We start from the raw sequence: 52,500 nt of genomic DNA, 5'->3' as shown, positions 1-52,500 counted from the left end.
AACTTTCCATTTTTAACTTCTTTTTCAATAATTCTTATAGCCTCCTTGGTGCTCATTCCCTTTCTATAGGGTCTGTCCTCCGTCAAAGCTTGAAATATATCGCATACAGCAATATGCTTATCAATATCCCCCATTTCATATCCTCTCAACCCTTCAGGGTATCCACTTCCATCGAGTTTCTCGTGGTGATTTGCTGCCCATTCGGCTATTTCATCTATTCCACCGATTTCTTTTAAAATTATCTTCGTGTAATAAACGTGAGATTTCATCACCATAAATTCTTCTTCTGTAAGCTTGCCTGGTTTGTCAAGTATAGAATTAGGTACAGCTAGTTTCCCTAAATCATGCAAAAGCCCCGCAACTCTTATCTTCCTAGAAGTTTCTTCATCATAGCCTAATACTTTAGCCATTTGATAGGCCAGGTTTGAAATCCCTCTAGAATGTTCGTATGTAAAACGGCTTCTGGTATCTATAATATCTGCAAAAGCTTCTGCTATATTCTCCAATTCGTCGATTCCAATTGGAATAGTGTCTTTGGGTTCTATTTTATTTAGTATACTTTTTATGTCAAAAAACTTATAATCAAGCCAGAACTTTTCCTGCTTCATAAGTTCAAGTAATGCCTTTGAAACCAAAGGGTTAAACATTTTCCCTATATTAGTCTCTACACATTCTTTTAAATTTTCCCTTATATTGTATTCTCTCTCTTTGTGAGACAAAGAAGTGTACCTTATGTCGAACTGATCTGATATAAAAACTATCTGAGCTCCTAATGGGATTTCATCTCCTTTTAACTTAAAATGCCCACTTCCGTCGTAATTCTCATGGTGATACCTTATAATCTCTGAAAAATTCTCACCAAAAGGCAATTTTAAAACAATTTTACTGCCTCTGTCCGCATGTTTCCACCATTCCTCTGTGTAAAAATCTTCATATATATCGCCTTTGCCTATATCGTGTAAAAGAGCAGAGTAATAGACCTTCTTCTTTTTTTCCTCATCAAATCCAAGCATTTCTGAAATCCTGAGAGAAACATATGCGACTCTTCTTGCATGTCCCATGTTTTTATACTCTTGTACGTCAAGAGCCAACGAAAAAGCTGACAATAGATTATTGTAACTCAAATTCACATTTTATTCCTCCTAGCTAATAATTATTTTCATTTGATAATATTATACACTACTTTTTTAAAGCTGTATATACAATTTTCGACATTATTCTAAAAATTAATAAAAGTGCCCCTACTAGGCTCTGCCTAATAGGAGCTTCCCCATCACACCTCTCTTCTTCCCTCTAGAGCTTTTGACAAAGTCACAACATCTGTATACTCCAAATCTCCTCCCACAGGAATGCCATGAGCAATCCTTGTAACCTTTACTCCAAAGGGTTTCAGCAGTTTAGCTATATACATCGCTGTAGCTTCTCCTTCTATATCTGGATTTGTGGCAAGTATGACTTCTTTTACACTGCCATCCCTTACTCTTTCCAAAAGTTCTTTTATCCTTATATCTTCCGGTCCTACTCCCTCTATAGGTGAAATAACACCATGCAGAACATGGTACACTCCTTTGTATTCCTTGACTTTTTCCATCGCAACTACATCCATCGGATGGGACACAACACATATGGTGGAATGGTCTCTATTTTCATCACTGCATATGTCACACACTTCTTTATCAGTTATGTTAAAACAAATTTTGCAATATCTCAATTTCTCTTTCGCTTCTATAATAGCCTGAGAAAGACTTCTTACTTCGTCTAAAGGCATATTTATTATGAAAAATGCTAATCTCTGGGCCGTTTTGGGTCCTATCCCAGGCAATTTAGAAAGTTCCTCTATAAGCTTTGCCACAGAAGTAGAATAGTAACTCATCTTTCCACCTCAAAACAAACCTGGAATATTAAATCCTCCTGTTATTTTAGCCATTTCAGAAGCAATCATTTCTTCTGCATTTCTCAAAGCCTGGTTCACAGCTGCTAACACCAGGTCCTCTAAAGTCTCTACATCGTCTTTATCTACCACTTCAGGGTTTATATTTATGCTTACAAGTTCTTTCCTCCCGTTTGCTACTGCTTTTACCATTCCTCCCCCTGAAGTACCCTCCACTGTCTTCTGCATTAACTCTTCCTGCATCTTTTTTATTTCTTCTTGCATCTGTTGTGCTTGTTTGATCATATTGTTAATATTAAATCCTCCTGGAAATCCACCTTTTGCCATTTCATTACCTCCCAATTCTTTTACTCTATTTTAGAATATGTGCTTTTTGCCTCTTTTGCACTATATTATTTCTATGTCAATTCCATCCCCAAAAAATTCCTTTACCTGCTTAATTAAAAGGTCCTCTTCGCTTTTTTTTAGAGCAAACTCTATTGGAATTCTTTTCTTCACTACTTTTTCTACTACTCCTTCAATAAAGTCTTTATTCTCTGGCCTACCAAGCTGTTCCACCAAAAGAGCGTCTTCTTCGGAATACTCCACAACAATTTTGCCATCCTTTAAATGGGGAACACCCTTCTCTAGGAAAGTATAGAGCATCATCCTTTCCTTTTTGAGAATTCCCTTTACTTCAAGCCAAACTCTTCCTAAATCAATTTCCTCCCTTTCTTTTTTTGCCTCTTTTGTAGCATCAACCTTTTTTTCTAGCTCATCTTTTTCATGTGTTTTCGCACTCTCTTCTTTTGTTACCACATACCCTTTATTTATTTTTTCCTCTAGCTCTTCTATTCTAGCTATCAAGCTTCCCATATCGTAAGAAATTTCCGGCCTAATAAGTCTTAAAATCGTCAATTCAAGCAATGTAACAGGTGAAACAGCATATCTTATCTCTCTCTGCAAAGCAGTAAACTTCTCCAAAGCATTTGTCAAAAATCCTATGCTGTATTTCTGCGACTTTGCTTTTATGGTCTCTTGATCTCCGTACAAAATCTCTATTAGCTCATCTCCCCCAGTTTTGTATATAACCATATCTCTTAGCATATAAGTAAAGGACCTTAGAAAATTTCCTAAATCTATTCCATAGGACAATATTTTATCCAGTTGCTGTAAAGAAGCTACCGCATCCTTCTCGTAAATATGATCTAAAAGTGAAAAAAGCATTTCTTCATTCGCAACTCCCAATATTTCACAAACATCTTCATAGGTTATTAATCCTTCCTTGTAAGAAGCGCATTGCTCTAAAAGACTTATCGCATCTCTCATTGAACCATTTCCATAAAGAGCGATAGCTCTTATCCCGTTTTGTTCAATCTGTATACCGCTATCTTGGCAAATCCTTTCTAGATTCTGTGCAATCTGCTTTGTCGGTATCTTTTTAAAATCGAACCTCTGGCAACGCGAGAGGATAGTGTCAGGCAGTTTCTCAGGTTCAGTGGTAGCAAGAATGAAAATCACATGGCGAGGGGGCTCTTCAAGTGTTTTTAAAAGGGCGTTAAAAGCTCCTGTAGAAAGCATATGCACTTCATCTATTATATATACTTTGTACTTTGTCAGAGAAGGAGAGTAGATTACAGACTCTCTAAGTTCTCTCACGTCATTCACGCTGTTATTAGATGCAGCATCTATTTCCAAGACATCCATAGTAGTACCAGTGTTTATCGCCTGACACACCTCACAGGAATTGCAGGGCTCACCGTCTTTTGGATTTAAACAGTTTACCGCCTTTGCAAAAATTTTTGCTACACTAGTTTTCCCTGTCCCCCTTGTGCCTGTAAAAAGATATGCATGCCCTATCCTTCCCATTTTTATTTGATTCCTCAGAGTCCTCACAATGTGGTCCTGCCCCACAACTTCACTGAAACTTTTTGGCCTGTATTTCCTGTACAAAGACTGATACATACTCTAACACCCCGTTATATTAAATTGTAGCAAAAAAATTTAGACTTCGCTACACTTTTTCAAAATAAAACTCGGTCTCTTCTCAAAGACCGAGCTTTTAAGAGGCAGATTCTAAAACTTGATTTTTTATTTCTTCTAATCTGTGCCTTTCATTCATGTATATAGAAATGAACACATCCACCACTTCAGGGTGAAATTGAGTTCCTTTATTTCTCAAAACCTCATTGACAGCCTCTTCAATGCTCATACCCTTTCTGTAAGACCTGTCTGAAGTCATTGCATCGAAGGCATCAGCAACCCCCAAAATCGCGGCTTCAATAGGTATCTCTTCCCCCTTCAATCCATAAGGGTAACCTTTTCCGTCATACCTTTCATGATGCTTTGCAATAGCCTCAAGTATCTCTTTAGGCAAATCTATTGGTGCTAATATTTTTCTCGCTATCTCTGGGTGCAATTTCATAGCTTCATATTCCTGTTGAGTCAACTTTCCTTCCTTTAGAAGAATGGAATCCCTTATCCCTATCTTCCCTATATCGTGTAAAATCCCTGCAATTCTCAATTGCTCCACTTTCTCTCTGGAAAATCCCATATATTCTCCTATTAAAGCCGCATACTGAGATACCCTCATGGAATGCCCTTTTGTGTGAATATCCTTTGCCTCTATAGCATAAGCCAATGCTTCTATAGTCTTTATATAGACCTTCTTTATCTCTTCGTAAAGCTTGGAATTTTCCATTGCCAAAGAAATCGCACTGGCAACTGACCTCAATAAACTCATATTCTTCACTGTATTAGTAGAAGCCCATACAGTCAAAATCCCTTTCGTTTCACCACCAAAAACTAGTGGAACAACTACCACTGAATACACATCTTTGGCTCTAAAAATGGGCATCACCTTTTCACTGTGAGGAAATTCATCCACATCTTTTATTTTGATCTCTTTTGAAGTCACCAGCTCTTCAATATCTTTTTCAGAAAGCCTTATTTCCTCAGAGACTGGATAATCTTTTAATTCTCCACCCTTCGCTAATAGTAAGAATTTCCCTGAAGAAGGATGATATTCCCTTACAGCGCAGAGAGGAGAATTGAGTAATCCGGCAACTTTTTCTACAATAGCTTTTAACACCTCTTTCATATCGCTGCCAGATGTAATTAATCTACCCACATCGCTTATAGCCAGGATTTCGTTGTTTTTCTCTTCAATCTGCTTTTTTATGTAGTAAGTCTCTGTAATATCTCTCGAAATACCCTGAAGTCCTATAACTTCCTCATCAACTTTTAATCTCTTAACATGGGTTTCTGTCAACAGCAAAAGCCCATCTTTAGTCCTAAAACTTACCTCTGCAAATCTCACTTTGCCTTCCATCATGTTTTTTAAAGTTTCTTTTGCCTCTTCATCTACAATTTCAAGGAGACTTTTCCCAACTAACTCTTGAGGTGTATAGTTTAGATACCTAACTACTCTTGAATTCACAAACTCAATTATAAAGTTCTTATCGGTCACCCATAAAATATCCCTTATATTTTCCACCAAAAGGCGGTACTTCCTCTCTGAAAGCTCCAGTTCCCGCGTTAAAGCCTCCAGCTGTTCATAAGAAGCCTCCAGTTCCGCATTGAATTCCTGCAATTCTTCATTCTGCCTTATTAAATTATCTGTCTGCTCCTTTAACCTTTCATAAGCATAGGACAGCTGTTGAGCCATAAAATTAAAACTTTTTGAAAGTTCCTCAAATTCCTGAGAAGATTTTACATCCAATCGATAGCCAAAGTCTCCCTGACTTATCCTCTTTACCCCTTCTTCTAATTTTTCAATAGGTTCTGACAATTTTTTTGACAAAAAACTTGACAACCCCATTGAGATCAATAAAATTAAACTGCCAATAAAAATCCTTTTTTCAAAGCCCGACAAAAAATGCACAAGAGATAGAAAGTACACAAAAAATGAAACCCCAAATAGAACAACAAAAAGCTTTTTTCTGTACTCTCTTCTAAACATATTCTCCTCCATCTCTTTTCTTATGTGAAAATGCATCCCTTTATTTATTTCGGTAAAAAAAACTTGATCTTAAGCCAATTTGAGATGGAGAAGAAAAAATATTATAAGAATATTATAAGGAAAATTTTTACAGTAAATGGGCATAAATATAGGGGCCGTACACCCAGCTTCGACCTGTCCCCATAAGCGTTACGCAAGCAGTTAGCTCCACTCAAGCACCCCTGCGGCACACGGAGGTGTTTGCTTACCGCTGCTTCCTTCCGGACCTGACGGGGTTCGCAAATCTCCGTTGCGCAGGACTCAAGTATCAACGCCACTTACTTGCGCCAGGCCTTACAGAAATCAGGCCTCAGCCTGGGAATTCGACCCTGCTATAGCGGGTTGCAGGCTACAGGGCACCGCTACCTCCCCATCTAGTACGGCCCCAATTATTTTCTTAAATGTAAATGGCGGAGAGAGAGGGATTCGAACCCTCGGTACCCCTTTTTAGGGGTACACACGATTTCCAGTCGTGCACCTTCGACCACTCGGTCATCTCTCCGCGGTCTTCTAAGTGGCGGAGAGAGAGGGATTTGAACCCTCGAGGCGAAAAATTCGCCCACTCGCTTTCGAGGCGAGCGCTTTCGACCACTCAGCCATCTCTCCGCACTTACTCTCTTAAATTTTCAAAAAACTTTTTGAGAAGTTCCTTCGCTTCTTCTTCCATTATCCCAAAGTAAACTTCAGTGCTAGTCCCTAACTCTTTGTTATTCAAGATATTTATAACCGAACCAGCTGCCCCTTCTTTTGGGCTCTCTGTCCCTATATAGACTCTTTTTATTCGAGCTTCAACAATAGCACCTGCACACATGGGACAGGGTTCCAGCGTCACATACAAGCTACAATCTTCAAGCCTCCAACTCCCCAACCTTCTGCAGGCTTCTCTTATGGCAATTATTTCTGCATGAGCTGTGGCATCCTTTGACGATTCTTTTTGGTTATGTCCTCTCGCTATTATTTCCCCATCTTTCACTATGACAGCTCCAACAGGAACTTCGCCTAATTCGTAGCTTTTCTTCGCTTCTTTCAAGGCTTCTTCCATAAATTTATTTGCCATTGCTTTTCACTCTCTGCATGAATGTATTTTATCAGAGAATCTCTCTCATGTCAAGTGAACACAATCATTAATTTATGGAATTAAATTCCAAAATATTCATTTCATATGAGAAATTATAAATATTTCTATCCATTGTCTCTACTTCGCCCACTTGATTATCACAAGGGTCACTTCTCCAATGAGTCTTAGATGGAATAAAATCCTTCATAAAATCGCTATTAGCAACCATTCTAAACCCGTCCAAATTTCCAAAGTAGAAATTGCGAAGTTCTTCATTTTCCCTGTAACGTCCTCCAAAGGAGAGGTCTGCAGGCAACCAGCCGTAAGGTGGTACAAAAAACAGCGCCCAATCATGTGGAGATGTGAAGAAAGGACTTATGTACCACCCAGACTGCCATCTTGCAGGCACCCCTACAATCCTGCAGAGTGTTATAAATGAAAGCGCCTGAAAGCCACAATCCCCTTTCAAATTAGAAGCAACAAACTGAGATATATTATCATAAACGGCGTAAGGTTTAACGTAAGAATAATTTACATTTAAAGTAATCCAATCGTATATCTTTTTGGCTTTATAATATGGATTTTTCTCATCTCCCACAATTTCGTAGGCAAGCTTTTTAAGATAAGGAGTAAAAACTATGTGAGGAGGCTGTTCTTCTAGAAAAACACTGCCTTTTGCTTCTGTGATTTTTTCAGGTTCCACTCTGTTTACCCACTCTGTTATGGTATATTCAAATTCCACAAAATACTCCTCCGAGCTTTTCCCTTCGAAGTAAATCGTCCTCTGAGGAGCTTCACTGGGAGCAAGAGTATATTTTTCGTGGCTCTTTGATATAAGCTTTACATCTTTTTGCTGTAATTCTTCTTTAGGAAAAGGAAGCCAGACTCTTACTTTATCTTTTACATCTTCTTCTATTTTTAAACTTATTCGCGCTTTAACTCTATATTCCTTTGCTTTATCTCCTTTTATTAGGCTATTCAGCCTCTCATTGAGCAATTTTCTGTCTTTTTCTACGCTTTCAGACCTTGCTATCCTTTCTTTATACTCAGGAAGAGCATATCCTATATTGTAAGCATACCTTCTCTCATATTTTCTCTCTCCATTGACAACAATGTAATCAACAATTCCCTCCTCCAAAAGTTTATAAAACTCTTCCTCAGTAAAACTTTTAATAACCTCTTTACCTTTTTTAATTGCCTCTTCCTCCGTGTAAGGATAACTTGACAGAAGAACCTTTATCCTGTCTTTTTCAAAAATAAGCCTTTTCTTAAGCCATGAGGGTATATCCTTTTTGAGCCATCTGTCAATAAGCTTCAAAGCCTTATCGTAATTTCCTAAGTTCTCTTCTCTTGCAATTTCTTCCGGAAGACTGACATTCATAAATTCCATCTGACATCTCCCCCTCTTAGATTTTTAAAAGAAATGGATAATGTTTCTTCAAATATTCACCTATTTTATGAGCCATTATCTTATGCCCCTCTTCATTTGGATGAATACCGTCCTCACAAAGAAAATTTCTAAAATCTGGATAATACAAAAATGCGCTCCTTACATCTATCACAAGAGTTTTTGTTTCCTCAGCAATTACCCTTATCGCCGAATTATATCGCTCCTGCCACCAGTATATCTTTGTCACACTCCCCAGCCATCTAAGGATATTTTCCTCCACCTCCTTACTTGCCTTGCTAATCCATTTCAAATACCTATCCGCATCCAAAGGAGGTAATGTCATCAACACAGGAACAACCTCAAATTCTTTTAAAAATTCAATTATCTCTTTTAATTTTTGTATAAAAAGGTGGTAATCCGTTTTTGGGAAATGCTCCATCTCAGGATTTTTCGCTACCTGTTCCCAGTCAAAGTCACAGTCATTTCCCCCAAATTCTAAAACTACCACATCGGGTTTTTCCCTCACAAATTCTTTTTTTATCATTTCAATTCCCTTTAAAATAGTTGCTCCAAATCTAGATATATTCTTTATCGTCCCTTTTATACGCCCTTTCACAAGATTGACATAATTTCTTTCCGTTATTACGTATTTATTTTTCTCTCTGTCCAACACAACCCCCCTAGAAATTGAATCTCCTGCCAGCAAGATCGAATAGCTTTCCTTTGGCATTTCTACCACTCCAAGGAATGAAATCTCACTATCATTATACCATTTTTAGAGTGGGTTTCAAAAGTTTTTGAATTTATTTCGATAGTGTCAAGATACTGTAGGATTTTTTTAAGACAACCCCTGAAACTTAATTAATTCAGGGCTTCGTTTTATCATGTTCTTTATATAACTTGTGCATATTTTAATGCTCTTAAAACCCTATATATTGGCGTTACTTTCCCTATATTCAAAACCGTAATATTGTTTATTTTTTCATTTGTAGACGTTTTAACTCTCCTTACTGCCTCTTTTATTTGCTTCTCTGTTAATTTGTAACTTCCTGCATTTATATTCTTTTTCTTGCCCCACTCTACTTCTCTTAAGTCTCCTCCATTCTTGCTAAATACCCTTAATTTCGCCATTAACTTTAATCCTTCTCTGCTCCACCCTAATGGATTCCTGCTAAGTCTTGCAGAAAATACATGGCTTATATGCCCTTCTGCACTGCACCCTATTACATCTTCGTCTTCACTGTATATCTTTATCCCTTCCCAATTGTTTAGTATGTATCTCTTCGCTTCCTTTATCTTTTCTTTTTCTTTCTCTTCTTTTGCTATCTTTATTAACTCACCAAATATTTTCTTCACTCCTTCTTTATCCCCTTCATTTATTGCTCTCCATATCTTATCCCTATACTTTGGCTCTTTTGATGTTGCTTTTAATACGTATTTGTTTAAATGATATCTGTCTAACACAAACCTTGATTTTACTATCCATTCTAATCCCTCTTTTATCCATGGTGCTCCATCTCCTGCTATGTATATCTTCTCTATCTTCTCTTCCTTGTAATTTTCTTCTATGTAATTCGCTACATCTATCCATATGTCTTCTGCTTTCTCTCCTACGTATGCCTTGTAATACACATTCTTCAGTACGTTCCTTCCGTTTTTCTCTTCCCTACCTTCATGTATGTATATCAATCGCGGTGTTTCACTGCTGCCATCTTGTAAAGGTACATGGTCTTCATCTGCTTCTATGTATAAAACCCTTACTTCCTTCTTCTCTTTTATTTCTCTCTTCACCTCTACTTCTCCTATTTCCCTTATTGCGTTTAATACCGTCTGTTTACTTATTTTCTCTGGACATGCTTTCTCGCTACTTTTCTCGTATGATTCTTCTATCGCATTTTCTACTAACTTTATTTTTACTCCCTTTTCTATCCTCTCGTGCCGTCCTATCTCTAATGCATCATCCACTAAATATGTATATCTACCATCCTCCCTTGATTTGTAATATGTCCTCTCATATTCAATATCCCCAAGGACTGTCGTTAATCTCTTTTTATCTTTCCTCTCTACTACCCATTTTTCTTTCCTTCTCTTGTCTTCTTTTATTATCCTATCTAACTCCTCAATAATTGCTTCTATTGCCTCTCTACCTAGTTTGTCCGTAAGTTCTTTTATCCTTGCTACAAGCTCTGTAATATTCATTCCATTCTTTAATAAATCCTCAAAAACATTCATCATTTCCCTAGTGAAATTTAGAGCATTTTGTAGTATAATATCCTCAAAAATATGTTTTTTCACAAGAGACACCCCTTTCGTGTTTTTTGTTTTCCACAATCTATTTTATCACAGGGGTTGTCTCTTGTTTTTTCACTTTAAAAATCCTACGATAATTTTACACTATGATTTATTTCTAAAAAGTATTAAACTAAATACTAGAGCATTTTCACAGAAGGAGTTGGGGAAGATGACAAAGGAGCAATTGAAAAAAATAATAGATAAAATTGATGGAAAAGGGTATAAAGCTTATAAAGAAATAGAAGGAGAATACGAGTTTGAAAAATTTACACTTTACATAGATTATGTCCAACCAGACCCTTTTGCTCCACCTTCAAGGATTAGAGTCCGGGTCCCCCTGAGTATATCAGGCTTTGAAAAAGAACTCTTCAGCAACTCTTCTAGGCAGGTAGCGCTGGAAGATTTTTTAACAAGGTCAGTAGCCCAGGTGATAGAAAAGCTGCCTTCAATAAAAGGAACGGGTCATAGCGGTAATATATACATAGATAAAGGGGGACAGGAGATATTAAAAAGAAGCGCAATGGTAGTAACAGAAAATTACATAGAAGCAAGGATGAATGTTGGCCTTCCTGCTTTTGGAAGAAAAATAAATGGAAGAGGAGCTTTGACACAACTTTTAGACTTCATACCTCAAATTGTGGAAAAAGGCCTTTTAAAGAAAAATTTAAATGTAGATAAAATATGGCTTTGGGTCACTACTGTAGAAGACCAGGACTATCTAAGAAATCTTCTTAAAGAATTGGGACTTGTGGCTTTTGTCGCTGACGGGTCAATACTTCCAAGGGAAAGCGGCGTAAGCGACAAACCTTTGAAGGGTAAAAACGTAGTGCCTTTCAAATCCCCTGAAAGCCTAAGAGTCAAGGTAACTCTCCCAAATAGAGGAGAAATAACTGGAATGGGCATCCCTCAAGGAGTCACTCTTATTGTCGGCGGAGGGTACCACGGAAAATCTACTCTTCTTAAAGCCTTAGAAAGAGGAGTCTACAATCACATTCCGGGGGATGGAAGGGAATTTGTAATAACTGTAGAAGACGCCGTAAAAATAAGGGCAGAAGATGGAAGACGGGTAGAAAAAGTGGATATAAGCGCTTTTATAAAAAACTTGCCTAACGGCGAGGACACCACCTCTTTTTCTACAGAAAATGCTAGCGGCAGTACTTCTCAAGCAGCAAACATAATTGAAGCTATTGAGATAGGTACCAGCCTTCTCCTTCTAGATGAGGATACATCTGCTACAAATTTCATGATAAGGGATGCCAGAATGCAAAAATTAATTGCCAAAGATGAAGAGCCCATTACACCTTTTATAGATAGGGTAAGGCAACTTTATGAGCAGAATGGAATATCTACCATCTTGGTGATGGGCGGCAGTGGAGATTATTTCGATGTAGCAGACTGCGTCATAAAAATGCACAATTACAGGCCTTTTGACGTAACTGAAGAAGCTAAGAAAATTGCACAAGAAATAAAGACAGAAAGAAAAATAGAGTCTGAAGACATTCCTATTGCTGTGAAAGATCGAATACCTCTCAAAGAAGGGCTTAGAGCAAAGGGGAAAAAAGTAAAATCCAAAGACAAAGAAACTATACGCCTTGGATATGAAGAAATTGAACTTGATTATGTTGAACAAATTGTAGATAAGAGCCAGACTAATGCTATAGCAGAAATAATACGATACATGGAAAAATACATAGATGAGAGAAAAAGTTTGAAAGAAATTTTAAAGGCGGTATTCAAGGATATAAACGAAAAAGGCCTGGAAATAGTCTCCCCATTTTATGGGAAGCACCCAGGCAATTTAGCTCTACCTCGAATCCAAGAAGTAGCAGCAGCCATCAACAGGTTAAGAAGCTTTAAAGTGAAATGAGGTTTACTACAAACTGCAGATTGTCCAATTTAAATAGAGAAAAATTATCCCAAAAAATACAGCTTCCACAGACTATAAGCTTACTTCCAGAATCAAAACTTTTCTGTGCTATCAATACGGGAGAAGTCCCATTGCTATCTGTAAAGCTGGTACTTCTCCCTTTTAACACTACTTCTACTCTGTCCCTAATTTCTATAGGAGCTGCATAAGGAAAGACTATTTCCTTTACTCCTTCAGAATAAAGGAAAATCTGGTCAGTAGTTATTATGAAAGGGTCTTCTTCCAGATAAAACTCCTTTTCTTTTACGCCTTCCGGAAGTATGTATATTCCGTAATCTTTCGTAACCCCATTGCAAATTTCTGAAACTTCATCTTTATTTCTAAAGTGGGAAGCAAAGATTATTTTCTTCTTCCCACTTTCTAGGGCTTTTTTTATAATCATCTTCTCTTTCTCATCAAAAGGGTCTTCTGGATAGTTAAATATCACTACATCGTATTGAAACAATTTCTCAAAATCCCCTACTTCTTCTACTACTATCCCTCTTTTTAAAAGTTCTCTGTGGAGGCCTGAAAAGTAATACCCGTCTGAGAGCAAAAACTCACTGTGGGTCGCACTCCATGCCACCTTCATCGCAAATTCACCCAGGCCCTATTTTTAATTAAAATTCAGCTCTCCCCTATTATACTCACTCAATTTAATTTTGTCTAGCATAAAAAGTTAATTCGCTTTTTTGAAAAATTTGACCACTTCCATTACTAAAAGAGGTAAAATTGCCATTGCAATAATTATATCCCAATCATAAACATTAATATTTTTAAGTCCAAATACTGCGTTTAAAGGAGTTACAATTAGAATAACCTGTAACAAAATCGCCACTATCAAAGCAAAAATCATGTATTTGTTTGTAAACAATCCTATCTTAAAAATGGACTTGTCTGACCTTACATTTAAAGCTTGAGCAAGCTGCGATAAAGTCAGCACCGCAAAAGCCATAGTCCTTGCAGTTTCTATATTTTGTTTAAGTCCTATTACAAAAGCAATTAATGTAACCAATCCAATTAACATACCTTCAAAAAGTATTCTATAAGCTAACCCTCCTGCAAAAATACTTTCTCCTTTTGGTCTGGGCTTCTTCTCCATTATATCTCTTTCCGGCGGTTCAAATCCAAGAGCAAGTGCCGGAAGACTATCAGTTATGAGATTCACCCACAGTATATGAACAGGCTTTAAAGGCATTGGCATTCCTAATATTGTAGCAATAAACAGTGTGACTATTTCACCAAAATTACAGCTTAATAAATAGTGAATAGCTTTCTTTATATTTGCAAATATAGTTCTACCCTCTTCTACTGCTGCAACGATTGTTGCAAAATTGTCATCTGTTAAAACCATATCTGCTGCTTCTTTTGCAACATCAGTACCAGTTATACCCATTGCGACTCCAATATCTGCTTGTTTGAGGGCAGGTGCGTCATTCACACCATCACCTGTCATTGCCACAACAGCACCTCTTTTTTGCCACGCTTTTACAATTCTCATTTTGTGCTCAGGAGATACCCTTGCAAAAACAGATATTCTTTTTATCCTTTCTGCCAACTCGTCATCAGAAATTCTGTCAAGGTCTTCACCTGTTACTGCTTCATCATTATCCTCAAGAATTCCAAGCTCTCTTGCTATCGCAGAAGCCGTTATCTTATGGTCACCTGTTATCATAACAGGTTTTATTCCTGCTTTTTTGCATATCTCAACTGAATGTTTGGCTTCCCTTCGCGGTGGATCTATCATACCTATAAGCCCTATAAATATCAAATCTTTTTCCATTTCATCGCTACTCAAATTTTCAGGTATTTCTTTTATATCTTTATACGCAACTGCAATAACTCTTAAAGCCTCTCCTCCCATTTCTTCGTTGATAGAACTTAGCTTATTTTTTTCTATTTCATCAAAGGGTAAAATCTTATTTTCTTTCAAAATATATTTACACCTTTTTATGATATTATCAGGCGCTCCCTTGGTAATTAATCTAAAACCTTCTTTATCCACCATATGTATTGTTGACATCATTTTTCTATCTGAATCAAAAGGTATTTCTGCAACTCTTGGAAATTCTTTTTCTATATCGGCTTTTTTTAAGCCTACCAAATCATTTATCGCAGCAACAATCGCAACTTCCGTAGGATCGCCAATCCCTTTTCCTTCCTCATCTATAAAAGCATCAGTACATAATGCAGCATTCTTTAAAAGGAAATAATCTTCTTGTTTTACTTCATCTTTTTGGGCATTCACTTTTCTATCATTAACATAAAACTTCACAACAGTCATCTTATTCTGTGTAAGGGTTCCTGTTTTGTCAGAACAAATAACACTTGTACTGCCAAGCGTTTCTACAGCCGGAAGTTTTCTTATTATCGCATTTTTCTTGCTCATCTTCTGCACACCAAGAGCAAGGGTAATAGTTATAATGGCAGGAAGCCCCTCAGGAATCGCAGCAACAGCAAGACTAACAGCCGTCATAAACATGTCAAATATTGGCCTTTTTTGAAGCACTCCTACTCCAAACATTATTCCACTTATAAGGATGGCAGCTGTCCCCAAATATTTACCCAGTTCTTCAAGCTTTAATTGAAGAGGTGTTTTAACGTCCCTTTCATTTTCTATTAAGCTGGCTACTTTTCCCATTTCGGTATCCATGCCCGTAGCAGTTACAATAAATTTTCCTCTACCGTAAGTAACAGTAGTTCCCATGTAAACTAAATTAAATCTATCACCCAAAGGTATATCCTCTTTTTCTATTACTGTATCAACTTTTTCAACAGGTACTGACTCACCAGTCAATACTGATTCATCTACTTTAAGATTTTTAGCCTCTACCAATCTCCCATCTGCAGGTATGATATTCCCTGCCTCTATTAACACTACATCTCCTACTACAAGAGATGATGCTTCAACTTCCATTACTTTTCCATCTCTTATTACTTTTGCAAGAGGCTGAGACAATTTCTTAAGAGCTTCAAGCGATTTCTCAGCTTTATTTTCCTGAACCGTTCCCAACAACGCATTTAAAATTACAATAGCTAATATTATACTCGCATCCGTTGTCTCTCCGAGAAAGAAAGATATAATAGAAGCAACTATAAGGATCAGGACCATATAATCTTTAAACTGTTCCATAAATAAAGAGAATATGGATTTTCTTTCCTTTTCTCTCAAAATGTTCTTGCCGTGTTTTAACAATCTCTCATTGACTTGCTCTTGCGTCAACCCATACACATCATCAGTTTCTAATTCTTTTTTTATTTCTTCTATTGGCATATTCCAATACTTCTTCATTAGCACCCCTCCTTACAGAAATTTTGCAAAATGAAAAAGACCTTTACTTTGTAGTATTCCACAAAGTAAAGGTCTCACTCGCATTATCTGCTCAATCAGCCGGGCAAAAAGCCGTCATGACGACTGATTGATTTAGAGTTACTCCCCTTTACCGAGAAAAGAAAATTATACTTTTGTCCTCCACAAAATTGGAAACTAAAATTGCATTAAAATCGCATCACTATGAAAGCATTGATTTTACTGGTGCGCCCGGAGGGACTCGAACCCCCAGCCTTCTGATCCGTAGTCAGGCGCTCTATCCAATTGAGCTACGGGCGCAATCATTTTTGCTATCAATATAATAGCATATTTCGCTTCAGTTTTCAATCTTTTTAATCTTTTACCCCTTCTTTGAGAAGCTTCAAAATCTCTTTGAGTTCCTCCATGTACTTTCCAAAAGAAGCCCAATCTCCTTTTTTCACAGCTTCCACAGCTTTTTCATAAGTATCATGAGCTTTTATTATCAACTCCCTTTGCCCCTCTGCCGATCCTTTCGTCTCTTCTTGAGTTTTCTCAATAATTTCAGGAGCTGTAGCATTTCCTAAAAACACCTTCTTAAGCGATTCTTCTAAAGTGGGCTCCATGGCTATCTGGTCCTTGTAAGCTACAATGACCCTCTTTACCTCAGGGAGAGCATTTTGATTTTGCGATTGTATATAAAGTGGTTCAACGTAAAGTATAGAATCATCTATTGGAATTACCAGCAAATTTCCCCTGCTTACAGTAGACCCTTGCTGATTCCACAGACTTAACTCTTTTGAAATATTTGGATCCTGATCTATCATGTTCTCTATTTGTAAAGGCCCATATACAATAGTGTTCTTGGGAAATTTATATACTAACAGTTTACCATAATTGTCTTTGTCCATCCTTGCAGCCATCCATGCCACCATGTTGGCTTTAGTTGAAGGAGTATAAGGTATCATCAGTATAAATTCTTCCTTTTGCTCTCCAGGAAGTCTCATTATCATGTACTGAGATTCCTGATATTGTACCTCATTATCAAACTTCTCCTTCGCAATATCCCACGCATCTTCTTTATTATAAAATACCTGTGGGTCTGTCATGTGGTAAGTTTTATAACTTCTGTCTGTATATCGAACAAAAATTGAGGATATCTTATGTGCTGGCGAATTCCTGCCGGCATTTTTTCAATGTCTTTAAAAAGCCCAGGAAAAATCTTTTTATATGCCTGGATGAGGGGATCTTTTTCATCTGCGATATAAAAATCCACCTCTCCGTTATAAGCATCCACCACAACCTTCACAGAATTTCTAATGTAATTAATTCCTACATTACCATAAGGCTGTGAATAAGGAAAGTTTGTAGAATAAGTGTAAGCGTCTATTATCCAGTAGAGCTTTCCATCACTTACCACTATATACGGGTCATCGTCATACAAAAGGAAAGGAGCTATCTTGTTCGCTCTCTCTAGGATGTTGCGATGAATTAAAATTTTGCTATCTTTCGTTATATCAGCAGATAAAAGAATCCTCGCTTCCTTTTCATAAAGAGCAAAAAGGATTCTATTAGGGAAAGTCATCGGAATACCTGTTGTCCCCTTGTAATTTGTCTGGATGTTTTTATCTCCAGAAGGATAATCAAATTCTCCTGTTTTAGTGTTCACAATCACGTAATCATTAGTGAGCTCCCCAAAATAAATCTGGGGTCTGTCTATTCTTATATCAGTAGAAGTAGTAGGTGGAATATCTTTTACTATCATCTCTGGCTGCCCTGTGGGGGTAACATCATTCACCAGAGACATAACCACTCCATAGCCATGGGTGTATTTAAGGTGCAGGTTTATCCATGTCTTAGCCTGTGGTGATAGATTTTCTTGGTCTATTTCTCTGGCTGCTATAAATACCTGTTTGTACTTCCCATTTATTGTGTATCTATCTATGTCTATGTCATTAAACTTATAATAAAGCCTTAAAGCCTGTAATTGGTTATAAGCCTGTTTTACAGGGCGATAATCGTTAATCATTATATTGTCTATAGTATCCCTATTTTTCTGGAGCACTTCCCACGTAAGTTCTTTTTTCGACGGATAGTCCTTCTCCTCCACTTTATCCAGTCCAAAGCCCTTTCTCGTGTACTCTATGTTATAACTTATATACCTGCTTTCCTTGTCAAGCTCATTTGGAGACACTATTAAATTCTGTACAGCTGTTTCTGTTAAAGCCATCACAAGAGAAAATAAAGGCAATAAGAGCACAGAAATTATGGCGTATTTTAAATTTTTCTTCATCAAAAATACGAATACTAAAAAAGCCACAACAACAGAGAGGGCAGAGAGGATGTAGTAAAATGTCAAAGTTACGTGGACATCTGTGTATGTTGCTCCAAACACTCTCCCTTTTGTAGAATACAAAATCTGAAATCTAGCAAAATAATATCCAACCGCTAGAAGCAAGAAAAAAAACGCAGCAAGAGGAGCTATTTCTCTAAAAGCCTTCTCTAGAATTTCCTTATTGTATATCGCCCTGAACAAATTGCCATCTCTTTCAGATATTTCATAAAATCTGGTTTTATCTGAAAGGTACATGAGAACATACGCTACAACAGTAGCAGATATTACTAGAATTAAAACAACCATCAAAAGACGGTAAATGTCGTAAACAAATGGCAATCTAAATACATAAAAGCCCACGTCTTTTTTGAAAATGGGGTCAGAATAATTAAAACTGACAGCATTTTTAAAGAAAAGCCAGTCATTCCACCAGCTCAAAGCTGCATATAAACTTACAAGAAAGCTTACAAAAAGAGAGGTGTAAACACCTATTTTTTTATATTTACCTGCACTTCTTTTCACAACAATATCCTGAGCAAAATTCACATAGTCATTGACTACTTTTACAGAATAAAAATACAAGAAAACAAAAATGATTAAAAAAACAGGTAAAGCTAGCTCTAGCTGAGCTAAAAATTTCCTAAAATATACAGTGAGATAATTAAGGTCAGAAAACCATTGCAAGTCGACTATAAAGTTTATTATTTCTTTTCCCACAGAAATAACCAATAAAATCAAAAAAGCCGCCAGCAAAAGTGTTATATTAGGCTTTTTCAAATCTAGCACCCCTTTTGACAGTTTCTTTTATAATTATAGCACACTTTTATAAATTACCGATAAGGGAATACTTTGCGAAATTAATAAAAATTTAAGAATTTGTAACATTGTATTAATTGACATTGTCAAACTGAAGTGTTATATAATAGGATATGGCACAAAGGGGGATGAAAATCGGTAGCGTCAAGTAAGAACATGAGGATTCCCTAAAAAATAGAAATTGTAGGTAGTAGTTAGCAAAGAAATCAGTGATTATTAAATCAATAACTTAAAATGACACCTAGGGAAAAACTATAAGTAAATAAAATCTAAGCTTTTATGGGCAAAGAAGGCAAATATCACCCTATGGTAAGCTAGACTATTTCAAATACAGTCTAACTTACCACATAAAAGTTGTCAAGATTATAGAGTTTAATTAAGCTCAACAAACCATTGAATCAGTTTAGCCCAATTATCCACTTGGTGGCCATGTTTATCTTTAAGGGGTGCAAGTACTTTGCCATCGGAAGCCTCATGAGGTTTCAAGTGATTGTAGTACAGCTGATATAGCAATGCATGAGCGATAGCACCTTCAAAAGAACTAAAAGACTTATGGCGCTTGTAATGAGCCTTGTAAGAGCCAAATAAGCGTTCTAAACGGTTTTTATACGGTCTGTAAGTATGACTGTCACCACCGGGTGGAGGAGAGATTCCCAACACAGGTCGATGACGGATATTGGCTCCAAAGAAAACCGAAGCGAAATGGACTGCCACATCATAAATAGGCGCTTTATCTGTGACTAAAATGAATTCTCGGTTGTTGTAACGGTCAATGACCTCTTTAAGGATTGTCAAAGCAGCTAAAGCATCCCTATGAGGAGAAAGGTGCTGTGAGATAATAAAACCTCTCAAGCCATCACAGGCAGTAAAAAGGTAATGCCACTTACCTTTGACCTTTATGTAAGTCTCATCAATAACAACAAGGCCTGACAAAGGGAGGTTGATAGACTTAACAAGCGGAGCGAGTTTAGAGGCCAAGGAAACCACCCAGTTTTGTATAGTCTGATGAGAGAGTTGAACTTGCCATATATGCTGTAGTGCAGAGACAGTTTGCCTTAAAGAAAGACCGAGACCTACGTATAAATTAACAGTTTGTGCTATCAAGAATGGGCTAAAATGGCTTTTTGCGAGGTTAACAGGGGCAGCATTTGGAGAAGAAGAAGAGAGTTCATCAAAATCAACATCAAAAGCTCTGAAGCGATATCTTTTACGGTGGTTAAGCCACTTAGGGCAATTATCATTGCGACACTTAAACACAGTAAAATTCTTTCTAGTTTTATCCTGAATAAGTGCAGACCCGCAGAAAGGGCAGCGGTAAGTAGGGCGAGACTTTTTAGGAGCAGGTTTACCAGGAGCCCATTGATGTTTACACACTTTACACTGTAGTTTTTGAAAGCCGTCAGGGTCTTTACCAAAACTGTACAAATAATCAGGAGGGGCACCGCAAACAGGGCACTTATCAACATCAACACAAAGGGGTTTAATACGTCTAACATGAGAGATAGGCTTACCTTGAGCTTCAGCTTCGGCAAGGATTTTCTTGTAATCTTTTTTCTCAACAACTTTTTCAACAAGTGGCAAAGGATCCTCTAAAGGTGACAAAACTTTGTAGCCTGAAGGTTGGAGGTCAACAGGCGGCTGAATATCTACTTTAAAGTGTTTGAGAGCGAATAGAGAAATTTTAAGCAAAAAATTTAATAAATGAGTAAGAAGGAAAACGGGTAGTAGTTGTCGAAACATAAATTAGGATTCCCTCCTTTGGGTTGATGGTGTTTGTTTTTGCTACAACTACTACCTACGACACCAAGGGGAGGGAATCCTCCTTTTTCTCGAAAAAATTTTTATTCCAATGTTTTGGAGACTATAGATACGCGAATTTAAGGCTTTAATTTGACGTTACATGAAAATCTCGAGGAGGTCAGAAGATGAAAAAAGTAGTAAAAATACTGGCCGTAATTTTTCTGGGAATAATACTTTCTGTAGGAATAGGTGCTTACATATTTTATAAAAATATACATGTACCTGCCGTACAAGAAGAAAATCCTATAGCTTCTTTGAACAATCCAGAAAAAAAAGAGGAAGACCTTTCTTCAAAAAACGTCCTCGTTGTGGGAAGTGATGAAAACAATTTATCTGACACGTTATTTATAGCCAACTACAACCCTAAAAATAAAACTATAAGCATTTTATCAATTCCAAGGGACACCTATTATCCTCGTCCAGGTTATAACTCTCCAGGGGATAAAAAGATAAACGCCGCTTTTACCGAAGATGGAATTGAAGGAACAAAGAAAGCAGTAGAAAATTTACTCGGCATAAATATAGACCACTACATCATCATAGACTATGAAGGCTTTAAAAAAGTAATTGATACAATAGGCGGCGTAGAAGTAGATATTCCTTTTGACATGAAGTATGACGACAACAGCGCTAATCCCCCTCTTCACATCAATTTAAAAAAAGGTCGTCAGGTGCTGGATGGAGAAAAAGCAATCCAATTTGTAAGGTATAGACATGGTTACATTGATGGAGACTTAGGGAGAATAAAGGCTCAACATCAATTTTTAGAAGCCTTGTTTAAAAAATTAACACAGCCTTCTACTCTGCCAAAGCTTCCTTCTCTAGCCATTGCTGTAAGCAAACACATAAAAACAGACCTCACAGCAACAGAAATTGCCAAGTATGCTTATCAATTCGTAAAAGACAAGCCTTCTTCTATAAAATCTTTTACTCTGCCTGGCGAACCGGATTATAAAGATGGAGTAAGCTATTTCTTCGCAGATAACACAAAAATTCCCGAAGTAGTAGCAGAGTTTTTGGGAGATAAAACTACTTTCTCTTTTGACCCTTCTGAAATAGAGAAAAATAAGGCCATAAAAGTGGAAGTATTAAATGGAACGAATATACCCGGTCTTGCTTCAAAATGCGCTGAAACTTTGAGAAAACAAGGTTTTGATGTAGTAAGAATAGGAAATGTCGTGGGAACCACTTTTTCCACATCTCACGTATATGCCAGAACTGATGAGGAAAAGGCAAAAAAAGTAGCAAACGCTCTTTCCATAATTTGTGTAGAAAAAGATATTACCCCTGATTCAAGCGTAGATGTAACTGTAATACTTGGAAAAGACAAATCAAAATAAAAACAAAAAGCTGTGAAGTAAGTATGCTTCACAGCTTTTATTTTCTTAGTAAATGGCGGAGAAGGTGGGATTCGAACCCACGCGCCGGGGTTTTTCCCCGACCTACAGTCTTAGCAGGACCGCCCCTTCACCACTTGGGTACTTCTCCGCAAAGAGCTTCTGGCGGAGAGGGTGGGATTCGAACCCACGGCCCCTTGCGGGGTCACTGGTTTTCAAGACCAGCTCCTTAAGCCACTCGGACACCTCTCCCAGCTGGGACGATATAAAGTATATCACAACCCAGCCTTATTGTCAATATTATCTGCCAGTAAAATACTGGGAAATCATTCTTCCTTCCTTATAACATCTACTTTCATATATGGCCTCAATACTTCAGGCACAACTACAGATCCGTCTTCCTGCTGATAATTTTCTAGAATAGCCGCAAAAGTCCTCCCAACTGCCACTCCAGAACCATTTAAAGTGTGAACATATTGGAGTTTTCCTCCACCTTTTGGCCTATACCTTATATTGGCTCTTCTGGCCTGGAAGTCCTCACAATTGCTGCAGGAAGATATCTCTACGTATCTTCCATAACTTGGCATCCAAACTTCTATGTCGTATTTCTTTGATGCAGTAAATCCTAAATCCCCTGTGCATATAGCAACCACTCTGTAAGGAAGGCCAAGAGCCTGCAGAACTTCTTCTGCATCTCTTGTCATTTTTTCCAATTCCTCGTAAGATTTGTCCGGTTCTGTGAATTTAACCAGCTCTACCTTGTCGAACTGATGCTGCCTTATAAGCCCTCTGGTATCTCTTCCAGCAGCCCCTGCTTCCTGCCTGAAACAAGCACTGTAAGCGCAGTGGTATATAGGAAGCTGTTCTCCGTCTATTATAGTCTCTCTGTAAAGGTTAGTCACAGGAACTTCTGCAGTCGGAATCAGGAAATAGTCTGTGCCTTCTACTTTGAAGGCATCTTCTTCAAATTTTGGAAGCTGGCCTGTCCCAAACATGCTTCTCCTATGTACAAGGAATGGAGGAAAAACTTCTTTATAGCCGTGCTTTTCTATGTGAAGGTCCAACATAAAGTTTATCAAAGCTCTCTCAAGCCTTGCTCCTAACCCTTTGTAAAATACAAAACGAGAACCTGTAACCCTAGAAGCCGCTTCAAAATCCAGTATTCCCAAAGCCTCACCTATTTCCCAATGGGGCTTAGGTTCAAAGTCAAACTTTCTGGGCTCTCCCCATCTTCTAACCTCTACGTTGTCCTCATCGCTTTCTCCTATAGGCACACTCTCATGAGGAATATTGGGAATTGTCCAGAGTATCTTTTCCATTTCTTCTTCTATTTCCCTCAATTCCTGTTCCATGTCTTTTATCTTATCTGAAAGTTCTTTCATTTTAGCGATAAGTTCTGACGCATCTTTCCCTTCTCTTTTTAGCCGAGCTATATTGTCTGATTCTGTATTCCTCTTATTTTTAAGAGCCTCCAGTTCCACAAGCATCTCTCTTCTTTTTTCATCCAGTAAAAGCAGCCTGTCCAAGTCCGCTTTTTCTCCTTTTAATTCTATAGCCCTTCTGACTACATCTGGATTACTCCTTATAAATTTTATGTCAAGCACCTACACCCCTCCTCCTTTCTAAAAATAATTCCCGTCCCACAAAGGGACGGGAACCCCGTGTTGCCACCCTCTTTCGGCCCAAAAATTGGGCCCTCCACATGATTTAACGGTCGCCCGAAGGTCATTACACCCTAGCTCCAGGATGGATTTCGTAAGTAAAACTTACTGGTTCGCACCACCCACCAGCTCTCTTAAAAGTCTTTACTTACTACTCGTCCCTTCATCGCCTAAAGTTATTCACTTTTTAAATTATTATACTACTTTATTAAAGTATTTTCAACCCTCATTTTCCCTCCATACTGCCAATTCTATTTGGAGGCCATATCCTAAATACTACTTTGCCCAAAATTTGATCCTTTGATACGTATTTGTGCTGCCAAAATCGGCTGTCCATAGATTCGTTCCGATTGTCTCCCAACATAAAATAGTGGCCTGGAGGCACCACATAAGGGCCAAAATTTCCTTTCATGGGTTCTTTTACATAAGGCTCATTTACAACCTTTCCGTTTCTTATGAGTTTTCCATCTTTTATTTCTATGACATCTCCTCCTATTCCTATCACTCTTTTCACAAAATTAACTTTTGGATTGTCAGGAAAACGAAATACTACAATGTCTCCTCTTTTGACAGGTTCAAATCTGTATATAAATTTGTTCACAATGAATTTGTCGTTTATGTGTATTGTGTCCATCATTGAACCCGTAGGGACATCCACCAGCTCAAACACATAAGTCCTAATGAAAAGGGCAATTGCGAAAGCGAGAAGTATAGTAAATATCCAGCTTAATATCTCTTTTCCTATATTTTTGCTCATACTGACTCTCCTCACTTGAAAGTACAATGATATTATAGCATAAACTTCAAATAAATTCTAATCTTCCTTGTATATTTTTGCTAATATTTGTCAATAATAAAATCAGCACAAAATGAAGGGGAGATAAGAATGAGAGAAATTGAATATCTTATCACTTTAGCTGAAATAAAAGACACAGAATATAAAAATTTGCTGGCGTTAATTTCCCTTATAGATTTATTGGTAGAAAAAGGAATTATAACAAGAAGTGAGCTTGCACAAAAGTCAAAAGAAATAGCAAAAATAAAAACCGCCCTTTAAAAATCCGTTTCGGCGGATTTTTTTATTACAGTCAACAATTACTCTTAATGATAGACTTTTATCAATTCTCATATTATAATAAAAAGGAAGGAGGTCAAAACGGTGAATAATTTTCTATTGAGATACGGTGATATAATAAAAAAAACACTACTCATTGTTGCTGTCTTTATTATATTTTACTTAATCATATTTAAAATTATTCCTTTCTTGATGCCGTTTGTAGTGGCTTTGCTTCTCGCTGTGATAATTGATCCTGGTGTAAATTTCTTAGAGAAAAAATTAAAGGTGCCGAGAGGACTAGCATCCTTTATTTTACTTTTGATATTAATAGGTGTGATAGGATCACTTATTGCAATATCAATAACACAACTTATATATGAACTAAGTTCTCTTGCGGAAATAAGCACAAATTATGCAAATACTATTAATGACATAATTTTAAATCTTGTTGATAGAATAAGAATGTATTACATATCATTGCCCCCAAATATTACATCCCTTATTGAAAGCAACATGCAGTCGATTTTAAACTATGTATCATTATTTGCAAAAAATCTTGCTACATGGCTTTTGAATTTTGCAACAAAATTGCCTAACTTTTTCTTTATGACTTTGATAACACTTGTTGCTACTTTTTTTATAAGCAAAGATAAACAGCTTATACTAGATTTTATAAAAAGGCAGATTCCATCTCATTGGGCACAGCATGCAAAAAATATTCAGGTAGACCTTTTAAAGACATTTTTCGGTTATCTGCGAGCAGTAGCAACAATAATGCTTATAACCTTTTTGGAAGTCTCCATAGGCCTTGCAATAATAGGTTTTGACTATCCATTTCTATTGGGTCTTCTTGTAACCATTGTAGATGCATTGCCCGTACTAGGTTCTGGTGCTGTCATGGTACCATGGGCGCTTTATAACATCATAATGAAAAACTACATGGTAGGGATATATCTTTTAATACTGTACGGCTTGGTGGTAGTTGTAAGACAGATGATAGAGCCTAAGATTGTAGGTCAGAGCATCGGACTTCATCCTCTTGTTACGCTTTTATCTATGTTTATAGGTGTAAAACTTTTTGGCGCTATAGGACTTGTAATAGGGCCTGTATTTGTAGTAGTATTTAAAGCTCTTCAAAAAGCAGAAATTATCCCGCCTTGGAAATAAAAAGAAAGGGTCACAAACCCTTTCTTTTTATGCAATAGTATCTTCCACAGTCCCACCTGCGGGAATAAATGGAAGCACCATTTCGTCTTTGTCTATAATACATTCTATCATAAAAGGTTTTTTTTCGCTATAGGCTTTTTTAAAAGCTTTTTCAAAATCCTCTTTTGTTGTAACTCTTATTCCTTCCACTCCAAAATCACTGGCAATTTTGGCAAAGTTAAGGTGTGGATTTAAATCTGTCTGAGAAAATCTCTTTTCGTTAAAAAGATACTGCCACTGCCTTACCATTCCTAAAGCCTGATTATTAAGTAGTACTATAATAACCGGGATATTGTAGAAAGCAGCAGTCTCTAAGGCGTGTATATTCATTCTCAAGCTTCCATCTCCTGCAATATTCACAACCCTTTTATCTGGCCTTCCCACCTGCGCACCTATTGATGCGGGAAGGCCAAAACCCATTGCCCCTAATCCCCCTGAAGTGACAAAAGTTCTAGGCTTTTTAAATTTGTAAAACTGTGCTGCCCACATTTGATTTTGCCCTACTTCTGTAGCTATAATGAGATCATCATTTGAGAGCTCTTGAATTTTTTCTACTATCCATTGGGGCCTTAACATGTCGTCTTTTTTATATCTAAGCCCATGTTTCACTCTTAATTCTTCTACTTCCTCTAACCATTCTCTTCTTTCCATAGATGGAACTCTATCTGCAAGAAGCTTTAATACCTTCTTTATCTTCCCAACTATCCCCACATCCACTTCTACATTTTTGCCTATTTCTGCTGCATCGATGTCAATGTGTATAAATTTGGCCTTTGGTGCAAGCCCTCCGGCCTTTCCTGCCACTCTATCGCTAAATCTCGTTCCTACAGCTATCACAAGGTCTGAGTGATATACAGCTAAATTTGCAAATCTGCTTCCATGCATACCTATAAGTCCCAAAGATAGAGGATGGTCTCCGGGGAAGCATCCTAACCCCATCAGTGAAGTTGCAACAGGGATATTCGTCTTTTCAGCAAATTCCAAAAGTTCCCCACAGGCTTCTCCCCATATCACTCCCCCGCCTGCAAAGATAACAGGCTTCTTGCTTTCTAAAATCAACTCCACCGCCTTTGACAAGCTCTCTTCAGAAATAATTTCTTTTATTCCATTTTTGTATTCTATCTCTCCCTTTCTTTCATACTCTATTTCTGCATTTTGTATATCCTTTGGAATGTCCACCAAAACCGGCCCTGGCCTTCCGCTCTTTGCAATTGCAAATGCTTCCCTTAAAGTATCTGCCAGCTTTTCAGGAGATTTTACCACAAAATTGTGCTTTGTAATAGGCATTGTGATGCCTGTAATGTCTACCTCCTGAAATGCGTCCTTTCCTATCAGGTAAGTTGGAACCTGGCCGGTTATAGCGACAACCGGAACAGAATCCATATAAGCATTGGCAATCCCTGTAACTAAATTAGTAGCTCCTGGCCCTGAAGTTGCAATGCACACCCCAACTTTTCCGGTAGCCCTAGCATATCCATCTGCCATATGAGCAGCCATTTGTTCGTGTGTTGCTAAAATATGCCTTATGTCAGAGTCATACAAAGCATCGTAAATCGGAATAACTGCTCCTCCAGGGATTCCAAATACATTATCAACCCCCATCTCCTTTAAAACTTCTATCACAACTTGAGCCCCTTTTAGCTTCATACTCCTCCCTCCCTAAATACCGCTCCTTTACTCCCCGAAGTCACCTCTCTTGTATACCTCGCCATATAACCCTTCTTTATCTTGGGTTCTGGCCTCTTCCAATTTGCCATCCTTTTCTTTATTTCCTCATCACTCAATTTGACATTTATCTTCCTCGCTGGAATGTCAATTTCAATAATGTCTCCATCCTCAATTATGGCAATCTCTCCTCCCTCCATCGCCTCAGGAGAGACATGCCCTATAGAAGCCCCCCTTGTCGCTCCCGAAAACCTTCCATCCGTTATTAGGGCGACGTCCTTATCAAGACCCATACCTGCAAGGGCGGATGTAGGGCTTAGCATTTCTCTCATGCCTGGACCACCTTTAGGCCCTTCGTACCTTATAACCACAACGTCTCCTTTTTGTATCTTTCCACCGTATATCGCCTCAATAGCCTCTTCTTCTGAATCAAATACTCTAGCCGGTCCCTCATGTCTTAACATCTCTGGTGAGACAGCAGAAGCTTTCACAACAGCCCCTTCCCTAGCTATATTTCCAAATAATATTGCTATTCCTCCTGTCTTGCTGTAAGGATCTTCTATGGTCCTTATCACATCCCTATTTCGCACTTTTGCATCTTTTATGTTTTCTCCAAGAGTCCGACCTGTCACTGTCAAAGCATCAAGGTGTAAAAGGCCTGCTTTTGAAAGCTCTTTTAGCACAGCAGAAACTCCCCCTGCAAAGTGAAGGTCTTCTATGTGGTATTTCCCTGCAGGACTTAACTTGCAAAGGTTTGGAACCCTATCGCTTATGTCATTTATCTCTTCTAAAGGTATATCTACTCCTGCTTCATGAGCTATGGCTTTTAGGTGAAGGACCGTATTAGTAGACCCTCCTAATGCCATGTCCAAGCTAAAAGCATTCACAAATGCTTCTTTTGTGAGTATCTGTGAAGGAGTTATGTTTCTTTCAACAAGCTCTACTATTTTCATCCCGGCTTCCTTTGCAAGCCTTATCCTTTCAGAGTAAACCGCCGGTATCGTTCCATTTCCAGGAAGTCCCAAACCTAAAGCTTCTGTAAGGCAGTTCATTGTATTTGCTGTAAACATTCCTGAACAGGACCCGCAAGTAGGACAGGCATTTCTTTCTATACTGTAAAATTCCTCTTCTGTTATTTTGCCAGCCTTTAATGCTCCTACCGCCTCAAAAACTGTGCTCAAGTCACAAGTCGTGCCATCACAAATACCTGCCAGCATGGGGCCGCCGCTTACTACAATCGCTGGAATATCAAGCCTTGCCGCCGCCATAAGCATGCCTGGTACTATCTTGTCACAATTGGGTATGAGTACAATTCCATCAAAGCCATGAGCCATTGCCATTATCTCTATGCTGTCAGCAATCACTTCTCTGCTCCCTAAAGAATACTTCATCCCTCCATGACCCATGGCAATGCCATCACACACTCCAATGGTAGAAAATTCAACAGGCGTTCCTCCCGCCATCCTTATACCTGCTTTCACCGCTTCTGCTATTTTATCAAGGTGAATGTGCCCTGGGATTATTTCATTTTTTGAATTGGCCACTCCTATTATAGGCCTTTTTAGCTCTTCATCAGTAAGCCCTAAGGCATAAAGCAAGGACCTATGAGGTGCCCTCTCCACCCCTTTTTTTACAGCATCGCTTCTCAAAATATCACCCCTTTATATACTCAACAACTTTATCTCCCATCTCTTCTGTAGAAAGCACAATTCCTTTGCCCAAATCTGCTGTTCTAAAGCCTTCCTCCAAAGCTCTTTCCACCGCTTTTCTTATATCCTGTGCAGCCTCCTCCTCGCCAAATGAATACTGAAGCATCATCGCAACAGATAAAATTGTGGCAAGAGGATTAGCTATTTTCTTTCCGGCAATATCCGGAGCAGACCCGTGTATTGGCTCATAAAGTCCAACCCTATCTCCTCTTAAGCTGGCAGAAGGGAGTATTCCAATAGAGCCCACGATTTGCGCTGCTTCATCGCTCAAAATATCTCCAAACATATTATTGGTGAGAATCACATCAAACTGGAAAGGGTTTTTCACAAGCTGCATCGCACAGTTATCTACGTACATGTGGTTTAGCTCCACCTCAGGATACCTCTTAGCAACTTCTTCTACAGTCTTTCTCCAAAGCCTTGAAGATTCCAACACGTTTGCCTTGTCGACAGATGTAATCTTTTTTCTCCTCCTTAAGGCCGCCTCAAAAGCGATAACTGCAATTCTTTCTATCTCCTGCGTCTCATAAACTTCTGTATCATAAGCCCTAAATCCATATCCTATAGCCTCTTTTCCTCTTGGTCCAAAGTAAATTCCGCCTGTGAGCTCTCTTACGACAAGTATATCCAGCCCTTTTTCCAAAAGTTCATTCTTTAAAGGAGAAGCATCTTTTAAAGAAGGGTATAAAACCGCCGGCCTTAAATTCGCGTACACCCCCAAACTTTTCCTTAAGGCCAGAAGACCTGCTTCAGGTCTTTTATCTCCCTCTAAACCGTCCCACTTAGGTCCCCCTACAGCCCCCAGAAGAACTGCATCACTTGAAAGGCAGCCATTTCGCGTCTCCTCAGGATAAGGCTCCCCATACTTGTCAATAGCCTCTCCTCCAAAAGGATATTTCTTTATATCAAATCTGAGCCCGTACTTTTCTTCCACAGCTTTTAAAACCTTTAAACCTTCTTCTATCACTTCTGGACCTATCCCATCTCCTGGCAAAACTGCTATCCTGTACATTAACGCACCTTCTCTCTCACGTAATTTATAAGTCCTCCATATTTTATTATCTCTTTTATAAATTCCGGAAATGGCTGTGCTTTAAATTCTGTCCCTTTTGTGACATTTCTAATTATTCCATTATCTACATCCACAGAAACTATATCCCCTTCTTCAATGCCATCCACAGCTTCTCTAGATTCCAGTATAGGAAGTCCTATATTTATGGCATTTCTGTAAAAAATCCTGGCAAAAGACTTGGCAATTATACATGAAATTCCAGAAGCTTTAATGGCAAGAGGAGCGTGCTCCCTTGAGGAACCGCAGCCAAAATTTTCTCCTACGACTAATATATCCCCTTCTTTTACCTTATTTTTAAACTCCCTATCCAGATCCTCCATGCAGTGTTCTGCTAATTCTTTCGGATCGGAGGTATTTAAAAATCTAGCCGGTATTATCACATCTGTGTCGATGTTGTCCCCGTACTTTATAGCTTTGCCCTGCATCATTCCACCTCCTCAGGGCTTACAATGTAGCCAGCTATTGCTGAAGCCGCTGCAACTGCTGGACTTGCGAGATAAACCTCGCTTTCAGGATGTCCCATCCTTCCCACAAAATTTCTATTTGTAGTAGCTAAAGCTCTTTCTCCCTTTGCCAGGACTCCCATATGCCCTCCAAGGCATGGACCACAGGTAGGAGTTGAAACTGCCGCTCCTGCCTTTATAAATTCTTCAATGTACCCTCTCTTCACGCATTCCAAGTATATCTCCTGTGTAGCCGGGAAAATTATAAGCCTTACATCTGGATGAACCTTTTTGCCCTTCAAAATCCTGTAAGCTATCTCCATGTCAGAAAGCCTTCCATTTGTACAGGACCCTATAACTACTTGATCTATCTTAACTTTTCCGACTTCATCAATACTTCTCGTATTCTCAGGCAAATGGGGAAACGCCACTTGAGGCCTTATATCATCAAGATTTATTTCAATTACTTCGCTGTACTCCGCATCCTCATCCCTTTCAAAAACTTTATACTCTCGCTTTGCCCTCTTTTTAACATAAGCTTCTGTAATCTCGTCAAAATCAAAGATTCCATTCTTTGCTCCTGCTTCAATCGCCATATTTGCAATTGTAAACCTGTCGTCAATTGACAAAGCTTTTATATTCCCTGTAAATTCCATGGATTTATATAAAGCCCCGTCAACTCCAATCTTGCCAATGATATAGAGTATCACGTCCTTTCCACTCACCCATTTGCCGAGATTTCCTTTTAAAACAAACTTTATTGCCTCAGGCACCTTAAACCAGGCTTTCCCTGTGGCCATAGCCGCAGCCATATCGGTGCTTCCCACTCCTGTAGCAAAGCAGGTAAGAGCACCGTAAGTGCAGGTATGAGAATCGGCTCCTATCACCACATCACCTGGAAGAACAAGGCCCTGTTCTGGAAGGAGGGCATGCTCAATGCCCATCCTTCCCACTTCAAAGAAATTAACTATATTATATTTTTTAGCAAATTTTCTCATTACATTTACCTGCTCCGCTGATTTTATATCCTTGCTCGGCACAAAGTGGTCTGGCACTAAAGCTATTTTTGTGTTGTCAAAAACCTTATCTACCCCTATTTTTTCAAACTCTTTTATGGCAACAGGTGCCGTTATATCATTTCCCAGCACCATATCCACGTCTATCTCTATCAATTCTCCAGGTTTTACCTCTCTTCCCGCCTTTGCCGATAAAATCTTTTGTGTAAGAGTTAAGCCCAAGCTTCTCCCTCCCTAAAGCCCCTAAATTCTTCTATAGTCTCCTCTACAACAAATCGAATATCCTCTTCCACTATGGTCTTTTTCCTATCGGCTAAATCTTTAAACTTTCTAAAAGCTTCACTTATCTCACCGGGAGAAAGGTTGTAGCCCAGTTGCCTTACTTTAAGTTCAAAAGCGTTTCTTCCTGAAAGTTTACCTAAAGCGAAAGTGTCAGGAACAACTCCTATATCCTCTGGCCTCATTATTTCATAAGTTAATCTATTGTTTATGACTCCATGCTGGTGTATCCCGGACTGGTGCCTGAAAGCATTAGCTCCTACTATAGCTTTATTTGGCTGTAACTTAATCCCTGTGAGTTCGCTAACTAGTTTGCTCGTATTGTATATCTCTTTTGTATTTATGCCGTGTACAAGTCCAAAATAATCTTTTCTGGTATTTAAAGCCATTATCACCTCTTCCATAGCCGCATTTCCTGCCCTCTCTCCTATCCCGTTCACAGTAACCTCTACTTGAGTTGCTCCATTTTCTATAGCAGAAAGAGAATTGGCTACAGCCAGCCCTAAATCATTGTGGCAATGCGCACTTATTGTTACTCCATCAATATTTGGAACATTGTTTCTTATATACCTTATAAGCTCTCCATACTCCCTCGGCATAGCATAACCTACCGTATCAGGCACATTTATAATATGGGCTCCTGCATCAATTACTTCGCTAAACACTTTCACTAAAAAGTCCCAATCAGTCCTTGAGGCATCCTCTGCTGAAAACTCTATCTCATCAAACTTCCCTCTAGCGTATTTCACCATTTCAACTGCTTTTTTCAGAACCTCATCTCTTGTCATCTTCAACTTGTACTGAAGGTGTATATCAGAAGTAGCTATAAAGACGTGCAATCTGGACTTTTCTGCATTTTTAAGAGCACTGCTGGCCCTGTCAATGTCCTCTTTCACAGCTCTTCCCATCGCAGCAATGGTTACGCCTTTTACGTAGTCAGCAATATTCTTTACTGCCTCAAAATCCCCATTGGAAGCTGCAGGAAATCCCGCTTCTATCACGTCTACCCCAAGCTTTGCCAGCTGATAGGCAATTTCAAGCTTATCCCTGCTGTTAAAATTTACCCCTGGCGTCTGTTCACCATCTCTTAAAGTAGTGTCAAAAACTATAACTCTCTTAACCCCCATTTTTAACCTACCCCCTTTTTATTTTTTACTAAGCCATGGCATCATTTCCCTTAAACTTTTTCCAACTTTTTCAATTGGATGGTTTGCTTCTCTTTCTTTAATCGCGTTATACTGCGGTCTTCCCACCTGATTTTCCAAAAGCCATTCTTTTGCAAACTTGCCCGTCTGAATCTCTTCCAGAATCTTCTTCATCTCCTTCCTCGTCTCTTCAGTTATTATCCTCTTACCCGTCATGTAATCTCCAAACTCTGCTGTATCAGAAATTGAATACCTCATGTAGCTAAACCCACCTTCGTATATGAGGTCAACTATGAGCTTCATCTCATTTACGCACTCAAAATAAGCGATCTCCGGTTGATACCCTGCCTCCACAAGCGTTTCAAATCCAGCTTTCATGAGTTCAGTCAAGCCTCCGCAAAGCACAGCCTGTTCTCCAAACAAATCTGTCTCAGTTTCCTCTTTAAAGGTAGTCTCTATAGCACCTGCTTTTGTTCCTCCTATTCCTTTGGCATAAGCTAAAGCTATGTCAAGGGCTTTACCTGTGTAGTTTTGATGTACCGCTACAAGACATGGCACCCCTTTCCCCTCCTGGTACATCCTCCTCACTAAATGCCCAGGCCCCTTTGGGGCTACCATAAACACATCTACATTCTCAGGAGGGACTATCTGCTTGAAATGAATGTTAAATCCATGAGCAAAAGCTAAAGCTTTCCCTTCTGTGAGGTTTTTCTCAATGCTTTCCTTATACACTTTTGCCTGTTTTTCATCAGGTATGAGCATCATTATCACATCTGCCACTTTTGCCGCTTCTTCAACGGTTAACACTGTAAGCCCTTCTTTTTCTGCCCTTTCTTTTGACTTGCTTCCCTCATAAAGTCCTACCACTACATCAAAACCGGAATCTCTCAAATTTAACGCATGCGCATGTCCCTGACTTCCAAAACCTATAACCGCAATCTTCTTTCCCTTAAGAACTTCTGCATCAGCATCTTGGTCATAGTACATCTTTGCCATATCACAATTCCCCCTCATATTCCTTTAATGTTTTATTACCTCTTTCCAAAGATATAAGTCCTGTCCTTACAAGCTCTTTCACATCAAACTTATTGATCAAATTCAAAAACGCCTCAATTTTTTCTGGATCCCCTGTCATCTCTATGATAAGTGAATCCAGCGAAATATCTATAACTCTCCCTCTGAAAGTCTCCACAATGTGCATTATGTCGTTTCTCGTATTTGAGTCATAACCTACCTTAACTAACAGAAGTTCTCTTGATACGTTATCCCTTTTTCCTATGTTCTGCACTTTTATTACATCCACAAGTTTGTTGAGCTGGCGTATAATCTGAGTAACAGTGTAATCATCCCCTAAAACTGTGAGGGTAATTCTGGATATGTCTTCTCTCTCCGTTGTACCTACAGCAAGGCTTTCTATGTTGTAGCCTCTCCTTGAAAAAAGTCCTACCACCCTTGACAAAACGCCCGGATGGTTGTTTACTAGAACTGAGATAATGTGCAAAAAGCATCACCCCCCTTAAAAACTTTACCCGCCCTGCGTAACAGGGCGGGGACTTTTCATCCACGCGGTACCACCTGTCTTCGCTATTGCCTCACGGCAAATAGCCTCACCAAGTTTTTGCAAACTTGAACTGTAACGGGCACCCCCGGTATAGCCTAATGAGTCCTTTTCAAAGGACCGTTCAGCTATACAGCTCCAGAGCGATCTAATATGTGCCTTGGCACCGGTTCGCACCAACCACCGGCTCTCTTGAGCCTTAGCACATACCCCTCTCCTTCATCGCTTTTCTTCATTATCATTCTGAAACTGTAAATTTTCATGAGAGTTACTTGTTATTTTATCAGCCTCTTTTACTTTAGTCAACTAAATTGTTTGTAAATTTCCAAAAATCCATCGTTTACATTTACTAAAAAATTTTAAAAAGGTATCAAAAAAATTGCTTATTTTTTAACTATCATTAAAAATTGCTTTAATCACATGTAGCTTAAATATTTTTGCTAAATTTGGTTTTTAAAAAGATATGTATTATGATTAAAATCAGAAAGTTCCAGAAAGGAGCATTCCTGTAATGAATAAAAAATAAGGGAGAATGGACTTTGAAAAAATAAGTACCTCCTGATAAAATACAGAGTGTAAGTTTAAGAACTTACCTCGAATTATCAAAATAAACAGGAGGTACCTAAAATGAAGTATAAACAAAATGAAAAGATTTTGCAAGTAACGGGAGACACATTAATTGCGGGAGTAGACATAGCAAAAGAAAGCCATTATGCCAGAGCATTTGACTACAGAGGAGTAGAATATGGGAAATACCTGAGATTTGAAAACAATAGAGAAGGTATGACAAAATTTCTTAACTGGGCAAAAGACTTGATGGAGAGACATAAGAAAAACAAACTAATAGTAGGGATAGAACCGACAGGGCAATATTGGCTGTGTTTTGCCCAATACCTTAAAGACAATAACATAAAGGTAGTATTGGTTAATCCATTTCATGTAAAGATGAGCAAAGAATTAGATGACAATTCTCCCACAAAAAGCGATAAGAAAGACCCAAAAACAATAGCAATGCTAGTAAAAGACGGGAGATATGTAGAGCCGATAATACCTGAAGGAGTATATGCAGAATTAAGGGTAGCGATGGGCATAAAAGACAGGTTGAACAAACAAATAGGGATGACAAAAAATCAAATAACAAGATGGTTGGACATATACTTTCCAGAGTTTAACACCGTATTTTCAGACTGGGAAGGGAAAGCAGCACTTATCACATTAAGAGAATTTCCAACGCCTGAGAAGATAGCAAAAAAGAGTGCTGAAGAAATAATATCGATATGGAAGAAAGAAGTACAAAGAGGGGTAGGAGAAAAAAGGGCTATAAAGCTGATAGAAACTGCTAAGGAGAGCATAGGGAAGAAGCAGGGCATAAAGATGGCGGAATACGAGATAAAGACTCTCATTGAACAATACGAATTTTTAAAAAAACAAATTGAAGAAATAGAGAAGAAGATGGAAGAATTAATAGTTGAGATACCAGGGGTTAAAGAACTACTAGAAATCAAAGGGATAGGAGTAAACACAGTAGCAGGTTTTATTGCAGAAGTAGGAGATATTGAAAAATATGAACATCCAAAACAGATACAAAAACTAGGGGGATTAAACCTAATAGAAAATAGCTCTGGTAAGCATAAAGGAGAAACGACAATAAGTAAAAGAGGGAGGAAGCGATTGAGGAGTGTGCTATTTAATGCAGTAATGGCCTTGGTCGCAAAAAACGAAGAATTTCGTGAACTACACAAATATTACACCACCAGAGCGCAAAACCCGCTAAAAAAGAAGCAATCACTAATAGTATTGTGCAACAAACTGATAAGGATATTTTATGTCATATTAAAGAAAGGAGTAAAATATGACCCAATCAAGATGATGAAGGACATAAAGAGGCCAGGCTTACAGGAAGCTGCATAAAAAGTGCCAACATACTATCAAATCAATTAAGGGTTAATCATCTTCTCTTCAGCTTTAACTTAGTCACATCTAAAGAGCTGACCCTTAAGAAGAAATTGATTTTTATGAAAAGCGAAAGTGTGAACGATGTGACATAAAAGGTAAAAGAAGGAATAAGACAAAAACAACCAATCAAGAGATGGGATATTGACAACAAGAGCGGGAATTGTCATAAAAATAATCACCATACGGGCAAAGACCCTGCAATGGAGCAGAAATGACATCCACCTCATGGCAGGTAGAACGAAGGAATTAAGGACTAAGATCCAGTGAGACATGGGAGGGTAAACCCCATGAGATAAGTGGAGCTATCCCGCCATAATATGGAAATAGGATATGAGGTTTATTAAGCTTACCCATTTAATGGTTAGATAAGTAAGAAATGGTAATATAAGCCATGAGATGCTCTTGTTGTGATGAGAAAATTAAAGAAAAACTAAGATATTAAGAGAAAATAAAAGATAATAGAGGGAGGGTGTTTATGAGTATTTTACATACACCTTTAAAGATAAAGGATATTACAATAAAAAACAGAATCATGATGTCTCCCATGTGTATGTATACAGCTTCTACTGAGGGAATGCCAAATGACTGGCATATAGTTCATTATGCCACAAGGGCTATTGGTGGAGTAGGACTCATTATGCAAGAAGCTACAGCTGTTGAAAGCAGAGGAAGAATAACTGACCGTGACCTTGGCATATGGAATGATGAGCAAGCTGAAGAATTAAAAAAAATTGTAGACATCTGCAAAGCAAATGGCGCTGTAATGGGAATACAGCTTGCTCATGCAGGAAGAAAATGTAATATACCCTATGAAGATGTTGTAGGACCTTCCCCTATTAAAGCAGGAGACCAGTACAAACTCCCAAGAGAATTAACCATTGATGAAATAAAATCTATAGTAAAAGCTTTTGGAGAAGCTGCCAAAAGGGCCAACTTAGCAGGTTATGATGTGGTGGAAATACATGCAGCTCACGGCTATTTAATTCATGAATTTCTTTCTCCTCTTTCAAATAAACGAAAAGATGAATACGGCAATAGTATTGAAAATAGAGCAAGATTTTTAATTGAAGTGATAGATGAAGTTAGAAAAAATTGGCCTCAAAACAAACCTATTTTCGTGCGCGTATCTGCAGACGATTACATTGAAGGCGGAATAAACATAGATATGATGGTAGAATATATCAATATGATAAAAGACAAAGTTGATGTAATTGATGTAAGCAGTGGGGGACTTTTAAATGTTGATATAAACCCATATCCCGGATATCAAGTTAAATATGCTGAAACAATTAAAAAGCGCTGCAATATAAAAACCTGTGCAGTAGGATTAATAACGACACAAGAACTTGCAGAAGAAATTCTTTCAAATGAAAGGGCTGACTTGGTTGCACTGGGAAGAGAACTTTTAAGAAATCCCTATTGGGTTTTGCATACATACACTTCAAAGGAAGACTGGCCAAAACAATATGAAAGAGCATTTAAAAACTAAGCCCCCAAAACTTGAGGGCTTAGTTTTATTCCTCACTTTCAATTCTTGCCGTAGAGACCACTCTATCTCCGTCTTCTAATTTCATAAGGGTGACTCCTTGAGTGTCTCTGTGCATTTTTGATATATCTTTTACTTTCATTCTTATCAAAATTCCGTTAGCAGAGATTATCATAAACTCATCTTCCGGTTGGACACACCTTATGGAGACGAGTTTTCCTGTTTTTTTGCTAAGTTTCATTGCAATTATTCCCTTACCTGCTCTTCCTTGGATTCTATATTCTTCTAAATCAGTTCTCTTGCCAAATCCCTTTTCTGTAACAGTCAAAACTTCTCCGTCAGGATGTACCAAATCCATTTCCACGACTTCATCGTCTTCTCTTAGCGATATAGCCATCACTCCTCTTGCAACCCTTCCCATTGGCCTTACATCTTTTTCGTTGAACCTTATCGCATATCCTTTGGCAGTACCTATTATTACCTCTCTTTCTCCATTTGTCAACTTTACATTTATGAGCTCATCATTTTCATCCAGAGTTATGGCAATTATTCCATTTCTCTTAATAGATTTAAATTCTTCAATGGAAGTTTTCTTTATTATGCCCTTTTTGGTACACATAAGGACATACTTTATGTCGTCTGACTTCTTAAGAGGAATAACTGCCGTGACCTTTTCACCTTGAGAAATCTGTATCAAGTTTACTATAGCAGTTCCTTTGGCTTGTCTCCCACTTTCAGGAATATCTATAGTCCTCAAACTATATACTTTCCCTTTATTCGTGAAAAACAACAGCCTATCGTGGGTAGTGGTTATGAATATATCTTCCACAAAATCATCTTCTCTGGTAGATATTCCTAAAATTCCTTTACCGCCTCTCTTTTGAGACTTATAGGTGTCAAGAGGCATCCTCTTTATATACCCGTAGTGGGTCATAGTAACTACTACATCTTCCAGCTGAACCAAATCTTCAAAATCTAATTCCTCTTCCTTTGCTACAATAACTGTCTTTCTTGGAGATGCGTATTTATTTTTTATTTCTAAAAGCTCTTTCTTTATTATCTCCAACACTTTCCTTTCATCTGCTAAAATCTCTTTCAACTCTTTTATCTTCTCTATGAGTTCTTTTAACTCATCTTCTACTTTTTGCCTCTCAAGCCCTGTCAGCCTTCCTAATCTCATGTCAACTATTGCTTGTGCTTGTTTATCGCTTAGTCCAAACCTCTTCATCAAATTTTCTTTAGCAATAGCTTCTGTTTTAGAACTTCTTATTATGTTTATCACTTCATCTATGTAGTCGAGAGCTATTTTTAAACCTTCCAAAATATGCGCTCTTTCTTCCGCTTTTTTCAAGTCAAATTTAGTTCTTCTTGTCACTACATCAGCCTGATGGTCTACGTACTTTTCAATAATCTGCTTGAGATTGAGTATTTTTGGCTCTCCATCTACCAGAGCTAACATTATAGCTCCAAAGGTCTGCTGCATCTGAGTATGCATGTACAATTTGTTAAGTATAACTTTTGGGTTGACATCCCTTTTTAGCTCTATTACAATTTTCATTCCATTCCTGTCAGATTCATCTCTTAAGTCAGCAATTCCCTCTATTTGCTTGTTGTGCACCAATTCAGCAATTTTTTCAATCAATTTAGCCTTTAAAACCATGTAAGGAATTTCTGTGATTACAATTCTCGTTTTGCCTTTGTGCTCTTCAATTTCCGCCTTTGCTCTGACGATAATTTTGCCTCTACCTGTCTCATACGTCTCCTTTATTCCGTCCCTACCTAGGATTATACCTCCTGTTGGGAAATCTGGTCCTTTAATGTACTTCATCAGTTCATCCACTGTGATGTAAGGGTTGTCTATATAGGCAACAATGCCATCTATAACTTCTGCTAAATTGTGAGGAGGTATATTTGTAGCCATTCCTACTGCAATTCCTTGAGATCCGTTTACCAGTAAGTTTGGAAAGCGAGAAGGCAAAACCACGGGCTCTTTCAAAGTTTCATCAAAGTTTGGAACGAAATCTACAGTCTCCTTGTTTATATCTGTAAGCATTTCAAGAGCGATACGGGAAAGCCTAGCTTCTGTATACCTCATTGCGGCAGGAGGGTCTCCATCTATGCTGCCAAAATTTCCATGCCCGTCTATCAAAACCTCTCTCATGGAAAAGTCCTGTGCAAGCCTGACAAGCGTATCATATACAGCAGCATCTCCGTGAGGATGGTATTTCCCCAAAACTTCACCAACTACTGCTACGCTCTTTTTATAGGGCTTGTCTGGTGTCAAACCCATCTCATTCATGGCATAAAGAATTCTTCTATGAACAGGTTTTAAACCATCCCTCACGTCAGGAAGGGCTCTTCCTACAATCACGCTCATCGCATAATCAATATAGGAATTTCTCATCTCATCTTCTATATCAACAGGAATGACCTTGTCCATTTCTTCGTTCATCCATTTCACCTCTTCATATATCCAAATTCCTTACTGTCTTAGCATATTTTTCTATAAATTCTCTTCTGGGCTCTACTTTGTCTCCCATCAGTATAGTAAAAATTTCATCGGCAGCAATGGCGTCCTCAAGGGTGACTTTAAGCATTGTCCTTTTTTCTGGGTCCATTGTAGTTTCCCAGAGCTGGTCTGCATTCATTTCACCTAAACCTTTGTACCTTTGCACTACAATGTTTTCTCTCCCAATCTCACTCAAAATTTTATCCAATTCCCTGTCCGAATAAGCGTAGTAGACCTTCTTACCCTTTGTAATTTTATACAAGGGCGGTTGAGCAATGTATATATGTCCATTTTCAATAAGTGGCTTCATAAATCTGAAGAAAAATGTGAGAAGAAGCGTTCTTATGTGGCTTCCGTCCACATCGGCATCTGTCATTATAATCACTTTGTGATACCTTAACTTGCTTATATCAAAATCCTCTCCAATTCCAGTTCCAAGAGCAGTTATTATAGAGCGAATTTCTTCGTTAGAGAAAATTTTATCAAGTCGAGCTTTTTCCACATTTAAAATCTTACCTCTTAAAGGGAGTATTGCCTGGAATCTACTGTTTCTGCCTGCCTTAGCAGAACCTCCTGCCGAGTCTCCTTCTACTATGAAAAGCTCGCATTTTGAAGGGTCTTTCTCTGAGCAGTCCGCCAGTTTTCCTGGCAGGGCTGTATTTTCAAGAGCTGATTTCCTTCTTGTCAGTTCTCTCGCCTTTCTTGCTGCTTCTCTTGCTCTTGCAGCCTGCAGAGCCTTTTCAACAATTATTCTGGCAACAGAAGGATTTTCCTCAAGGTAAGCAGAGAGTTTTTCTGTAACTACTCCTTCGACAATAGACCTCATCTCAGGATTTCCGAGCCTCGTCTTTGTCTGCCCTTCAAACTGCGGATTTTTAAGCTTCACGCTGACTATAGCAGTAAGGCCCTCTCTTACATCCTCTCCCTGCAGATTTTTTTCTCCGTCCTTTATCATCCCATACTTTTTAGCATAATCGTTTATCACTTTGGTTAAAGCTGATTTAAAGCCTATTAAGTGTGTTCCTCCTTCTTTTGTGTCAATATTATTGGCAAAGCTGTATATGTTCTCATTGTAACTATCATTATACTGCATGCACACTTCTACTTCATAATCGGTGTTCTTTGCTTCCATGTATATCGGCTCTTCGTGGAGGACTTCTTTATTTCTGTTCAAATACTTTACAAAAGCTATAAGGCCCCCTTCGTAATTGAAGACTTCTTCCTTTCCATCTCTCTCATCTATAAGCTTTATATTTATGCCCTTGTTTAAAAAAGCCAATTCTCTCAATCTCTGGGCTAAAATATCATAATCAAATACAATTTCTTCAAAAATTTCCTTATCAGGTTTAAAAGTAATAATAGTCCCTGTCTCTTCAGTTTCCCCTATCACTTCAAGAGGAGTCTTTGGCACTCCTCTTTCATACACCTGCCTAAAAACCTTTCCCCTCTGCTTTACTATTACCTCTAACCTCTCTGACAAAGCATTAACTACAGAAACACCAACGCCGTGGAGCCCTCCAGAGACCTTGTAGGCATCGTTATTAAATTTTCCTCCAGCGTGAAGCATAGTAAGGGCTACTTCAACTGCGGGCTTGCCAACCTTTGGGTGTATATCTGTTGGAATACCTCTTCCATCGTCTTCCACTGTAATTGAATTATCTTTGTGAATAGTTACCACTATATTTTTGCAGTAGCCTGCCAGCGCTTCATCTATACTGTTGTCAACAACTTCATAAACCAGATGATGTAATCCCCTGCTGCCAGTAGAACCTATATACATCCCCGGCCTTTTTCTGACAGCTTCCAAACCTTCTAATATTTGTATTTGACTTGCAGTGTAAGTTTCATCCTTTGCCATAGTCCTGCCCTCCAAAAATTTATCCAACAGTTTTATTTTATCATTCTTTTTTAAATTGCTCAATTGAAAGAAAATTTCCCGGGAAATGTTTATTTTTATTATTCCCTATACTATAATATACTTAACAAATCTGCCTATATTATAATATACTTAAATTGAGGTGAATTCAATGGCCACATATGAAGATTTTTTAAAACTTGACATACGCGTGGGAAGAATAATTGAAGTGGAAGATTTCCCAAAAGCTAAAAAACCAGCCTACAAGTTAAAAATAGACTTTGGAGAGCTGGGCGTAAAAACCTCCAGCGCTCAAATAACAAAGCTCTACAAAAAAGAAGACTTGTACAACCGCTTAGTAGTCTGTGTTGTCAATTTCCCTCCGAAAAAAATTGCAGACTTCGTTTCAGAAGTATTAGTTTTGGGCGTTGACGATAAAGAGGAAAACGTCGTTTTACTTCAGCCAGAAAGAGAAGTAAAAGTAGGAAATAAAGTTTATTAAAGGTGGGGAAAAAGTGAAAGGGCTAGGGGTAGCAATAGGAAAATTAGTAAACATCTCCTGTAAAATTACAGGCAAAGGAGGAACTTCATTACCAGGTAAAATTGCCCTCATGGCAGATGACCACTTAATAAAAAAGCTGATAGAACCTTTAAAAGAAAACAAAGTAATAGTCACCGGAACTAATGGAAAAACTACTACTTCAGGGCTTATAGCTCACCTTCTTTCCTATTCCGGAAGAAAGGTAGTTCACAACAGAGAAGGGGCAAATATGAGAACAGGAATAGCCACTTCTCTTATAAAAAGCAGTAGTTTGACGGGCAATCTAGACAGAGACGCCGCAGTATTTGAAGTAGATGAGGCAAACTTGAGCTTTGTGGTAAATGAAATAAATCCAAATGTGGTTGTAATCACAAACTTCTTTAGAGACCAGTTAGACAGATTTGGTGAATTAGACCTTATTGTAAATAAGGTAAAAAAGGCTCTTTCAGACCTTTCCAAAGATTCTTTTGTCCTTTTAAACGCAGATGACCCTTTTACTGCCTCTATAGGAGAGGACTTAGAGGCAAAAGTTCTATACTATGGAATTGAGGATGATATAAAAAGTCTCAAATCTTCTTCCTTTGAGCAAAAATTTTGCCCTGTATGTGGCACAAAATACGAATACAAAAAGATATATTACGGCCACCTGGGAAACTACTACTGTCCAAACTGCGGTAAAAAACGCCCTTCTCTTGATTTTAGAGCAAGTGATATATTTTTAAGCGAAGATGGAATAAAGTTTAAATTATCCTATAAAGATAAAATTTTTACAGTTAAAAGCAACTTGGTAGGTTTATACAATGTTTACAACATCCTTGCTTCCACATCTGCTGGAATGCTTCTTAATTTAGATGATTCTACTATTTTAAAGGCAGTAGAAAATTACTGGCCTATAGAAGGACGACTACAAAAAATCCAAATAAGAGGAAAAAAAGCTATAATAAATCTCATAAAAAACCCCGTAGGATTTGAAAGCACATTAAACATGCTCTCCCAATTTGACAAACCTCTAAACCTTCTTATCTTAATAAACGATAACTATGCGGATGGAAGAGATGTATCTTGGCTATGGGATGTAAATTTAGAAGAATTCTTATCAAAAGCTAAAGTAAACCACATAATAACCTCAGGGCTAAGAGCAGAAGACATGGCTTTAAGAGTGAAATATGCTGGCTTTGACACTGAAAGAATAAAGATAATGCCACTTAATGAAGCTGTAAAAGAAATCTTGGATATAACAAAAGAAGAGCTTATTGCAATTCTCCCAAATTACACTGCTTTACAAGACCTTAATAAATATCTCAAATCTCAGGGGGCATTAAAATGAAGCTAACTATTGGCCACATGTATCCCGACCTTTTAAACTTATACGGTGACAGGGGAAATATAATCGCTCTAAAAAAAAGATGTGAATGGAGAAAAATTGATGTAGAAATAAAGGAAATAAAGGCAGGAATAAATGAAAACTTTGCAGACATAGACCTTTTATTTTTTGGTGGAGGATCAGACAGAGAGCAAAAAATAGTAAGCGAAGATTTGAAAAGTAAAAAGAAAAATTTAATAAAAGCAATAGAAGACGGCATGCCAGTTTTAGCAATATGCGGAGGGTACCAGCTTCTAGGAGAGTATTACAAGACTTTAGAAGGAAATAAAATAGAAGGGCTTGGAATTTTAGATGCTTACACTGTGGCAAGTAATAAAAGATTAATTGGAAATATTGTAGTGGAAGCCCATCTTTTTAATAAAAAATTCTACCTGGTAGGCTTTGAAAATCACTCAGGAAAGACTTTTTTAAGAAATTGTAGCCCTCTAGGCACAGTAATAATAGGATATGGAAACAATGGTGAAGATAAAAAAGAAGGCTGTGTATACAAAAATGTCTACGGCACATATTTGCACGGCCCACTTCTTCCCAAAAATCCGGAAATGGCTGACATATTGATTGAAACTGCTCTTTCTAGAAAATACGGGAAAATAAATTTTGAACCTCTGGAAGATTCCATTGAACAAAGAGCAAAAGAAGCTTTTATAAAAAGATTTATGAAAAAATAAACTGCCTCTATGCAGCCTATCAGACTGTTGACAAAATAAAAAAGTGGCATTTTGTGTGTAAATGCGACTTGTTGCCAAAGCGGTAACTAAACTTAGCGAGCTTAAGGAGCAAAGGCGGGGCGAGCAAAGCGAGCGGCCATCTGAGCCTGAAAGGCGAATTGGCCGGGACACCGCCTGAGCCCTTAAGCGAGCTTTAGTTTAGTCGCTTTGCAACTCTGGAGCATTAACACAAAATGCCACTTAAATAAGGGGAACTTTGTCAACAAGCCAATAAGCTGCCTTTATGCAGCCTATTTCACTACAATCTCATACTCTTCTACTTCTTCTCCATTTATTTTGACTTTTTTCACCTCATCAAAATTCTTTAGTACAAATCTATACTTTTTTGCTCCATCCTCATACCCAAAGTGCACTTTATCGAATTTTATATCAATTTCTCCATCGAAGTATTCAAACTCTATCTCAAAGAGGTTATACACTCCTTTCTTGTAATCAAAGGTTTTTCCATCATCCTCGTAGTGAACATATCTTCCTCTATTTCCCCTATATATCTCAACCACCTTCTCCTCTATTCTATCTTCTTCCACATATGAAAGGGGCTTTTGTTTTACAATTATAGCTCCTTCTTTTACAAAAACAGGAATTGTATCGATGGGAGCTTCTACTAAATAATAATTTCCCCCTTCGTACCTCTCTCCCATAAAATAGTCATACCAAATACCTGAAGGCAAGTACACTTCCCTTCTATCTTTGGAGGGGAGATATACTGGAGCTATGAGTAAATTTTGCCCAAGCATAAATTCGTCATAAATTTTGTGAGTATTCTCATCCTCCTGATACTCAAAAACTAGAGGTCTCATTACAGGATAGCCCTTCTTCGAGGCTTCATAAAACAAATCATAAATGTAGGGCAAAAGCTCATACCTTATTTTTATAAATTTTCTAGCAATATCCTCTGCCTTTTTTCCAAAAGACCACGGCTCTTGGTCTTTCGTCCCTATAGCAGAGTGAACTCTTAAAAAAGGAGTAAAAACAGCAGCTTCTATCCACCTTATGAAAAGCTCTTCACTGCAATCTCCCTCAAACCCTCCTACGTCAGCTCCCGCAAACGGTTGTCCAGACAGACCTACGTTCATAAGCATAGGCATCATCATGAGGAGGTGCTCATAAAGGCTTCTATTATCTCCTGTCCACATGGCAGCATATCTCTGTATTCCAGCAAATGCTGCTCTTGTGAGGATAAAGGGCCTTTCATTAGTTCTTTCCTTTAAAAGGCCTTCTTTAGTCGCAAGAGCCATGTAGTTAGCATATACATTGTGAGCTTCTCTGTGGCTTATTTTCTCCCCATCTAGAATATGGATATTATCTTCCGGCATAGTTTTTGTAGGAGTTTCAAAAACAGCTGGTTCGTTCATGTCATTCCATATCCCATCGATTCCATCTCTTACAAAATTAGCAATCTTTTCTCCCCACCATTTCCTCACCTTATCCTGCAGGAAATCTGGGAAGCAAGCCTCTCCAGGCCACACTTTTCCTACATATGTAATGCCATACTTATCCTTGACAAAATAATCATTTTCAATCCCTTCTCTATAAACAAAATACTCATAATCTCTTTTAACTCCCGGGTCAACAATTGTAACTACTTTAAATCCCATGCTCTTTAGATTTTTCAGCATTTCCTTATAATTTTTAAAAGTACCCTTGTTCCAGGTAAAAACCCTATACCCTTCCATATAGTCTATGTCTAAATAGATCACATCACAAGGTATGTCTTTTTCTCTGAAAGTCTTAGCTACTTCAAGCACTTTCTCCTGAGGAGTATAGCTGTATCTGCTCTGCTGGTTTCCTAAAGCCCACAAAGGAGGAAGTTCAATCCTTCCAGTCAAATATGTATAATTTTCTACTACCTCTTTTATGTCATTTCCGTAAATGAAGTAATAATTCATCTGCCCTCCATATGCCCCAAAATAATAGTACTCTTCGCTTTCTTCTCCCATGTTAAAAAAGCTTCTGAAGCTGTTGTCTAAAAAAATTCCATACGTATGCTTTTTATTCATTCCTATAAAAAAGGGATATGACTCATACAAAAGCTTGGTAGTTTGATTGTGAGTCATAAATTCGTCAGTATTCCACATTTCAAACTTTTCACCTTTTTTATCAAGATAACCAGCTTTTTCGCCAAAGCCGTAAAAATGGTCTTCTCTAAGCTTCTTATAACACCTAACCTCTGAGTCGCCTAACTTTACACCTTCCCCGTAATCTTCATTAATCACATCGCCATCTTTATCTTTAAAGGTGATAAAAAATGTTTTTTTATCTATTTCTACTTTGAGGTCTTTTGTAAGTACAAGCACCTTGTCTTTGCTTTCCTCTACATTGAAATCAGGAATGTCATATTTTTTCTTTTCTATGGCAATTGTATCTCTTCTCTTTTCTTCCTTGTCAGTGACAAAAATGTTGACTATCTTGTCTGTTATCACTCTCAACTCTAATTTTTTGCCTTCGGATCTAACTACAATTCCCTCAACAGTTCTTTGAAGCATCTTAAGCCTCCTCATTCGAATATTTTGTGAGCTCTTTTTATCAGCGTTACAGCTGAGATAGGAGATAGATAAATGATACTTTTTTTATCCCTTTCAGTCAATATGAAAGATTTTGGTTTTTCTTTCGAAATATTTACAACAAATCCCTCTTCTTCAGCAATCTTTAAAAATTGAAGGGTTATGGAGGAAGTAGAGACAATATTCATGTCAAAAATTCCGATGATTTCTTTGTCCGGTACTACTACGTCTCCACCTAAATGAATGTACATTTAAAAAACCCCCTATTCTCTCATGACAATTCCATCATAAATTTTAAAACAACAGTCTCCCTCTACATCTGACTTTGAAGTGTGGGTGATAAAAGACTGAAAGCCTTCAAGCTTTTTTAAAATGTATTTCTTTCTGTTATCGTCCAACTCCGACATCACGTCATCCAAAAGCAAAACAGGCTTTTCTCCAGTCTCTTCTTCTAAAATCTCTAGTTCTGAAAGCTTGAGGCACAGGGCAGCTGTCCTTTTCTGCCCTTGTGACGAATACACCCTAGAATCATATCCATTTATCAATATCTTAAAATCTTCCCTATGAGGACCCACTTGTGTAGACAGATATTTTAAATCTAGGGTCAAACTTTTAGTCAGCCTATTTTTTAACTTTTCTCTTATGAGATTTTCTTCGTGCACTTCCTTTACTCCTGCGCTGTTTAAATATATGATTTCCAACTTTTCATTAGAAATTTCCATTAAAAATTTTGACATGCTATTTTTTAATTTCTCAAGGTAATTATTTCTCACCTTTATTATTCTAGCTCCATACTCTGCCAGCTTTTCATCAAATATTTCCAATAAATCTTCTCCTTTTCCTTCTTCTTTTATCTTTTTAAGCAAGCTATTCCTGTTAGATAGGGTTTTATTGTACTGAAGAAGGTCAAAAAAATAATTTTTGTCAATGACGGAAATGCAAGCATCTAAATATTTTCTTCTGCGGGAAGGCCCTTCTTTTATTATCTCTATGTCCTCAGGGGAAAATATAACTGTCAAAAAGTGCCCCAAAATCTCTCCTGTGCTCTTTAACTTATTGCCATTTACTTTAATAACCTTATTTCCATTTACCTTATACCCAAATTCTATTTTCTTTTCATAAAAATCCGCACTTCTGACTAGACCTCTCACGTAAAAATACTCTTCATCAAATTTCACAAGCTCAGACATTTTACTTCCTCTGAAGGACCTTCCCATGCTGAGAAGCCTTATTGCCTCTAAAAGATTGCTCTTCCCTTGTGCATTTAGCCCATATATCAAATTGACTCCTTCACAGAATTCTAATTTTTGCTTTTTTAAATTTCTAAAATTGTCTACAAAAATTTCCTTTAAGTACAAGATGGACTCCTCACTTTATCACAAAAGTCTTTCCTTCCACTTCAATTATATCATTTTTATAAAGTTTCCTTCCTCTTTTAAGCTCTATAACTCCGTTTACCTTTACTTTTCCTTCTTGGATAAATCTCTTTGCTTGTCCACCTGTATCGCACACCTTTGCATACTTCAAAAACTGTCCCAAAGTTATATACTCTGTTTTGATGGGAATCTCTATCATCAAATAACACCTCTTAGTTAAGCTTCACCGGCAGTATCATGTAGAGGTATTCCTTTTCCCCCACTGGTTTTATTATTAGCGGATTTATGCTGTTTATGAAGTAAAGATTTACTTCTTCTTCATTAATTGCCTTGAGCGCATCAAGTAAATATCTAGAGTTAAAAGCAATCTCTAGAAGCATTCCTTTAACTTCCACTTCCAACTTTTCTGACATACTTCCTTTTTCCGAACTTGAAGAAATCACAATAAAGCTATCTCCTATTTCAAATTTTACTAAATTGTTCTTGCTCTCAGCAATTAGAGATGCCCTTTCAAGGCTTTCCATAAACACATCTTTATTTATAGTGATCTCTGTCTTAAAATCTTTAGGGAGCACAGCGTTGTAGTTTATAAAACTCCCTTCAAGAAGCCTTGAGATGACTTTAGTGTTATCAATCTGGAAAAGCACCTGGTTGGAAGTGTGGTATATTATTACCTCTGTCTCTTCATCTTCCAATATCCTTGAAATTTCATCGATGGTATCTCCCGGAATGACAAGAGAGTACTTCTCCGCTTCTTCGTCAAAAAAGGACTTTTCCGACTTATAAGAGTATATGGCCATTCTAAATCCGTCCAATGCCACTGCTTTAAGCTCATTTGGAAATACTTCAAAAAGTACCCCTGTTAGAATTGGCCTAGTCTGCTCTTCTGAGACGCAAAAAACTGTCTTTTTTATCAAGTCTTTGAGGATTGATTGGGGAAGTTTAAATGACTTTTCTCTTGATACTTCAGGTATTTCAGGAAATTCTTCTGGATTGCTTCCTGCAATTGAGAAGTTTATGTCTCCTGAAACCACATTTACAGTATTCTGTGAATCGCTTTTTACTTCCACTTCTCCTTCAGGCAATTTTTTTACGAGGTCACTAAAAATCCTTGCTGGAACAACTGTCTCCCCCTCTTCTTCAATAACTGCGGGTATTTGACACTCTATCCCTATCTCGAGGTCAGTACCTGAAAGCTTTATGACATTGCCTCTTGCTGTTATTTTTATTCCTTGCAATATGGGAAGGGTGGTACGGGAGGATACCCCCCTTATGGCTATATTGACGCCTTCCAACAATGAATTTTTATCACACACAAATTTCATATTTTTCACTCCTGTTTTTGAGAATATTTTTTGAAGGCCTAGCATATAATATTTTTGTACAACAAAATCTAGTAGTAGTAAGAGTAGAGATTGTGAATTTGTTAGTATAAGATTTATAGGTTGTGATGTGTGGTTTTAATAATGTGGATAAAATGAGGACAAACTTTAAAAATTATCGACATTATTCACAGAAGGCGAATTTTAAAACATATAAACAAGGTTATCCCTGTTTATATGTTAATAACCTTTTATCCTTTTTTTAAGTTCTTCAATCTGCCTTGCAAGGGATTCATCCTGCTTTATTTCATTTGAAATTTTTTCATAGGCGTGTATGACCGTGGTGTGGTCTTTTCCAAATTCTTCTCCTATTTTTGGAAGAGAGAGGTCTGTGAGTTCTCTTGCCAGGTACATAGCTATTTGCCTAGGATATGCGATATTTTTTGTCCTCTTTCTTGACCTAAAATCTTCTAACTTTATGTTGTAATATTTGCACACTTCTTCTTGAATGAGCTTTACTGTTATTTCTCTTGTTTTGTTAGACACAATGTCTTTTAACGCATGCTTGGTGAGCTCTAGGTCTATGTTTGACTTTGTAAGAGTTGCAAAGGCAACTATCCTTATTAAAGCTCCTTCCAATTCTCTTATGTTTGACTGTATTTTTTCTGCAACATAAGCTAGCACTTCATCCGGGATATTGAGGTTTTCTGATTGAGCTTTTTTCTTAAGTATTGCCACTCTAGTTTCATAATCTGGTGGCTGAATGTCAGCTATAAGGCCCCATTCAAACCTCGACCTTAACCTTTCTTCTAAAGTCGGAATCTCTTTTGGGGGTCTATCGCTTGATATAACTATCTGCTTATTTGCTTCGTACAGGGTATTAAATGTATGGAAAAATTCCTCTTGAGTTCGTTCTTTATTTGCTATGAATTGAATATCATCTATTAGTAGGACATCAATATTTCTATACTTATTGCGGAATTCTTCGTTTTTATCGTCCTTGATGGAGTTTACCAGCTCATTTGTAAACGTTTCGGACGTTACGTACATTATTTTGTAACCTGCGTGGTTCTTGTTGATGAAGTGTCCTATAGCGTGCATTAAGTGAGTTTTTCCAAGTCCAACTCCTCCATAAATGAAAAGAGGGTTGTACGCTTTTGCTGGAGATTGAGCTACTGCAAGGCATGCGGCATGGGCTAGTTTATTGCTATTTCCTACGACAAATGTGTCGAAGGTGTACTTTGGATTTAGAGTAGACAAAAGAGTTGATTCGGACGAATTTTCTCTTTCAATTGACTCTTTTATCTCTCTGTATTCTTCTTCGTCTTCTGAAAGTATCTTTATTTCTATAAACCTATTTGTGACTTTGGAAGCTGCATCGTAAATTATATTAATATATCTTCCATTTATTATATTTTTTGTAAATGTGTTAGGAGTGCTCAAAAACAAGGTGTCTTCTGCAAAGGCTAAAGGCTTTATGTGAACAAGCCAAGTATTGTAGCTGGTGGGGGTTAGCTCACTTTTTATAACTTCTACTATCCTCTCCCAAATTTGACGGTAATCACCATACATTGTATGACCTCCTAGGCTAAAGAATAATGTGGATAATTTAATTAAAAAGGGTGGCATACTATATTATCGACACAACTATTTTGTGGATAAGTAATTTTTAATTTTGTTGAAATCGCTTTTTGAAAAAACAGTTTTCAAGGTCCTGTTGATAAAATAGCTGTATATAAAAAATGCGACAAAAAAATTGACCTATCGCCGTTTTTTAAAAATAAAATAGGTCCATTAACACTGAAATAACAACTTATCCACAAACTTATCAACAACCTGTGAATAAGTTGTTATATTTGTGGCTACAATTTATTTAAGTTATCAACAGGTTTACTTCTATAATAGCAAATTATCAACAGATTATCAATAAGAAAAA

At 37.8% G+C, this 52,500-nt stretch carries 39 protein-coding genes, 5 tRNA genes, 1 other RNA gene, 1 pseudogene and 2 other annotated features (1 of these 48 only partly in view); of the genes and pseudogenes, 9 read left to right on the top strand and 37 right to left on the bottom strand.

Annotated elements, in window-relative coordinates; all coding sequences use genetic code 11:
- The 12 genes from TTE_RS00225 to TTE_RS00175 form a co-directional block, all read right to left on the bottom strand.
- Nucleotides 1-1,130 carry the 5' portion of an HD domain-containing phosphohydrolase gene (locus tag TTE_RS00225; RefSeq protein WP_011024568.1) on the bottom strand. Its footprint begins 43 nt before the window's first position, so the window shows 1,130 of its 1,173 coding nt (coding positions 1-1,130); the start codon lies at nucleotides 1,128-1,130; its stop codon lies off the left edge, out of view.
- 143 nt (nucleotides 1,131-1,273) lie between these two features.
- Nucleotides 1,274-1,873: a recombination mediator RecR gene (recR, locus tag TTE_RS00220; protein ID WP_011024567.1), complete on the bottom strand. Its 600-nt coding sequence runs from the start codon at nucleotides 1,871-1,873 to the stop codon at nucleotides 1,274-1,276.
- 9 nt (nucleotides 1,874-1,882) lie between these two features.
- Nucleotides 1,883-2,218 (bottom strand): YbaB/EbfC family nucleoid-associated protein, encoded by a 336-nt coding sequence (locus tag TTE_RS00215; RefSeq protein WP_011024566.1) that lies wholly within the window; start codon nucleotides 2,216-2,218, stop codon nucleotides 1,883-1,885.
- A gap of 60 nt (nucleotides 2,219-2,278) precedes the next feature.
- Nucleotides 2,279-3,835 (bottom strand): DNA polymerase III subunit gamma/tau, encoded by a 1,557-nt coding sequence (gene dnaX / locus TTE_RS00210; protein WP_011024565.1) that lies wholly within the window; start codon nucleotides 3,833-3,835, stop codon nucleotides 2,279-2,281.
- Between the two features lie 97 nt (nucleotides 3,836-3,932).
- Nucleotides 3,933-5,831 carry an HD domain-containing phosphohydrolase gene (locus TTE_RS00205; RefSeq protein ID WP_011024564.1) on the bottom strand — a complete coding sequence of 633 codons (1,899 nt, stop codon included), beginning with the start codon at nucleotides 5,829-5,831 and terminating at the stop codon, nucleotides 3,933-3,935.
- A gap of 155 nt (nucleotides 5,832-5,986) precedes the next feature.
- An RNA gene (gene ffs, locus TTE_RS13380) (signal recognition particle sRNA large type) lies at nucleotides 5,987-6,253 on the bottom strand.
- Nucleotides 6,254-6,278: 25 nt separating this feature from the next.
- Nucleotides 6,279-6,372 (bottom strand) — tRNA-Ser (locus tag TTE_RS00200).
- Between the two features lie 13 nt (nucleotides 6,373-6,385).
- Nucleotides 6,386-6,476, bottom strand: a tRNA-Ser gene (locus tag TTE_RS00195).
- Between the two features lie 4 nt (nucleotides 6,477-6,480).
- Nucleotides 6,481-6,927, bottom strand: a complete 447-nt coding sequence (locus TTE_RS00190) for a nucleoside deaminase (protein ID WP_011024563.1) — start codon at nucleotides 6,925-6,927, stop codon at nucleotides 6,481-6,483.
- Nucleotides 6,928-6,994: 67 nt separating this feature from the next.
- A complete protein-coding gene (locus TTE_RS00185; protein ID WP_011024562.1) occupies nucleotides 6,995-8,317 on the bottom strand; it encodes a transglutaminase-like domain-containing protein in 1,323 nt (440 codons plus the stop codon).
- A gap of 16 nt (nucleotides 8,318-8,333) precedes the next feature.
- On the bottom strand, nucleotides 8,334-9,047 hold the full coding sequence (locus tag TTE_RS00180; protein WP_011024561.1) for an SGNH/GDSL hydrolase family protein: 714 nt from the start codon (nucleotides 9,045-9,047) through the stop codon (nucleotides 8,334-8,336).
- 161 nt (nucleotides 9,048-9,208) lie between these two features.
- Complete coding sequence (locus TTE_RS00175) at nucleotides 9,209-10,612, bottom strand: ISLre2-like element ISTte3 family transposase (RefSeq protein ID WP_011024560.1); 1,404 nt, start codon at nucleotides 10,610-10,612, stop codon at nucleotides 9,209-9,211.
- A gap of 166 nt (nucleotides 10,613-10,778) precedes the next feature.
- Between TTE_RS00175 and TTE_RS00170 the strand changes: the two genes are divergently transcribed.
- Entirely contained in the window at nucleotides 10,779-12,476 is a 1,698-nt protein-coding gene (locus TTE_RS00170) for an ABC-ATPase domain-containing protein (RefSeq protein ID WP_011024559.1), read from the top strand.
- Here the strand turns inward: TTE_RS00170 and TTE_RS00165 are convergent.
- The 5 genes and pseudogenes from TTE_RS00165 to TTE_RS00145 form a co-directional block, all read right to left on the bottom strand.
- A complete protein-coding gene (locus TTE_RS00165; protein ID WP_009609905.1) occupies nucleotides 12,463-13,107 on the bottom strand; it encodes a hypothetical protein in 645 nt (214 codons plus the stop codon). The genes TTE_RS00170 and TTE_RS00165 overlap by 14 nt on opposite strands.
- A gap of 87 nt (nucleotides 13,108-13,194) precedes the next feature.
- Complete coding sequence (locus TTE_RS00160) at nucleotides 13,195-15,807, bottom strand: calcium-transporting P-type ATPase, PMR1-type (protein WP_011024558.1); 2,613 nt, start codon at nucleotides 15,805-15,807, stop codon at nucleotides 13,195-13,197.
- A 241-nt stretch (nucleotides 15,808-16,048) separates the two neighbouring features.
- Nucleotides 16,049-16,125, bottom strand: a tRNA-Arg gene (locus TTE_RS00155).
- A 53-nt stretch (nucleotides 16,126-16,178) separates the two neighbouring features.
- Nucleotides 16,179-18,916 (bottom strand): annotated as a pseudogene (locus tag TTE_RS00150) (UPF0182 family protein).
- Nucleotides 18,917-19,327: 411 nt separating this feature from the next.
- Nucleotides 19,328-20,695, bottom strand: coding sequence for a DDE-type integrase/transposase/recombinase (locus tag TTE_RS00145; protein WP_011024557.1), 1,368 nt, complete (start codon nucleotides 20,693-20,695; stop codon nucleotides 19,328-19,330).
- Between the two features lie 185 nt (nucleotides 20,696-20,880).
- Between TTE_RS00145 and TTE_RS00140 the strand changes: the two genes are divergently transcribed.
- The gene (locus TTE_RS00140) at nucleotides 20,881-22,095 is read left to right on the top strand and encodes an LCP family protein (RefSeq protein ID WP_009609883.1); all 1,215 of its coding nucleotides are present in this window, start codon (nucleotides 20,881-20,883) and stop codon (nucleotides 22,093-22,095) included.
- Between the two features lie 53 nt (nucleotides 22,096-22,148).
- Here the strand turns inward: TTE_RS00140 and TTE_RS00135 are convergent.
- From TTE_RS00135 to lepB, 4 genes are all read right to left on the bottom strand, one after another.
- Nucleotides 22,149-22,243: transfer RNA gene (locus TTE_RS00135), tRNA-Ser, on the bottom strand.
- 12 nt (nucleotides 22,244-22,255) lie between these two features.
- Nucleotides 22,256-22,344: transfer RNA gene (locus TTE_RS00130), tRNA-Ser, on the bottom strand.
- Nucleotides 22,345-22,418: 74 nt separating this feature from the next.
- Nucleotides 22,419-23,696 carry a serine--tRNA ligase gene (gene serS / locus TTE_RS00125; RefSeq protein ID WP_009609894.1) on the bottom strand — a complete coding sequence of 426 codons (1,278 nt, stop codon included), beginning with the start codon at nucleotides 23,694-23,696 and terminating at the stop codon, nucleotides 22,419-22,421.
- 39 nt (nucleotides 23,697-23,735) lie between these two features.
- Nucleotides 23,736-23,929: a binding site (T-box leader), on the bottom strand.
- A 50-nt stretch (nucleotides 23,930-23,979) separates the two neighbouring features.
- Entirely contained in the window at nucleotides 23,980-24,510 is a 531-nt protein-coding gene (gene lepB / locus TTE_RS00120; protein ID WP_011024556.1) for a signal peptidase I, read from the bottom strand.
- 129 nt (nucleotides 24,511-24,639) lie between these two features.
- Between lepB and TTE_RS13990 the strand changes: the two genes are divergently transcribed.
- On the top strand, nucleotides 24,640-24,810 hold the full coding sequence (locus tag TTE_RS13990) for a hypothetical protein (RefSeq protein WP_022588566.1): 171 nt from the start codon (nucleotides 24,640-24,642) through the stop codon (nucleotides 24,808-24,810).
- Nucleotides 24,811-24,912: 102 nt separating this feature from the next.
- Nucleotides 24,913-25,977: a sporulation integral membrane protein YtvI gene (gene ytvI / locus TTE_RS00115; protein WP_011024555.1), complete on the top strand. Its 1,065-nt coding sequence runs from the start codon at nucleotides 24,913-24,915 to the stop codon at nucleotides 25,975-25,977.
- A gap of 27 nt (nucleotides 25,978-26,004) precedes the next feature.
- Here the strand turns inward: ytvI and ilvB are convergent, their stop codons facing one another.
- Genes ilvB through ilvN form a run of 8 tightly spaced genes read right to left on the bottom strand, consistent with a single transcriptional unit; the run spans nucleotide 26,005 to nucleotide 34,846 of the window.
- Complete coding sequence (ilvB, locus tag TTE_RS00110; protein ID WP_011024554.1) at nucleotides 26,005-27,663, bottom strand: biosynthetic-type acetolactate synthase large subunit; 1,659 nt, start codon at nucleotides 27,661-27,663, stop codon at nucleotides 26,005-26,007.
- Nucleotides 27,660-29,330, bottom strand: a complete 1,671-nt coding sequence (ilvD, locus tag TTE_RS00105; protein ID WP_011024553.1) for a dihydroxy-acid dehydratase — start codon at nucleotides 29,328-29,330, stop codon at nucleotides 27,660-27,662. Before ilvD ends, ilvB begins: the two co-directional genes overlap by 4 nt.
- 4 nt (nucleotides 29,331-29,334) lie before the next feature.
- Nucleotides 29,335-30,402, bottom strand: a complete 1,068-nt coding sequence (gene leuB, locus TTE_RS00100) for a 3-isopropylmalate dehydrogenase (protein WP_009610489.1) — start codon at nucleotides 30,400-30,402, stop codon at nucleotides 29,335-29,337.
- Nucleotides 30,402-30,887, bottom strand: coding sequence for a 3-isopropylmalate dehydratase small subunit (gene leuD, locus TTE_RS00095; RefSeq protein WP_011024552.1), 486 nt, complete (start codon nucleotides 30,885-30,887; stop codon nucleotides 30,402-30,404). Before leuD ends, leuB begins: the two co-directional genes overlap by 1 nt.
- Nucleotides 30,887-32,143, bottom strand: coding sequence for a 3-isopropylmalate dehydratase large subunit (gene leuC, locus TTE_RS00090; protein WP_011024551.1), 1,257 nt, complete (start codon nucleotides 32,141-32,143; stop codon nucleotides 30,887-30,889). The genes leuD and leuC overlap by 1 nt, the downstream gene beginning before the upstream one ends.
- Nucleotides 32,134-33,327 carry a 2-isopropylmalate synthase gene (locus TTE_RS00085; RefSeq protein WP_011024550.1) on the bottom strand — a complete coding sequence of 398 codons (1,194 nt, stop codon included), beginning with the start codon at nucleotides 33,325-33,327 and terminating at the stop codon, nucleotides 32,134-32,136. Before TTE_RS00085 ends, leuC begins: the two co-directional genes overlap by 10 nt.
- 18 nt (nucleotides 33,328-33,345) lie before the next feature.
- The gene (gene ilvC, locus TTE_RS00080) at nucleotides 33,346-34,341 is read right to left on the bottom strand and encodes a ketol-acid reductoisomerase (protein ID WP_009610487.1); all 996 of its coding nucleotides are present in this window, start codon (nucleotides 34,339-34,341) and stop codon (nucleotides 33,346-33,348) included.
- A gap of 1 nt (nucleotide 34,342) precedes the next feature.
- Complete coding sequence (gene ilvN / locus TTE_RS00075) at nucleotides 34,343-34,846, bottom strand: acetolactate synthase small subunit (RefSeq protein ID WP_011024549.1); 504 nt, start codon at nucleotides 34,844-34,846, stop codon at nucleotides 34,343-34,345.
- Nucleotides 34,847-34,884: 38 nt separating this feature from the next.
- Nucleotides 34,885-35,135 (bottom strand) — a binding site (T-box leader).
- 395 nt (nucleotides 35,136-35,530) lie between these two features.
- On the opposite strand from ilvN, the gene TTE_RS00070 reads away from it, so the two are divergent.
- Together TTE_RS00070 and namA are read left to right on the top strand one after the other, a co-directional pair.
- Nucleotides 35,531-36,814 (top strand): IS110 family transposase, encoded by a 1,284-nt coding sequence (locus TTE_RS00070; RefSeq protein WP_011024548.1) that lies wholly within the window; start codon nucleotides 35,531-35,533, stop codon nucleotides 36,812-36,814.
- Nucleotides 36,815-37,334: 520 nt separating this feature from the next.
- Nucleotides 37,335-38,348: an NADPH dehydrogenase NamA gene (gene namA, locus TTE_RS00065; protein ID WP_009610488.1), complete on the top strand. Its 1,014-nt coding sequence runs from the start codon at nucleotides 37,335-37,337 to the stop codon at nucleotides 38,346-38,348.
- 25 nt (nucleotides 38,349-38,373) lie between these two features.
- Here namA and gyrA read toward each other — a convergent pair whose 3' ends face one another.
- On the bottom strand, nucleotides 38,374-40,797 hold the full coding sequence (gyrA, locus tag TTE_RS00060; protein WP_011024547.1) for a DNA gyrase subunit A: 2,424 nt from the start codon (nucleotides 40,795-40,797) through the stop codon (nucleotides 38,374-38,376).
- A 13-nt stretch (nucleotides 40,798-40,810) separates the two neighbouring features.
- The gene (gene gyrB, locus TTE_RS00055; RefSeq protein ID WP_041587071.1) at nucleotides 40,811-42,712 is read right to left on the bottom strand and encodes a DNA topoisomerase (ATP-hydrolyzing) subunit B; all 1,902 of its coding nucleotides are present in this window, start codon (nucleotides 42,710-42,712) and stop codon (nucleotides 40,811-40,813) included.
- A 169-nt stretch (nucleotides 42,713-42,881) separates the two neighbouring features.
- On the opposite strand from gyrB, the gene TTE_RS00050 reads away from it, so the two are divergent.
- From TTE_RS00050 to TTE_RS00040, 3 genes are read left to right on the top strand one after another with little or no spacing between them, the layout of a single operon-like run.
- Entirely contained in the window at nucleotides 42,882-43,211 is a 330-nt protein-coding gene (locus TTE_RS00050) for a tRNA-binding protein (RefSeq protein ID WP_011024545.1), read from the top strand.
- Nucleotides 43,212-43,224: 13 nt separating this feature from the next.
- Nucleotides 43,225-44,577, top strand: coding sequence for a Mur ligase family protein (locus TTE_RS00045; RefSeq protein ID WP_009610495.1), 1,353 nt, complete (start codon nucleotides 43,225-43,227; stop codon nucleotides 44,575-44,577).
- Nucleotides 44,574-45,302, top strand: coding sequence for a type 1 glutamine amidotransferase (locus TTE_RS00040; RefSeq protein ID WP_011024544.1), 729 nt, complete (start codon nucleotides 44,574-44,576; stop codon nucleotides 45,300-45,302). The genes TTE_RS00045 and TTE_RS00040 overlap by 4 nt, the downstream gene beginning before the upstream one ends.
- 290 nt (nucleotides 45,303-45,592) lie before the next feature.
- Here TTE_RS00040 and TTE_RS00035 read toward each other — a convergent pair whose 3' ends face one another.
- The 6 genes from TTE_RS00035 to dnaA form a co-directional block, all read right to left on the bottom strand.
- Entirely contained in the window at nucleotides 45,593-47,848 is a 2,256-nt protein-coding gene (locus TTE_RS00035; protein WP_011024543.1) for a glycoside hydrolase family 31 protein, read from the bottom strand.
- An 11-nt stretch (nucleotides 47,849-47,859) separates the two neighbouring features.
- Nucleotides 47,860-48,117, bottom strand: coding sequence for an extracellular matrix regulator RemB (gene remB / locus TTE_RS00030; RefSeq protein WP_011024542.1), 258 nt, complete (start codon nucleotides 48,115-48,117; stop codon nucleotides 47,860-47,862).
- Between the two features lie 12 nt (nucleotides 48,118-48,129).
- Nucleotides 48,130-49,224 carry a DNA replication/repair protein RecF gene (gene recF, locus TTE_RS00025; protein WP_009610502.1) on the bottom strand — a complete coding sequence of 365 codons (1,095 nt, stop codon included), beginning with the start codon at nucleotides 49,222-49,224 and terminating at the stop codon, nucleotides 48,130-48,132.
- 10 nt (nucleotides 49,225-49,234) lie between these two features.
- The gene (gene yaaA / locus TTE_RS00020) at nucleotides 49,235-49,441 is read right to left on the bottom strand and encodes a S4 domain-containing protein YaaA (RefSeq protein WP_011024541.1); all 207 of its coding nucleotides are present in this window, start codon (nucleotides 49,439-49,441) and stop codon (nucleotides 49,235-49,237) included.
- Nucleotides 49,442-49,454: 13 nt separating this feature from the next.
- Nucleotides 49,455-50,567, bottom strand: coding sequence for a DNA polymerase III subunit beta (gene dnaN, locus TTE_RS00015; protein WP_011024540.1), 1,113 nt, complete (start codon nucleotides 50,565-50,567; stop codon nucleotides 49,455-49,457).
- A 237-nt stretch (nucleotides 50,568-50,804) separates the two neighbouring features.
- The gene (gene dnaA / locus TTE_RS00010; RefSeq protein WP_011024539.1) at nucleotides 50,805-52,136 is read right to left on the bottom strand and encodes a chromosomal replication initiator protein DnaA; all 1,332 of its coding nucleotides are present in this window, start codon (nucleotides 52,134-52,136) and stop codon (nucleotides 50,805-50,807) included.
- Nucleotides 52,137-52,500: the final 364 nt, after the last annotated feature.

This window comes from Caldanaerobacter subterraneus subsp. tengcongensis MB4, from assembly GCF_000007085.1.
In the GTDB taxonomy this organism is placed as follows: domain Bacteria; phylum Bacillota; class Thermoanaerobacteria; order Thermoanaerobacterales; family Thermoanaerobacteraceae; genus Thermoanaerobacter; species Thermoanaerobacter subterraneus.
The sequence above is the reverse complement of the archived record's forward strand: the minus strand, read 5'-3'. Positions and strand labels throughout refer to the sequence as shown.

What these genes read in the sequence shown, in the direction of transcription:
- TTE_RS00190 (WP_011024563.1), bottom strand. Translation starts at nt 6,927, where the DNA reads ATGGCAAATAAATTTATGGAAGAAGCCTTGAAAGAAGCGAAGAAAAGC.
- TTE_RS00070 (WP_011024548.1), top strand. Translation starts at nt 35,531, where the DNA reads ATGAAGTATAAACAAAATGAAAAGATTTTGCAAGTAACGGGAGACACA.
- dnaX (WP_011024565.1), bottom strand. Translation starts at nt 3,835, where the DNA reads ATGTATCAGTCTTTGTACAGGAAATACAGGCCAAAAAGTTTCAGTGAA.
- TTE_RS13990 (WP_022588566.1), top strand. Translation starts at nt 24,640, where the DNA reads ATGAGAGAAATTGAATATCTTATCACTTTAGCTGAAATAAAAGACACA.
- TTE_RS00050 (WP_011024545.1), top strand. Translation starts at nt 42,882, where the DNA reads ATGGCCACATATGAAGATTTTTTAAAACTTGACATACGCGTGGGAAGA.
- TTE_RS00185 (WP_011024562.1), bottom strand. Translation starts at nt 8,317, where the DNA reads ATGGAATTTATGAATGTCAGTCTTCCGGAAGAAATTGCAAGAGAAGAG.
- TTE_RS00165 (WP_009609905.1), bottom strand. Translation starts at nt 13,107, where the DNA reads ATGAAGGTGGCATGGAGTGCGACCCACAGTGAGTTTTTGCTCTCAGAC.
- TTE_RS00215 (WP_011024566.1), bottom strand. Translation starts at nt 2,218, where the DNA reads ATGGCAAAAGGTGGATTTCCAGGAGGATTTAATATTAACAATATGATC.
- dnaA (WP_011024539.1), bottom strand. Translation starts at nt 52,136, where the DNA reads ATGTATGGTGATTACCGTCAAATTTGGGAGAGGATAGTAGAAGTTATA.
- gyrA (WP_011024547.1), bottom strand. Translation starts at nt 40,797, where the DNA reads ATGAACGAAGAAATGGACAAGGTCATTCCTGTTGATATAGAAGATGAG.
- yaaA (WP_011024541.1), bottom strand. Translation starts at nt 49,441, where the DNA reads ATGATAGAGATTCCCATCAAAACAGAGTATATAACTTTGGGACAGTTT.
- TTE_RS00180 (WP_011024561.1), bottom strand. Translation starts at nt 9,047, where the DNA reads ATGCCAAAGGAAAGCTATTCGATCTTGCTGGCAGGAGATTCAATTTCT.
- gyrB (WP_041587071.1), bottom strand. Translation starts at nt 42,712, where the DNA reads ATGGCAAAGGATGAAACTTACACTGCAAGTCAAATACAAATATTAGAA.
- leuD (WP_011024552.1), bottom strand. Translation starts at nt 30,887, where the DNA reads ATGCAGGGCAAAGCTATAAAGTACGGGGACAACATCGACACAGATGTG.
- dnaN (WP_011024540.1), bottom strand. Translation starts at nt 50,567, where the DNA reads ATGAAATTTGTGTGTGATAAAAATTCATTGTTGGAAGGCGTCAATATA.
- TTE_RS00040 (WP_011024544.1), top strand. Translation starts at nt 44,574, where the DNA reads ATGAAGCTAACTATTGGCCACATGTATCCCGACCTTTTAAACTTATAC.
- recR (WP_011024567.1), bottom strand. Translation starts at nt 1,873, where the DNA reads ATGAGTTACTATTCTACTTCTGTGGCAAAGCTTATAGAGGAACTTTCT.
- ilvB (WP_011024554.1), bottom strand. Translation starts at nt 27,663, where the DNA reads ATGAAGCTAAAAGGGGCTCAAGTTGTGATAGAAGTTTTAAAGGAGATG.
- TTE_RS00170 (WP_011024559.1), top strand. Translation starts at nt 10,779, where the DNA reads ATGACAAAGGAGCAATTGAAAAAAATAATAGATAAAATTGATGGAAAA.
- TTE_RS00205 (WP_011024564.1), bottom strand. Translation starts at nt 5,831, where the DNA reads ATGTTTAGAAGAGAGTACAGAAAAAAGCTTTTTGTTGTTCTATTTGGG.
- remB (WP_011024542.1), bottom strand. Translation starts at nt 48,117, where the DNA reads ATGTACATTCATTTAGGTGGAGACGTAGTAGTACCGGACAAAGAAATC.
- TTE_RS00085 (WP_011024550.1), bottom strand. Translation starts at nt 33,327, where the DNA reads ATGGGGGTTAAGAGAGTTATAGTTTTTGACACTACTTTAAGAGATGGT.
- TTE_RS00160 (WP_011024558.1), bottom strand. Translation starts at nt 15,807, where the DNA reads ATGAAGAAGTATTGGAATATGCCAATAGAAGAAATAAAAAAAGAATTA.
- TTE_RS00145 (WP_011024557.1), bottom strand. Translation starts at nt 20,695, where the DNA reads ATGTTTCGACAACTACTACCCGTTTTCCTTCTTACTCATTTATTAAAT.
- ilvC (WP_009610487.1), bottom strand. Translation starts at nt 34,341, where the DNA reads ATGGCAAAGATGTACTATGACCAAGATGCTGATGCAGAAGTTCTTAAG.
- namA (WP_009610488.1), top strand. Translation starts at nt 37,335, where the DNA reads ATGAGTATTTTACATACACCTTTAAAGATAAAGGATATTACAATAAAA.
- lepB (WP_011024556.1), bottom strand. Translation starts at nt 24,510, where the DNA reads ATGAGCAAAAATATAGGAAAAGAGATATTAAGCTGGATATTTACTATA.
- leuB (WP_009610489.1), bottom strand. Translation starts at nt 30,402, where the DNA reads ATGTACAGGATAGCAGTTTTGCCAGGAGATGGGATAGGTCCAGAAGTG.
- TTE_RS00140 (WP_009609883.1), top strand. Translation starts at nt 20,881, where the DNA reads ATGAAAAAAGTAGTAAAAATACTGGCCGTAATTTTTCTGGGAATAATA.
- TTE_RS00035 (WP_011024543.1), bottom strand. Translation starts at nt 47,848, where the DNA reads ATGCTTCAAAGAACTGTTGAGGGAATTGTAGTTAGATCCGAAGGCAAA.